The following is a 55,693-nucleotide window of genomic DNA, read 5'->3' on the forward strand; positions in this document are numbered from 1 at the left end:
TCGTCACCGTGAGCACGCTGTTCGTCATCTCCATCCCCGTCTTCGTCATCGGTGTGCTGCTCCAGTACCTCTTCGGCATCAAGTGGGGCCTGTTCCCTGCCACCGTGCCGAGCCTCGAGGCCTCGACGTGGTCACTCGTGCTGCCCGCCTTCGTCCTCGGCTCGCTCTCCATCGCCTACGTCGCGCGACTCACGAGGACCAACCTCGTCGAGAACCTCCGCGCCGACTACGTGCGCACGGCAGCAGCCAAGGGTCTGACGAAGTCCCGCGCCGTCGGCGTCCACACCCTGCGCAACTCGCTCATCCCGGTCGTCACCTTCATCGGCGCCGACTTCGGCGGGCTCCTCGGTGGGGCCATCGTGACCGAGCGCATCTTCAACATCCAGGGAGTGGGTGGCTACATCTGGAAGGGCATCAACTCCCGTGACGGTGTCGCCGTCGTCTCCGCGGTGACCGTGCTCGTCATCGTGTACCTGCTCGTCAACCTGCTCGTCGACCTTCTCTACGGCGTGCTCGACCCGAGGATCAGCCATGACTGACTCCCTTGCCGTCAGCGTCCAGCCCACCGCGGGCGAGGACGTGGGCGAGGCCCGCTCGCTCGCCCAGGACGCGTGGCGATCGCTGCGCAAGAACAAGATCTTCTGGATCTCCGTGACCCTCATCACGGCGTTCGTGCTCATGGCGGTCTGGCCCTCGCTGTTCACCCGGACCGACCCGACCTTCGGCGACATCAACAACGTGCGCGACACCCCGAGCGGTGCGCACATCTTCGGCACCGACGGCCAGGGTTACGACATCTTCGCCCGCACGATCTACGGCGCCCGGGCCTCGATCATCGTCGGCATCCTCACCTCGCTGACGACCCTCATCGTCGGCGGCGTCGTCGGCATCGTCGCCGGCTTCTACGGTGGCTGGATCGACGCGGTCGTCTCGCGCATCACGGACATCTTCTTCGCGATCCCGCTGCTCCTCGGCGGCATCCTGTTCATGGCGAGCTTCCCCAACAACCCGCAGTCGACCCCGTACCTCGTCATCGTCGGCAAGGTCGTGCTCACCCTGACGATCTTCGGCTGGCCCTCGATCGCGCGCCTCATGCGCTCGAGCGTCCTGCAGGTCAAGCCCAACGAGTACGTCCTCGCGGCGCGGGCCCTGGGCGCGAGCCCGCTGCGGATCATCCGCTCGCACATCCTCCCCAACGCCCTCGCGCCGGCGATCGTCGTCTCGACGATCAACCTCGGCGGCTTCATCGTGGCGGAGGCGACGCTGTCGTTCCTCGGTATCGGCCTGACCCCGCCGGCGATCTCGTGGGGTGTGGCGATCAGCGACGCCCTCGTGGCCGTCCGCACCTACCCGCACATCCTTCTCTTCCCCAGTCTGTTCCTCAGCCTCGCGGTCCTGGCGTTCATCCTGCTCGGCGATGCCGTGCGTGACGCCTTCGACCCGAAGTCTCGATGAGCAGGAGGAGCAACCAGTGACCACCACCACCAAGTCAGTGGCGCCCGCTTCGGACTACAAGCCCGACGACAGCGGCCGCCTCCTCGAGGTCGACAACCTCTTCGTCGAGTTCCACACCGCCGAAGGCGTGGCCAAGGCGATCAACGGTGTCTCGTTCGACCTGCACCAGGGAGAGACGCTCGCGATCCTCGGCGAGTCCGGTTCCGGCAAGTCCGTGACCGCTCAGGCGATCATGGGCATCCTCGACATGCCGCCGGCCGTCATCCCGTCGGGTGCCATCCGCTACTGCGGCCAGGACCTGCTGACCATGCCGGAGGACCAGCGCCGCAGGGCACGCGGCCCGGAGATCTCGATGATCTTCCAGGACGCGCTCAGCTCGCTCAACCCGACGTTCCCCGTCGGCTGGCAGATCGGCGAGATGTTCCGGCAGCACCGGGGCATGAACAAGTCCGACGCCTATGCCCAGGCCGTCCGCCTCATGGAGCGCGTCGCGATCCCCGGAGCCAAGGACCGGGTCAAGAACTACCCGCACCAGTTCTCCGGCGGCATGCGCCAGCGCATCATGATCGCGATGGCGATCGCGCTCGACCCGGCGGTCCTCATCGCCGACGAGCCGACCACCGCCCTCGACGTCACCGTCCAGGCGCAGATCATGGCCCTGCTCGCTGAGCTCCAGGAGGAGCGTCAGATGGGCCTCATCCTCATCACCCACGACCTCGGTGTCGTGGCCGACGTCGCGGACCGCGCCTCGGTCATGTATGCCGGTCGCATCGTCGCGCAGGCGGGGATCGAGGACCTCTACGCCCGCCCGGCGCACCCCTACACCCGCGGTCTGCTCGAGTCGATCCCCCGACTCGACCAGAAGGGCCAGACGCTCGCCGCCATCGGTGGCCTGCCGCCGAACCTCACCAGGATCCCGCCGGGCTGCGCGTTCAACCCGCGCTGCCGCATGGCCCAGGACATCTGCCGCACCGACGTCCCGGAGCTGCGTCACGTGGCCAACCAGGACTCCGCCTGCCACTTCGCCGAGGAGGTCCTCAATGGCTGACGTCATTCTCAAGGCTGACAACCTCTACAAGCACTACCCGATCAAGGGTGGTGTGCTGCGCACCACGACCGGTCAGGTCAAGGCCGTCGACGGCGTCTCGTTCGAGCTCCAGCGGGGCGAGACCCTCGGCATCGTCGGCGAGTCCGGCTGTGGCAAGTCCACCCTGGGCCGCGTCCTCATGCGTCTCGAGGAGCCGACGTCGGGCACCGTGAACTTCGACGGTGTCGACATGTACTCGCAGAGCGGGTCCGCGATGCGCAAGCTGCGTCGCGACATCCAGATCGTGTTCCAGGACCCCTACACGTCGCTCAACCCGCGCAAGACGGTCGGCGACATCATCGGGGAGCCGTTCGAGATCCACCCCGACGTCGTCCCCAAGGGTGGTCGCAAGAAGGGCGTCCAGGAGCTCCTGGAGATGGTGGGCCTCAACCCGGAGCACATCAACCGCTACCCGCACCAGTTCTCGGGCGGACAGCGCCAGCGCATCGGCATCGCCCGCGGCATCGCGCTGCGCCCCAAGGTGCTCATCTGCGACGAGCCGGTCTCCGCGCTCGACGTCTCGGTGCAGGCGCAGGTCATCAACCTCATGGAGAAGCTGCAGGACGAGCTCGGCCTGTCCTACATCTTCATCGCGCACGACCTGTCGGTCGTCCGGCACATCTCCGACCGTGTCGGCGTGATGTACCTCGGGCGCATGGTCGAGCTCGGCACCGAGGAGCAGATCTACCAGCGGCCGACCCACCCCTACACGCAGGCCCTGCTGTCCGCGGTCCCGGTCCCGGACCCGCTGATGCGTGGCAAGCGTGAGCAGATCGTGCTCACCGGTGACGTCCCGTCGCCGGCGAACCCGCCCTCGGGCTGCCGCTTCCACACGCGCTGCTTCAAGGCGCAGGACCGCTGCAAGGTCGACGACCCCGAGCTGATCGACCGTCCGGACGGCGTCGGCGAGCACCGCTCGGCCTGCCTGTTCGCAGAGCCGCGCGTCATCGTCGAGACCGTCGACGTCTCGGACGTCGAGGTGGACACCCGCTTCGCGAGCACCGACGTCGTCGACCTCGACGCCTTCGCCGAGGACGACGGCCTCCTGCCTGCCGACGCCGCGAGCGTGGCGCAGGGCTCGCAGGTCGTGGGCGAGACCGAGGGTCCGCTGGACCGCCCGGCCGACACGAACCGGCTCATCGACGACGAGCCGACGGAGCAGCGCGACCCGCGGGTCTGACGCGACACCAGGTCAGCAGCACACGACGAGGGCCCGGAAGGAAGCATTCGTCCGGGCCCTCGTCGTCGCCGTGGTGAGGAGTCAGTCGCCCCTCTGCGGCGTCCGCGTGCGCAGCAGCCGTCGGAGGGACTCCAGCCGTGAGGCTCCTGCGGGGCCGGCATGGCCACCGGCCACCCAGGCGTCGAGGGCGCACTCCTCCTCGTCGTGGGTGCAGCCGCGGGGGCACTCGTCGGTGCCGGCCTCGAGGTCGGGGAAGTGGACGATGATCCGCTCGGGGTCGACGTGCGCCAGCCCGAAGGACCGGATGCCGGGAGTGTCGATGACCCACCCGCCGCCGTCGGGGAGCCGCAGCGCGATCGCGGACGTGCTCGTATGCCGTCCACGCCCGGTCACGTCGTTGACCACACCCGTCGCGCGGTAGGCGCCGGGCACCAGGGCGTTGACGAGCGTCGACTTGCCGACGCCGGAGTGCCCGACGAGCACGCTGACCCGACCGCGCAGGGCATCACGCAGGGCCTCGAGGCCGTCGGTGCCGTCGTCGCCCGAGGTGGCGGTGACCACCGATGGCACCTCGAGCGGGGCGTAGTTCTCGAGGAACGGCTCGGGGTCGGCCAGGTCGGCCTTGGTGAGCGCGAGCAGCGGCGACATGCCGGCGTCGTAGGCCGCGACGAGGCAGCGGTCGATGAGGCGCGGGCGCGGCTCCGGGTTGGCCAGGGCCGAGACGACCACGAGCTGGTCGGCGTTGGAGACGATGACCCGCTCGACGGGGTCGGTGTCGTCGGCGGTGCGCCGGAGCAGGGTGCGGCGGGGCTCGACCCGGACGATCCGGGCGAGGGCGTCGGGGCTGCCGGACACGTCTCCCACGAGGGCCACGTCGTCGCCGACGACGATGCCCTTGCGGCCGAGCTCCCTGGCGCGCATGGCGATGACGACCCGCTCGTCCGCGAGACCGTCGCCCACGAGCACGGTGTAGCGGCCACGGTCGACGGTCGTGACCTTGGCGGGCACGGCGTCGAGGTGCGCGGGCCGGTCCTTGGAGCGGGGACGGCTGCCCCGCTTGTTGGGCCTGACCTTGGCGTCGGACTCGTCGTAGTCGCTCGTCGACCGGGCCATCAGGCGGTGCGTCCCTGCGCCGAGGCGTCGCCCAGCATCCCGGACCACAGGTCCGTGAACGTGGGCAGCGTCTTGGCGACGGTGCCGGGGTCCTCGAGGACGAGACCTGGGACGGCGAGGCCGAGGACGGCGCCCGCCATGACCATCCGGTGGTCGGCGTAGGTCGCGAAGCGGGTGGGGGAGAGGCGTCGCGGCACGATGTGCAGCCCGTCCTGCGTCTCGGTGACCTCGGCGCCCATGGCACCGAGCTCGCGGGCGAGGGCCGCCAGCCGGTCGGTCTCGTGTCCCCGGATGTGGGCGACCCCGCGGATGACCGTCGGGCCGTCGGCCAGCGCCGCGAGGGCGGCGACGACGGGCGTGAGCTCGCTCGCGTCGTGGAGGTCGAGGTCGACACCGGTGAACCCGTCGACGGCGCTCACGGTGAGCCCGTCGCGCGCGAGCCTGACGTCGGCGCCCATCTCGTCGAGGATGTCGCGGATGTCGTCACCGGCCTGCGTGGTGTGCTGCGGCCAGCCCGGGACGTGCACCCGGCCACGGGTGACGAGGGCTGCCGCGAGGAAGGGTGCGGCGTTGGACAGGTCCGGCTCGACCTGGACGTCCAGGGGGTTGAGCGGTCCCGGCTCGACCCGCCAGACGTCGGGCTCGGTGTCGTCGACGTCGGCCCCGACGTCGCGCAGCGCCTCGACGGTCATCTCGATGTGCGGCTGGCTGGGCACGGGCGCGCCCTCGTGGCGGATCGTCACACCCTGCTCGTAGTGCGCGCCCGAGAGGAGCAGCGCCGAGATGAACTGCGACGAGGCCGAGGCGTCGAGGGTGACGTCACCGCCTCGGACCGACCCCGTCCCGCGGACGACGAAGGGGAGGGTCCCCCTCCCGTCGTCGGCCACGTCGACGCCGAGCGCGCGCAGCGCCTCGAGGGCCGGACCCATCGGCCGGGTGCGGGCGTGCGGGTCGCCGTCGAAGCGCACCCCACCGTCGGCGAGGGCGGCGAGCGGTGGCACGAACCGCATCACCGTGCCGGCGAGGCCGCAGTCGATCTCCGAGTCACCGGTGGAGGCTCCGGGGGTGACGAGCCAGTCGTCACCGTCGACGTCCTCGACGCCGACCCCGAGCGAGCGCAGGGCCCCCGCCATGAGGAGGGTGTCGCGCGAGCGCAGGGGCGCTCGGAGGCGGGACGCCCCGCCCGCGCGGGCGGCGAGGACGAGGAACCGGTTGGTCAGCGACTTGCTGCCGGGGAGCGCGACGGTGGCGTCGACCGGTCCCGCGGCGGTCGGGCAGGTCCAGTCAGGGGAGGGCATTCTGTGCCTGGGCCGCCTTCAGTCGTGCCTCGCGGCGGGCTGCCCTGGCGGCGTGCCGTGCCTCTCGCTTGGTCATGTGGACGGTGCGCTGGGCGCTCTCGCCGGCCCGGCGGGCGCGGTAGGCCAGGCTCGGCCGCCCGTCGGTGTCGACGGCGGCGAGCAGGAGCCCGCCGAGCAGCCCGAGGTTCTTGAGGAACTGCACCTTCTGCTGGGCCCGCTTCTGCGGGTCGGACTCGTTCCAGAAGGCGTGTGCCGCGAGCGTCGTCGGGACGAGCGTGCCCGCGAGGACGGTCGAGGCGATGCGCGGGACGTGCCCGCTCGCGAGGAGCGCACCGCCACCGACCATCGCCACACCGTTGGCGCGGACGAGCAGCTCGGGGTCGTCGGGCAGGCCCACCTTGGAGGCCTGGTCGAGGACCGGGCGGGCAGCCTTGGCCTTGGCGCCGGGGTGCTTGAGCTGGTCGAGCCCACCCACGACGAACATGGCAGCGAGCATGGGACGGGCAATGCGACGCACGAGGGACATGCGTCCTCCTCACGGGTCGGGACGGATCGTGGACCTGCACCTACCGTAGTTGCTGCCCACGGCTCCGTGTCGCTGCGTGTCAGCGCCGCTGCGTAGATTGGGTGCATGTGCGGGCGCTACGCGGCCACGGCCAACCCTGACGAGCTGACCCTCGAGTTCGAGGTCGACGACGACCGCACGACCGAGCCGACGCGCAGCGTCCTCGTCAACCCCCAGTCGCCACCTGCCGGCACCCCGGACCACAACATGGCCCCGACCAAGCAGGCCCCGGTCGTGCTCACCCGGACCCCGCGCGGCGAGGACGACGCGCCACCCTCGCGCCAGCTGCGGCTGCTCACCTGGGGCCTGGTGCCGAGCTGGTCCAAGGACCCGAAGGCGGGCGTGCGGATGATCAACGCGCGCGCCGAGTCGGTCCTCGAGAAGCCGGCATACGCCAAGGCGGCAGCGCGTCGTCGCTGCCTCGTCCCGGCCCGCGGCTGGTACGAGTGGCAGGCCTCGCCGACGGCGACCGACGCCAAGGGCAAGCCCCTCAAGCAGCCCTTCTTCACCGAGAGGGGCGACGGGGCCAGCTGTGCGTTCGCCGGCCTCTACGAGTTCTGGCGCGACCCCGCGGTGTCCGACAACGACGACCCTGCCGCCTGGCTCACGACGTTCACCATCATCACGACCGAGGCCGAGCCCGGGCTGGACCGCATCCACGACCGCCAGCCCCTCGTCCTCGACCCGGAGCAGTGGGCGGACTGGCTCGACCCCGAGCTCACCGACCTCGGCCACGTCGGCGAGCTGTTGGTGCCGCGTCCGGGCGGGCGGTTCACGGCATACCCCGTCTCCCGGGCCGTGAGCAGCAACCGGTCCAACGGCCCGCAGCTGCTTGACCCGCTCCCGGAGTCCGAGCTGCGCGGTGTGGTCGACCCGATGACCGGCGAGATCCTCGGCGGCACCGCGTGAGCACCCGTCGCCTCGTCGAGGTCGAGACGCCGCTCGGGCCGGCGCACGCCCATGTGGACCGGCCCGTGCGCGCCCGCGGCACGGTCGTGCTCACCCACGGGGCCAGCGGCCGGCTCACCGGGGGAGACCTCCTCGCCGTGCGCGACGGTCTGGTCGACGCGGGCTGGGCGGTCGCGTTCGTCCAACAGGCGTGGGGCGTCGCAGGCCGGCGTATGCCGCCGCGTCCCATCCCGCAGGACGAGGCCTGGCTGCCGGTGGTCCGGTCGCTGCGCACCGGGCGTGGCCGCCTCCCGGGTCCGCTCGTCCTGTCGGGCAAGAGCAACGGTGCCCGGGCCGCCTGCCGCACCGCGTCCGTCCTCGGTGCCGACGGCGTCCTCTGCCTGTCGTTCCCGCTGCACCCGCCGGGGCGTCCCGAGGTCTCCCGGGCCGACGAGCTGCGGCTGCCGGTCGAGGCCGGCATCCCGCTGCACGTGGTGCAGGGCGACAAGGACCCGTTCGGCACCCCCGAGGAGGTGCGCGCGGAGCTGGACGACGCGGCATACGTCACGGGTGTGCGAGGTGAGCACACGATCAGGGTGACGGGTCCACTCGTCGAGGCGGCACGCGCCTTCGTCGACTCGTTGGCCGACCGGGGCTAGAGGACGCCGCCCGCGGCCTCGGGGGCCGAGGCGTCGTCGGGGTCGGCCTGGGGCTCGCGGGCGAGGTGCTCCTCGACCTGGAACCAGTCGTCGCCGGCGCGCTCGGTGATGGTGAGGAGGGTCTTCATCGACGAGACCTCCTCGACCTGCTCCTTGAGGAACCACAGCATGAACTGCTCGCTGAGGACGTCGCCCTCGGCCCGGGCGGCCTGGAAGAGCGCCTGGCACTGCTCGGTGACCTTCTGCTCCTGCGCGTAGGCCAGGGCGATGGGCTCGGCGGGCTTGGAGAAGGCGTTGCGGACGGCGTCGACCCCGGGGATCTCGACGCTCCAGTCACGGTCGAGCATGTAGCGGACCATCATCATCGCGTGGTTGCGCTCCTCGACGCTCTGGGCATAGAAGCGCTCGGCCAGGCGGGGCAGGTCGAGGTCGTCGAACCACACCGCGATGGCGATGTACTGCTGGCTCGCGGTGAACTCGTGGCGGACCTGCTCCCCGAGCAGGGTGACGAAGGACGACTGGGGCGACGTGGGCATGGCCGAACGTTACAGGCGGGGAATGGCGCCGCCCCCACGCCTGTTGACTCCAGCGTCCAGGCGCCACGCAACGGTGGCGCGACGCTGCATTGCGAGAGGTGTGCCCGTGCTGGTGCTGCACACGACGTCCCCCGCCGAGACGGGTCTAGGCTGGAGTGCGATGACGACACCACAGACGACCTCCGACGAGACGACCGTCGACGTGGCCTCCGAGACCCCGGCCGAGCGCCAGGCGCGGTTCGAGGCCGAGGCCCTGCCGCTCCTCGACCAGCTGTACGCCGCGGCGCTGCGCACGACACGCAACCCCGCTGACGCCGAGGACCTGCTCCAGGAGACCTACGCCAAGGCGTTCGCGGCCTTCCACCAGTACCGCCCGGGCACCAACCTGCGCGCGTGGATGTACCGCATCCTCACCAACACCTACATCAACACCTACCGCAAGAAGCAGCGCGAGCCGCAGCAGTCCGACGCTGCCGACGTCGAGGACTACCAGCTCGTGCGTGCCGAGTCGCACACGAGCTCGGGCCTGAAGTCGGCCGAGGCGGAGGCGCTCGACCACCTGCCCGACTCCGAGATCAAGCGGGCCCTGCAGGACCTGCCCGAGGACTTCCGGATGGCGGTCTACCTCGCCGACGTCGAGGGGTTCGCCTACAAGGAGATCGCCGAGATCATGGGGACGCCCATCGGGACCGTGATGTCCCGGCTCCACCGCGGACGCCGCCAGCTCCGCGAGATGTTGACCGAGTATGCCGCCGAGCGCGGCTTCGGCAAGGAGGTCTCGTGATGAACGAGATGAACGAGGAAGGCACCACTGCCGCCGCCTCGGGCTCGCACGTCGAGTCCCACGCGGAGTGCTCCGAGGTCCTGCACCGGATCTACGAGTACCTCGACGGTGAGATGCAGCCGGCCGACGTGGCCCGGGTGGCCCAGCACCTCGAGGCCTGCGGGCCGTGCCTGAGCGAGCACGACCTCGACCGCGCGGTCAAGGCCGCGGTGCGCCGGTCGAGCTCGCACGAGCAGCCCTGCCCGGACTCGCTGCGCGTCCAGATCGTCCAGCGCATCTCGATGGTGCGGCTCGAGCTCGACGGCTGAGTCCCTGAACGGGCGCGACACGCCCGGCATGACGAAGGGACGACCACCAGATGGTGGTCGTCCCTTCGTCGTCTGCTGCGCAGTGCTCAGGCGTTGGGCTTGCGGCCGTGGTTGGCCTTGTTGCCCTTGCGCGAGCGGCGCTTGCGGGCGCGCTTGCTCATGGGAACTCCTCGAGATCGGGGGCGAAACGGTGACCGGGTGCCCTGGCTGGTGCCGAAGGCGCCGCAGATCACTTGTCCAATACATTGTCGCACACGTTGAAAGCATGGGAGACTGAGCCTGATTTCACTTCCGGCTTCCCTGGCCGGATCTTAGAAAGGTCACCTCATGCGCACTCTTCGCATCCTTGCCTCCGCCATCGCGCTCGCCGCCCTCGCATCAGTCGGCGCCAGCGCCGCCCAGGCCGAGGCAGCCCCCTCGCGTCCCATCATCCAGCTCGATGGCTGGCAGTGGTAGGCATCTGCCCCATCGGGTGATGCCGGAGTCATCGACTCCGTTTCTTGTGCGTTACGGCACGCCGATCTACATCGGCGTCACCGTTGTTCTTGCGGGGGGCCTCGCCGTGGTCTGCCACCATCTCTACGGGTGGCCCACGGCGTGGGGTGCGCTGGGTCTTCTGGCGTTCATCGGGGCTCTGACCTGGTGGCTGCCGTCGACCTCGAGTGACGGCCTGAGCCACTTCACCGCCGACAACGTCGTCGTCCTGGCCGCGATCCCCATCGTCGGTCCGGTCGGCGCCGGTGTCGTCGGGCTGGTCATGGCCGCCCTGACCCGTCGCCGGATCCCGGCGTACCGCAGGGCGTTCAACATGGCGATGGCGTCGTCGTCGGCCATGGTCGGGGGCCTCGCCTACGACATGGCCGGCGGCTCGTTCGCCGTGCAGGAGCTCCACGGTGCCGTGGCGCTGACCCTCCACGTCGGCCTGCCCATCGTCGTCGCCGACGCCGCGAACCTGCTCGCCAACGCCGTCCTCGTGGCCGGCGTCATCCGCCTGTCGGCGGGGGTGCCCCTGCGCCTCCAGCTCGCCGACATGCTCACGAGCTCGGGCATGACCCAGTTCGCCTACGGCATCGTGGCGTTCGTCGTCGTCATCATGTGGCTGCCCGGGGGGCTCGGCTGGGTGGCCGTCCTCATCGGGCTCGCACCGCTGGCCGGTGCTCGGTGGGCCCTGCTCCAGTACGGCGAGGAGCGCGAGGCCCGCGAGCGTGCCCTCGGTGCCCTCGTCGCCGCCATCGAGACCCGCGCCCCCGAGCTCGAGGGCCACAGTGCCCGCGTCTCGTCGATGGCCGGCGTCATGGCCCAGGAGCTCGGCCTGCGGCCCAAGGAGGTCGCCGACGTGCGCACCGCCGGGCTGCTCCACGACCTCGGCACGGTCGTGGTCGCGCCGGGTCAGGAGGGCCAGGACCACCGGCGCAGCGCGGTGCTGCGTGGTGCGGCCATGCTCCAGGACCTGCCCTTCCTCGCCGGCGCCTCCGCGGTCATGGAGCAGGTCGCGTATGCCGGGCCGGACGAGCACGCGCCCACCCTGGCCGCCGAGGTGGTGCGGGTCGCCGACGACTTCGACCTGCTGCTGCTCGGTGAGGGCGTGGGGGCGTCCGAGGCGATGGAGCGGCTGCGCGAGCGACCGACCTCTGCCGACGGTGAGCGGGTGCTCGCGGCGCTGGCGAGGGCCCTGCGCGCCCGTGACGAGGCCGCCGCCCCCGGAACCATGGTGACCACGTGACCCGTCGCCACCGCATCGAGTCGCTCGTCCTCCTGCTCGGCGCGGTGACGCTGTTGTGGTCGCTGTTCGACGCCGGTGACGACCTCGTCGCGACGGTCGGCCGGCAGCCCGGCATCCTCGGCGCCTTCCTCGTCGTCATCACCGTGGGCGAGCTCTTCCGGGTGGTCATGCCCTCCGGTCGCATCGCGGCCCCGGTCGCGACCGGCGCCGGCATCGCCCTGGCACTCCTCGGCCCGGTCTACGGCCTGGCCGAGTTCGACGTCGCCGCCGGTGTGGTGACCCTCGTCGTGGCGACCGCCCTCGGCCTCGCGCTGGTCCTGCGGACCCTCCTCGGCCGGCCGGCCCAGTGGTACCTCGTCGCGGCGCGCACGGTGGGGATCGCGATCACGGCGACCCTCATGCGGCTCGGCGACGGCGACGGCCGGGGCGTGTGGGTGTGGGAGCTCGCCGATCGCAGCCCCTGGGTCGTGGCGCTCGTCATGATGGCGGCGGCCGCCGCGGGGCTCTTCGCCGACCTCGTCCTCACCGGTCTCGTCCAGTCCGAGCGCTGGGAGCTCCCGGCCACGACCACGCTGCGCGACGAGCTCGGGGAGGCCCAGGCGCTGACCTTCGGTGTCCTCGCCGCCGGACCGCTCGTGGCCTTCCTCGCGCCCGTCATCGGTCTGCTGGCCCTCCCGCTCGGGCTGCTCCCGATGGTGCTCACCTATGTCGCGGTCCGGCGCTACGCCACCAACCGCGCGACCTACCGCCAGACGATCGCGGCGCTCTCGAGGCTCACCGAGGCCGCCGGGTACACCCCGGCCGGCCACGCGTCGAGGGTCGCCGAGCGGTCCGTGGCCATCGCCCGCTCGATGGGCCTGCACGCCGACCAGATCCAGGAGCTCGAGTACGCCGCGCTGCTCCACGACCTCGGGCAGGTCGGCCTGCGTTCGCCGATCCCTGACGGCGCCACCGTCCTGGCGGCGCCCGACGACCAGCGGCGCATCGCCTCCGAGGGGGCGCGCATCGTGCGACGCACCGAGGTCCTCGACGACGTGGCCGACCTCATGGAGCGCCAGACCACGCCCTTCCGCCACGTGCGGGAGTGGGGCGAGGAGGTCCCGCTGGCGAGCCGGATCATCAAGGTCGCCAACGCCTACGACGACTTCTCGCACGGCCGCACCGACGTCGTCTCGGTCGACGCGGCGCTGGAGCGCATCCACCTGGGGCTGGGCTACGAGTACGACCCCGAGGTCGTCGAGGCGCTCATCCGGACCAACCCGGTCCCCGGCCCTCGCTGACCCGGACTGCCGTGTCACGACCGAGGGCCCCGACGCCGTCGCGTCGGGGCCCTCGGTCGTGACGGTCGGGCGTCAGGCCTTCTTGGTCTCCTTGAAGATCGCGTCGATCTCGTCGATCTTCGCGAGGAGCTCGTCGGCCTTGGCCGCGTCCAGCTCACCCTTGGTGCCCGAGGCGCCGGCCAGCTTGGTGGCCTCGTTGATCAGGGTGTGCAGGTTCGGGAACTTCTCGAAGTGCGGCGGCTTGAAGTAGTCCGTCCACAGCACCCAGAGGTGCTCCTTGACGAGCTGCGAGCGCTGCTCCTTGATGAGGATCGCACGGGTGCGGAAGTCCGGGTCGTCGTTGTCGGCCACCTTGGCGATGATCGCCTTGATCGACTCCGCCTCGATGCGGGCCTGGGCGGGGTCGTAGACGCCGCAGGGCAGGTCGCAGTGGGCGCTGACATCGGTGACGCTGAACAGGGAGGGGAGGCGCATGAACGTCCCTTTCGTTGGGCGGATGGTCGGCCACGTTCCAACCTACAACCCGCGTGTCACGAACGAGCGGGCGTATGCCGTCCGTGCAGCCACCGGGGCCTCGGATGCAGCCGGGCGAGGACCACGGCGAGGACGTCGGCATCGCCCACGGAGCCGACGTCGAAGGACGTCACCCCTTCGCGCGGGTTGTCCGAGTCGAGCCACCAGCGGCTGGCGTCGTCGGGGTCGGGGCCGGTGACCCGTTTGACCGACAGGGGCCGCGGGTTGCCCTCGCGGTCGTCGGGGAGCCGGACCACGGCCACCTGTCCGGCCCGGACCCTGGCGCCCCACAGGGAGATCAGGAGGTCACCCTCGTGCAGGGTGGGCTGCATCGAGCGTCCGTCGACACGGAGCAATCGGGGCCGGGGGACAGGGGAGCCTCGCACGGCCCGATTGTGGCATTGCGCACGTGGCGAGGCACTGACGCGGGCTCCGGCCGCGTGCAAGGATGAGCGGGCGCGGCACACCTCCCGCCCCCCGCCGTCCCGCACCTGGGACGAGGCTCGACCCGCCGGCCTCAGGTCGGTCGTGGCACCTGTCTTCCTTTGGGAGTTCCTCATGTCTGCGTCCCCGTCGTACTCGAGCTTCGACTTCGAGGGTCCGGTGTTCCGCGCCCACGAGGGCGGCAAGCTCGGCGTACACGCCACGCAGCCGCTGCGGGACCGTGACGACCTCTCGCTGCTCTACACCCCCGGCGTCGCCGACGTCTGCCGGGCGATCGCCGAGGACCCCAGCCTGTCGGCGCGGTTCACCGCCCGTCGCAACACGGTGGCCGTCATCACCGACGGCACCGCGGTGCTCGGTCTCGGCGACATCGGCCCGCTCGCCGCCATGCCGGTCATGGAGGGCAAGGCGATCCTCTTCAAGCACTTCGGTGGGATCGACGCGGTGCCCGTGTGCATGGAGACGGGCAGCGTCGACGAGATCGTCGACGCGGTCGCCCGGATCGCGCCGTCCTACGGCGGCATCAACCTCGAGGACATCTCGGCGCCGCGCTGCTTCGAGATCGAGGCCCAGCTCAAGGAGCGCCTCGACATCCCGGTCTTCCACGACGACCAGCACGGCACCGCGATCGTCGTGCTCGCCGGCCTGCTCAACGCGGCCAGGGTCGTCGACCGCTCGCTCGCCGACCTGCGCGTGGTGGTTGCCGGTGCCGGCGCCGCCGGTGTCGCCGTGACCGGTCTGCTCCAGCGGGCCGGCGTGCGCGACGTCGTCGTCTGCGACTCCCGGGGCATCATCTCCCCGTCGAGGGCCGACCTCACCGGGCACAAGCACCGGATCGCGGCGTCGACCAACCCCCGCGGTCTCAGCGGCCAGCTGGCGACGGCCCTCGTCGACGCCGACGTCTACATCGGCGTCTCCGGCGGGACCGTGCCCGAGGCGGACGTCGCCCGGATGGCGCCGCGATCGATCATCTTCGCGCTCGCGAACCCCGACCCTGAGGTGCACCCCGACGTCGCCCACCGTCACGCGGCGGTCGTGGCCACGGGTCGCTCGGACTTCCCCAACCAGATCAACAACGTGCTCGCCTTCCCCGGGATCTTCCGGGGGGCCCTCGACTCCGGCGCGGCCCAGATCACCGAGGCGATGAAGATCGCGGCGGCCGAGGCCATCGCAGCGATGGTGCCCGAGCCGACGGCCGACGAGATCGTCCCCAGCGTCTTCGCGCCCGGGGTGGCCGAGACCGTGGCGGCCGCGGTCGCCCGCCTGGCCTGAGCCCGCTGGCCCGAGCTGCGCTGGCCCGAGGCCCGCTGGCCCGAGCTCAGCCGTCGACGGCGTCCGCGATGCTGCGGATGCCGTCGGCGGCGATGCCACAGCACCCACCGACGAGGGCGGCGCCCTGCTGCTGCCACGTCCGGACGGTGGAGGCCTCGAACCGCGACGAGCCCTCGTCGGTCCACGTCTTGGTGCGGGCGTCGTAGACGGCGCCCGCGTTCGGGTAGACGACGAAGGGCACGCGTGCCTGCGCCGAGACCAGCAGCTCCTCGACGTACTGCGGTGCGGTGCAGTTGACCCCGACGGCGACGGCCGCGCCACCGACGACGTCGGCGGCCTCGGAGAACGGCGCCCCACCGGTCACGCGGGCACCGCTGGTCGCCGAGAAGGTCACCCAGTAGGGCAGGTCGGGGGCGAGCTCACCGAGGAGCTCGACGACCACCTCGGCCTCGAGCAGCTCGGGGATCGTCTCGACGGCGATGAGGTCCGGGCCGGCCGACACGAGCGTCTCGAGGCGCCGGGCGTGGAAGTCGCGCAGCCGGGCCCTGTCGACGTCGGGGTAGCCGGTGTACTCGGAGCCGTCCGCGAGGTGCGCGCCCCAGGGCCCGACCGAGGCCGCCACGAGGGCGCGCTCGCCGGCGGCCTCGCGTGCCAGCCGGACCGAGGCGACGAGGTCCTCGTCGCACTGCTCGTCGTCCAGACCCGCGGCGCGGTAGCCCGCGTGGCTCGCCTGGTACGACGCCGTGATGACGACCTCGGCCCCGGCGTCGACGAAGCTGCGGTGGGCGGCGACGATCTCGGACGGCGCCTCGCGCAGGAGTCGGGCCGACCACAGCAGACCGGAGAGGTCGTGGCCACGCTCCTCGAGGGCGGTGGACAGGCCGCCGTCGAGGACGACGGTGCCGGCGGCGAGCTTCTCGGAGATGGTCATGGCCACATCGTCGCACCGCCGTCGAAGGCTGGTGGATAGGGTCGAACCCATGCTCGCCGCCTACGCCGTGTCACAGTCCGCAGACGACCCGCTGTCCGGTCTCGAGGTGGGGGAGCGCCCGGATCCCGAGCCGCGTGACGGCTGGACGGTCGTCGACCTCAAGACGTGCGCTCTCAACCACCACGACGTCTGGTCGCTGCGTGGCGTGGGACTGGCGGCCGACCGGCTGCCGATGGTCCTGGGGTGCGACGGCGCCGGTGTCGACGCGGACGGCAACGAGGTGCTCGTCCACGCCGTGATCCCGTCCGACGGCTGGCAGGGTGACGAGACCCTCGACCCGCGCCGCACCCTGCTCTCGGAGCTGCACGACGGGACGCTCGCCACCAAGGTCGCCGTCCCGCGGGCCAACCTCGTCCCCAAGCCGGCCGAGCTCAGCTGGGAGCAGGCCGCCTGCCTCCCCACGGCGTGGCTCACGGCATACCGGATGCTCTTCACCAACGCGGGAGTCCAGCCCGGAGGCACGGTCCTCGTCCAGGGCGCGGCCGGCGGCGTCGCGACGGCACTCGTCCAGCTCGGCTCCGCGGCAGGCCTGCGGGTCTGGGTGACGAGCCGCGACGAGGCCAAGGGCGAGCAGGCCGTCGCCCTCGGTGCCGACCGCGCGTTCGCGTCGGGGGAGCGCCTGCCCGACCGCGTCGATGCCGTCATGGAGACCGTCGGCGCCGCGACGTGGTCGCACTCGGTCAACTCGCTGCGCCCGGGCGGCACCATCGTCATCTCGGGCGCGACGTCGGGCGACGCCCCCGCCAAGGCCGAGCTCACCAAGATCTTCTTCAAGCAGCTGCGGGTCGTCGGCTCGACGATGGGGACGCGCGACGAGCTCCAGCGGCTCGCGTCGTTCGTCGCGGCGAGCGGCATCGAGCCGCTCATCGACTCGGTCGTGCCGCTGGCGGACGCCCGGGAGGGCTTCGCGAGGATGGTGCAGGGTCAGGTGACCGGCAAGGTCGTCTTCACGACCTGACCCGCGAGCGGGTCGCGCTCAGATCTGGAGCCACTCGTTCCAGCCGTTGTGCAGCACGAGCCACGCGATGAGGCCGTAGCCCGCCTGCCCGGGGTGGTGCCCATCGCGGCTCGCGGCGAGCTCGGAGCGCCACTGGTCGTGGCCGAGCAGCGGGCGGAAGCAGTCGACGAAGGGCACCGAGCGGCGCGAGCACACGTCGGCCTGCGCCTCGACGAGCACCGCGAGCTTGTCGTTGAAGGCGGCGTCGCTGCTCGGCGGCGGGCTCACGACGAACGCCGAGACGCCGTTGCTCGCCGCCTCGTCGAGGATGTTGGCGAGGTTGAGGCGGTGGCGGGCCAGGGTCACGCCGGCGGCGATGTCGTTGGCGCCGACCGACACGACGAGCCGGCGCTCACCGCGGTCCTTCCAGCGCGGCGGGCACTCGGTGTGCCAGCGCGCGAGGACGTCACCGCTCGTCTGTCCGCGGACCCCGAGGTTGTATGCCGTGAGCTCGAGGTCGGGGTGCGACGTGCGTCCGACGACCCGCGTGACCCAGCCCTGGCCCTTGGGGTCGCCGACGCCGGCGACCATCGAGGCGCCCATGAAGACGATGGCGACGTCGCGGGGGCCCTCCGCGGGGACGGCGAAAGCGGCGCTCGGGCGGAACTCGAGGTCCGAGCCGTCGTGCTCGTCCTGGCCCGCGGGGCCGCCGGGAAGGGTGTGGTCGTTGCTCATCGGTCAGTCGTCCTCGTCGTCGAGCCGGGCCAGCCAGGTGGCGAGCCGCTCGACGGGGGTCTCGAAGTCGGGGTTGAGGTCCACGAAGGTGCGCAGCTGTTCGGCGAGCCAGGCGAGGGTGACCTCTTCGTCCCCCCGACGCGACTCGAGCTCCTCGATCCCTCGGTCGGTGAAGTACACGTCGAAACCCTAACGCGCAGGAGCGGCCCCGTCGGTGAGGACGGGGCCGCTGCGGGCGTGCTGTGTCAGTCGGTCAGCGGTTGAAGGCTGCCGCGACGAGCTCGGCCTGCTCTGCCTGGTGCTTCTTGGTCGATCCCGTGGCGGGCGAGGCCGAGGCCTTGCGCGAGATGACGCGCAGCGGACGCTGCACCCCGATCTCGGCGAGTGCGCCGGGGAGGTTGAGCGCGAGGAAGGGCCACGCGCCCTGGTTCTGCGGCTCGTCCTGGACGACGACGAGCTCGGCGTCCGGGTACTTGGCCAGCTCGGTGGCGAGCTCCTGGGTCGGGAGCGGGTAGTACTGCTCCAGCCGCAGGATGGCGGTGTTGGTGTCACCGCGCTTGGTGCGCTCGGCCTCGAGCTCGTGGACCGCCTTGCCGGCGGCGAGGAGCACGCGGTCGACGGTGCCGCTCGTCGCGCCCTCACGGTCGGGCAGGACCGGACGGAACGAGCCGGTCGTGAAGTCCTCGGGCATGCTCGACGCGGCCTTGAGCCGGAGCATCGACTTCGGGGTGAAGACGATGAGCGGGCGACGCGGACGGGCGTAGGCCTGGCGGCGCAGGAGGTGGAAGTACGACGCCGGCGTCGACGGGTAGGCGACGGTCATGTTGTCCTCGGCGCACATCTGGAGGAAGCGCTCGATGCGGGCGGACGAGTGGTCCGGCCCCTGTCCCTCGTAGCCGTGGGGGAGCAGCAGGACGACCGACGAGCGCTGGCCCCACTTCTGCTCCGAGCTGCTGATGAACTCGTCGATGATCGTCTGGGCGCCGTTGAAGAAGTCGCCGAACTGCGCCTCCCACAGCACGAGCGCGTCGGGCCGCTCGACCGAGTAGCCGTACTCGAAGCCCATCGCCGCGAACTCCGAGAGCAGCGAGTCGTAGACCCAGAACCGGCCCTGGCCCTCACCGAGGTAGAGCAGCGGTGTCCACTCGAGGGCGGTGGTCTTGTCGATGAGCACGGCGTGGCGCTGCACGAAGGTGCCGCGGCGGCTGTCCTGACCGGCGAGACGGACCGGGGTCCCGTCCTTGAGCAGCGAGCCGAAGGCGAGGAGCTCGCCGGTGGCCCAGTCGATGCCGCCCTGGCTGATGCTCGCGACCCGCTTCTCGAGCATCTGCTGGAGCTTGGGGTGCACGGTGAAGCCCTGCGGCGGGTTGGCGAAGACCTCGCCGATCGCCTTGAGCTCCTCGGGCGAGATCGCCGTCTCCGTGGCGGAGCCAGTCGTCGCGTCGGTGGTCTGGGCCGTGGGCGGCTCGAGACCGGTGTGACCCTCGACGTCGGTACCGGTGTAGTTGTCGTCGGCGGCGCGCGCGGCCTCGGCGTCGTTGGCCTTGAGGGCCTCCTTGGTCTCGACGAAGACCCGCTCGAGCTGCTGCTGGTAGTCGCGCAGCGCGGCCTCGGCGTCCTCGACCGTGATGTCACCACGGCCGATGAGCGACTCGGTGTAGAGCTTGCGGACGCTGCGCTTGGCCTCGATGAGGTTGTACATGAGCGGCTGCGTCATCGAGGGGTCGTCGCCCTCGTTGTGCCCGCGGCGGCGGTAGCAGACCATGTCGATGACGACGTCCTTGGCGAACTCCTTGCGGAACTCGTAGGCGAGCTCGGCGACGCGCACGCACGCCTCGGGGTCGTCACCGTTGACGTGGAAGATCGGCGCCTGGATCATCCGGGCGACGTCGGTGGAGTACGTCGAGGAGCGCGACGAGCTCGGCGAGGTCGTGAAGCCGACCTGGTTGTTGATGACGACGTGCACGGTGCCGCCGGTGCGGTAGCCGCGCAGCTGCGAGAGGTTGAGCGTCTCGGCGACGACACCCTGACCGGCGAACGCCGCGTCTCCGTGGAGGAGGACCGGCAGGACGGTGAAGTCCTCGCCGGCGAGGTCGAGCCGGTCCTGCTTGGCGCGCACGATGCCCTCGAGCACCGGGTTGACCGCCTCGAGGTGCGAGGGGTTGGCCGCGAGGTAGACCTTGGTCGTCGCGCCGCCCTCGGCGGTGAAGGTGCCCTCGGTGCCGAGGTGGTACTTGACGTCACCGGAGCCCTGGACGGACTTGGGGTCCTGCTTGCCCTCGAACTCACGGAAGATCTGGCCGTAGGACTTGCCCGCGATGTTGGCGAGCACGTTGAGGCGGCCGCGGTGCGGCATACCGATGCAGACCTCGTCGAGGTCGTCCTCGGCGGCCCGCGAGAGGACGCGGTCGAGCAGGGCGATGACCGACTCGCCGCCCTCGAGCGAGAAGCGCTTCTGGCCGACGAACTTGGTCTGCAGGAACGTCTCGAACGCCTCGGCGGCGTTGAGCTTGCGCAGGATGCGGAGCTGCTCCTCGCGGGTCGTCTTGGCGTAGCCGACCTCGATCTTGGACTGGATCCACTCGCGCTGCTCGGGGTCCTGGATGTGCATGTACTCGACACCGATGCTGCGGCAGTAGCTGTCACGCAGGATGCCGAGGATCTTGCGGAGCTTGAGGAACGGCTCGCCGCCGAAGCCACCCGTGGCGAAGAACCGGTCGAGGTCCCACAGCGTCAGGCCGTGGCTCGTGACGTCGAGGTCCTGGTGGCGACGCTGCTTGTACTCGAGCGGGTCGGTGTCGGCCATGAGGTGGCCGCGCACGCGGTAGGCGTGGATGAGCTCCTGCACGCGCGACACCTTGTTGATGTCGTCGTCGTGCGAGGCCGAGATGTCCTGGACCCAGCGCACCGGCTCGTAGGGGATCCGCAGGCTCTCGAAGATCTCGTCGTAGAAGCCGTTGGCGCCGAGGAGGAGCTGGTGGATGACGCGGAGGAACTCACCGGACTGCGCACCCTGGATGATGCGGTGGTCGTAGGTGCTCGTCAGCGTGAGGATCTTGGAGACGGCGTTGCGGTTGAGCGTCTCGTCGCTCGCACCCTGCCACTCGGCCGGGTAGTCCATCGCGCCGACACCGACGATCGCGCCCTGGCCGGCCATGAGGCGGGGGACCGAGTGCACGGTGCCGATGCCGCCGGGGTTGGTCAGCGAGATCGAGGTGCCCTGGAAGTCCTCAACCGTGAGCTTGCCGCCGCGGGCCTTCTTGACCATCTCCTCGTATGCCGTCCAGAAGTGCGCGAAGTCCATCGTCTCCGCGGCCTTGATCGAGGGGACGAGGAGCTGGCGGCTGCCGTCGGGCTTCTCGAGGTCGATGGCGAGCCCGAAGTTCACGTGGGCCGGGGTGATGAGGACGGGCTTGCCCTTGTCGTCGGTGCTGTAGCCGGCGTTCATGGCGGGCATCGCGCCGAGCGCCTTGACGACGGCGAAGCCGATGAGGTGGGTGAAGCTCACCTTGCCGCCGCGCGAGCGGGCGAGGTGGTTGTTGATGACGATCCGGTTGTCGACGAGGAGCTTGGCCGGGACGGCGCGCACCGAGGTGGCGGTCGGAACCGAGAGCGAGGCCTCCATGTTGGTGACCACGCGGGCGCTGGCGCCACGGATGGGGGAGGTCTCGGGGGCGTTGACGGCGCCCTCGCTCTTGGTCGGGGCGGCGTCACGCGGCTTGGGCGCCTCGGCCGGCTTGTCGGAGGTGGGGGCCTCGCTCTTGGGGGCGGCAGCCTTGGGGGCCTCGCTCGCGGGGGCGGCAGCCTTGGGGGCCTCCGCCTTGGGGGCCTCGCCCTTGGGAGTCGCCTTCGGCGCCTGCGTCGCGGGTGCCTCGTTCGTGACGGGCTCGGCCTTCGGGGCCGGCGCCGTGGCGGCGGTCGGTGCCGGCGCGCTCGCGCCGTTGCCCTTGCCCGACTGGCCGGTGGCCGGGTCGTAGTCCGCGAAGAACTCCCACCACGCCTTGTCGACCGAGTTCTTGTCCTTCTTGTACTGCTCGAAGAGCTCGTCCACCAGCCACTCGTTGGGTCCGAATGCGGTCAGGGGGTCGCTCGAAGCGGGCTGGTCAGGCACGGCGTATACGCCTCTTTCTGCGTGTCGACATCGACGTTCACGTGTCTGGTCAGCCTATCTCTCCGGCGCCACGGCGCGAGCGTGGGTCCAGCGTCGCGCCGGGCTCGCCGTCGTCGGTCCCGCCACGACGCGGACGAGCCGGTATGCCGTGGGGCTCGCCCACGGCATACCGGCCCCTGTCGTTCCTGACCCCACCGCGGGGGAGGCCGGCCCCTGAACCCGGCCCCCGCTCCCGCGGTGGGGAGGTCCTAGGAGATGTCCTGACGGACGGTGCGCCACGTCCCGACGGCGCTGAGGACGGCGGCGTAGGCGGCGAGGACGAGGGCTGCGGCCCACCAGCTGAGCGGCTGGGCGGCGTTGCTGCCGCCCTGGGTCACGCCCTCGACGATGGCGTTGGTCGCCTGGCTGGGCAGGAAGTGGACGATGTGGTCACGACCGAACTCCCAGAAGCCGAGGGCGAACCCGGCCAGCGGCTCGATGATCCACGCGACACCCACCGCGATGAGGAGTGCGGCGACCTGGTTCGGGATGAGGATGCCGACGCCGAGACCGATGAGCGCCCACAGCCCGAGGACGAGGAGGCTGAGCGCCAGGGCGCGCAGCACCTCAGGGCCGGGGAACGGGTCGGCACCGCGGGCCTGGAGCACGATCGCGCCGGCGACGACCGAGCCGACGAGCGAGATGAGGCCGTAGATCGCACCGATCCCGAGGAGGGCGACGACCTTGGCGAGCATGACGCGGACCCGGCGAGGCGTGCTGAGGAAGGTGCTCGACACCGTCTTGTGGCGGTACTCGGAGCCGATCTGCATGATCCCGATGACGAGCGTCAGGGTGTAGCCGATCGTCAGCCCGGCGGTGTAGACGCTGTTGGCGACCTGGAGCGGCGTGCCGACGACCTGCTGGCCGCGCGCGACGGCCTCGGGGTCCGGCTCGAGCGTGAGGACGATGCCGAGGATGACGGCGAAGAGCGCGCCACCGAAGAACATCGCGATGGCCAGCCCCCACCACAGGCGGGTGGTGAAGAACTTGAGGAACTCGGACCTGATGGAGTTGACCATCATGCGTTCGCTCCTTCCTGGCCGGTGACGGCATCGCGTTCGGTCGGGGCCGGTGGCGCGGACGAGCCGTCGCCGAGGTTGCGGTTGGTGCCCTCGGTGAGCTCGAAGAAGAGCGCCTCGAGGTCGTGCTTGCGGGCGCGCAGCTCCCAGACGGGCAGACCGGCGCGCAGCGCCACGTCGCCGACGAGGCGCAGGTCGGCCGTCTCGACGACGAGCTCACCGTCGCTGCCGGGCGAGCTCATGACGTCGGCGACCCGGAGCGCACCGGCAAGCTGGGCGGGGTCCGAGGTGCGCACGAACGTCGTCGGGGCACCACGCAGGTCGGACACGGCGCCCTCGCGGACGAGGCGCCCGTTGGAGATGATGACGACGTCGTCGACGGTCTGCTCGACCTCCTGCAGCTGGTGGCTCGAGACGAGGATCGTCTTGCCCTGGCTGCTGAGGTGGCGCAGGAAGCCGCGCAGCCAGCGGATGCCCTCGGGGTCGAGGCCGTTGGAGGGCTCGTCGAGGATGAGCACGCGGGGGTCGCCGAGCAGGGCCGCGGCCAGGCCGAGGCGCTGGCGCATGCCCATGGAGTACTCACCTGCGCGCTTGCGCGCAGCAGCCGGTATGCCGGTGAGCTCGAGGAGCTCGTCGACCCGGCTCACGGGCAGGCCACCGGCGGCGGCGAGGACCCTGAGGTGGTCGCGGCCGCTGCGGCCGGGGTGGAAGTTCGTGGCCTCGAGGGCCGAGCCGACCATCGACTGGGGGTGGTCGATGTCGCCGTAGGCGCGCCCGTCGATCGTCGCCGTCCCGGAGGTCTGGTGGACGAGCCCGAGCAGCATGCGCAGGGTCGTCGTCTTGCCGGCGCCGTTGGGACCGAGGAAGCCGGTGATCCGGCCGGGCTCGACGGTGAAGGTCAGCTGGTCGACGGCGGTGAAGGAGCCGAAGGTCTTGGTGAGGTCGCGCACCTCGATGGTCGCGCCCTGGGCGGCCGGGGCCGTGGTCATCGAGATCCACCCCCCGTGGTCTGGTGTGATGCCATGCCCCGAGTCTGTCAGCCTCCCCCGACGTGGGGGTCAACCGCGTGGTGGAGGAGGCGTCCGCCCAGAGGATGATTCGTGGACGGGGAGTCGGCGGCGTGCCCGTCGCGCGGGGCCTTCCCTAGGATGGCTCCACTATGACCGAGTGGTTACTCGTCCTCGCCGGCATCGCGCTGACGCTGGGGACCGCCCTGTTCGTCGCTGCCGAGTTCGCTCTCGTGGCCCTGGACCGTCCCTCGGTCGAGAAGGCCGTCGAGCGCGGTGACACCCGGGCGCGCTCCGTGCTCTCGTCGCTGCGTGCCCTCTCGACCCAGCTGTCCGCCTCGCAGGTGGGGATCACGCTCACCACCCTCGTGCTGGGCTTCCTCGCGAACCCGTCGATCGGGGCGCTGCTGCGCGGCCCCCTCGAGTCGGCCGGCCTGGGGGAGCCGCTCGCGGCCCGGGTCGCCTCGGTCCTCGCCATGGTCATCGCGACCGTCTTCTCGATGATCGTCGGCGAGATGGTCCCCAAGACGCTGGCGATCTCGACGCCCCTCGCGACGGCCAAGGTCGTCGCCGCCCCGGTGCGGTGGTTCGCCCTGGCGTTCCGGCCGATGATCGTCGTGCTCAACGGGGCCGCCAACTCCGCGCTGCGGGCGATGGGGGTCGAGCCCCAGGAGGAGCTGTCCGCCGCGCGCAGCCCGGCCGAGCTCGCCTCGCTCGTGCGCACCTCGGCCGAGGCCGGCACCCTCGCCCACGGCACGGCCCGCCTCGTCACCGCCTCGCTGGGCTTCGGCACCCAGACGGCCGCCGACGTCATGACCCCGCGCTCGCGGGCCACCGCGATCGACCGGTCCGCGTCGGCGCGCGAGTGCGTCGAGCTCGCGCGGCAGACCGGCCACTCGCGCTTCCCGGTCATCGACGACGACTGGGACGACGTCGACGGCGTCGTCCACGTCAAGAAGGCCATCGCGGTGCCGCACGAGCGACGCGACGACGTCCCCGTGTCGGCGCTCATGACCCCGCCGCTCGTCGTCCCCGAGACGATCCGTCTCGACCCGCTCCTCATCCACCTGCGCGACAGCGGCCAGCAGTTCGCCATCGTCGTCGACGAGTACGGCGGCACCTCCGGTGTCGTCACCCTCGAGGACCTCGTCGAGGAGATCGTCGGCGAGGTGTCCGACGAGCACGACCGCAGCCAGACGACCGGACGTCAGCAGGCCGACGGAGCCTGGACCGTCCCCGGTCTCTGGAGGCCCGACGAGGTCAAGAGGCGCACCGGCATCGACATCCCCGAGGGGCCGGCATACGAGACCGTCGCGGGCTTCGTCATGTCCGAGCTCGGACGGGTCCCGGCGGTCGGTGAGGTCGTCGAGCTCCCCGGCTGGCGGATCACCGTCGTCGACATGGAGGGCCGGCGGGTGGACCGCCTGCGGTTCTCGCCCGTGCCCGTCGAGGGTGAGGTCCCCGCGGACCACCGCGACGAGGACGAGGGGGCACCCGCATGAGCGCCGGAACCATCCTCGTCACCATCGCCCTGCTCCTCGCCAACGCGTTCTTCGTCGGCGCGGAGTTCGCCGCGATGTCGGCCCGCCGCAGCCAGCTCGAGCCGCTGGCGGAGGAGGGCAGCAAGGGAGCCCGGGCCGCTCTGGACGCCATGTCGCGCACCGGCATCCTGCTCGCGACCGCCCAGCTCGGCATCACGGTCTGCTCGGTGCTGCTCGGTGCCGTGTCGGAGTCGGCGCTCCACCACGCCCTCCTCGGGCCGGTCGAGGCCCTGGGCGCGCCCGAGGCCCTCGCCGACGTGCTCGCCCTCGTGCTCGCGCTGCTCGTGGTCGTCTTCCTCCACGTCGTCATCGGCGAGATGATCCCCAAGAACATCTCGATCGCGACCCCGGAGCGGGCGGCGATCGCCCTCGTGCCGGCGCTCGTCATGGTGTCGCGGGTCGTCAAGCCGGTCATCGCCGCCATGGACTGGGTGTCCAAGCTCGTCGTGCGCGCGCTCGGCGTGGACCCCAAGGACGAGCTCGCCTCGGCGTTCACCGCGGAGGAGGTCGCCCAGATCGTCTCCGAGTCCCACAAGGAGGGGCTCGTCGAGTCCGAGCAGTACGGCCTCCTCGGCGCCGCCCTCGAGTTCAGCGACAAGGACGCCCGCGACGTCGGCGTGCCGCTCGACGAGCTCGTCACGGTCGGCCTCGAGACCACGCCCGACGAGATCGAGCGCCTCGTCGCCCGGCACGGCTTCTCCCGCTACCCGGTCGCCGGTCGTGACGGGACGCTCACGGGCTACCTGCACCTCAAGGACGTGCTCTTCGCCGGCGAGGACGAGCGGCTTGAGCCGGTGCCGGCCAAGCGGATCCGCCGGATGGCCAACGTGCGCCGCGACGACGAGGTCGAGTCCGTCCTGGCGACGATGCAGCGCACGGGGTCGCACCTGGCGCGGGTCGTCGCCGACGACGGCGAGGTGATCGGTGTCGTCTTCCTCGAGGACGTCATCGAGGAGCTCGTCGGAGAGGTCACGGACTCGAGCCAGCGCGGCTGAGCGGGTGCCCCCGTCGGCGCTCTCACTCCGTTCGAGCGCCTGTTGCTTCTGCCCGCGGCACGCGAAAGGCCGGTGAATGGACGCTCTCGCGTCATTCACCGGCCTTTTCGGGTGCCCCCGGCAGGATTCGAACCTGCGCTCCCGCCTCCGGAGGGCGGTGCTCTATCCCCTGAGCTACGGGGGCTCAACGTGTCCGAATCATGGAGAACCGGAGCGTTTCGGGACCGTGAGGGAGGGTAGCAGCCTAGAGTTCCATCCATGGAATCAGGGCAGATTGCGGTGGCGGTGACGCCGCGACCCCTGGTCCTCGTGTGCGACGACATCGAGTCGATCCGAGACATCATCCGGATCAACCTCGAGCTCGAGGGTTTCGACGTCCTCGAGGCCGTCGACGGCCACGAGGCGATGAGCCACCTCATCGACCCGTCGGCCCGGGTTCCCGACGTCATCCTGCTCGACGCCCAGACGCCGAGGCGCGACGGCTGGTGGGCCATCGCCGCCATCCGCTCGCACCCGCGCCTCGTCCACGTCCCCACGGTGCTCGTCACCGCCTCGACGACCGCCCACGACAGGAGCGAGGCGGCGCTGGCCGGCTTCGACGCCTTCGTCGCCAAACCCTTCGACCCCCTCGACCTCGTCGACGTCGTCTCACGCCTCGCGGCCGACGGCCGGCCCCCTGCACCCGGCCAATAGACTTCGGGGGTGACTCCCGAAGAACTCTCGTCCGCGATCCGAGCTGCCCTGCTCGAGGCCACTGCCGCCGGTGACTTCACCGCCGACATCCCCGCAGAGGTGCGGGTGGAGCGACCCAGGAACCGTGACCACGGTGACTGGTCGACCAACATCGCCCTCCAGCTCGCGAAGCCGGCGGGTGTCGCGCCGCGCGACCTCGCGACCGGGCTCGCGGCCCGCCTCACGGCCATCGACGGCATCGCCGCGGTCGACGTCGCCGGACCCGGGTTCCTCAACATCAGCCTCGACGCGGCCAGTGCAGGAGAGCTCGCGCGAAGCATCGTCGAGAGCGGGACGGCATACGGGCACAACGACTCCGAGGCCGGGCACACCATCAACCTCGAGTTCATCTCGGCCAACCCCACGGGGCCGCTGCACATCGGTCACACGCGGTGGGCGGCGCTCGGTGACTCGATGCGCCGGCTCCTCACGGCCTCCGGCGCCGACGTCACGGCCGAGTACTACATCAACGACGCCGGTGCGCAGATGGACAAGTTCGCGCTGAGCGTCCTGGCCGCCGCCAAGGGTGAGCCGACCCCCGAGGGCGGCTACCCCGGCGCCTACATCGGCGAGCTCGCGGCAGCCGTCGTCGAGCAGCGTCCCGACGTCCTCGAGCTGCCCGTGGACGAGGCCGTCGCCGTCGCCCGGCCGCTGGCCTACGAGGCGCAGCTCGCCGAGATCCGCCAGACGCTCGAGCGCTTCGGTGTCTTCTTCGACGTCTGGTTCTCCGAGAACGCGCTGCACGACGGTGGCGCCGTCGAGCAGGCCGTCGCGCGGCTGCGCGAGCAGGGCCACGTCTACGACAAGGACGGTGCCGTGTGGCTGCGCACCACCGACTTCACCGACGACAAGGACCGGGTGCTCATCCGGGCCGACGGCGTCCCCACCTACTTCGCCGCCGACGCCGCCTACTACCTGAGCAAGAAGGACCGCGGCTTCACCGAGAAGATCTACCTCCTCGGGGCCGACCACCACGGCTACATCGGCCGGCTCAAGGCGATCGCGTCGGCCGCCGGTGACGACGCCGACGTCAACATCGACGTGCGCATCGGGCAGCTGGTCAACCTCAACGGCGCCAAGCTGTCGAAGCGGGCCGGCAACATCATCGAGCTCAACGACCTGCTCAACTGGATCGGCAGCGACGCGGTCCGCTACTCGCTGGCGCGCTACCCGGCGGACAGCCCGCTGAGCCTGGACGGCGAGGAGCTGCGCAAGCAGACCAACGACAACCCGGTCTTCTACGTCCAGTACGCCCACGCCCGCACCGCCAACGTGGCGCGGCTCGCGGGCGAGGACGGCGTGCGTCGCGAGGACGGGTTCGATCCCTCGCTGCTCGCCGACCCGACCGAGGCGACGCTGCTCGCGACGCTCGGCGACTTCCCGCGGGTCGTCGCCCAGGCGGCACACCTGCGCGAGCCGCACCGCGTCGCCCGCTACCTCGAGGACCTCGCCGGGCGCTACCACAAGTGGTACGACACCTGCCGGGTCCGGCCGATGAACGCCGACGAGGAGGTCACCGACCTCCACCGCACCCGCCTCTGGCTCAACGACGCCACGCGGCAGGTGCTCGCCAACGGACTCGACCTGCTCGGCGTCAGCGCGCCCGAGCGCATGTGAGGGACTGACCGATGCGTTCGCACGAGGCCGGTGCACTCCACGCCGAGGGCTACGGCGGGCCGCCGATGTACCTGCCCTACCCGGACGACGTCATGGCGCTGCTGCCGCAGCTCTGGCCGGAGTCGGTGTCGCGGGACGACGAGGGACGCCTCAGGGTCGCCGGCGTCGACGTGGTGAGCATTGCCCGCGACTTCGGCACCGCGGCATACGTCGTCGACGAAGGTGACTTCCGCGCGCGGGCGCGGGCGTTCCGCGACGAGTTCGCGGCGCCGTTCGCGGGCGTCTGCGGTGGGGCCGACGTCTACTACGCCGGCAAGGCCTTCCTGTGCACGTCGGTGGCGAGATGGGTGGCGGAGGAGGGACTTTCGCTCGACGTCTGCAGCGGTGGCGAGCTCGCCGTGGCACAGCGAGCGGGCTTCCCCGCCGAGCGGATCGGCTTCCACGGCAACAACAAGTCGCTCGACGAGATCCGGGCCGCGCTCGACTACGGCGTCGGCCGGATCGTCGTGGACTCGTTCGTCGAGATCGAGCGGGTCGCGGAGCTGGCGGCCGAGCTCGGGGTCGTCGCCCCCGTGATGATCCGGGTGACGGTCGGCGTCGAGGCGCACACCCACGAGTTCATCGCCACCGGGCACGAGGACCAGAAGTTCGGCTTCAGCCTCGTCGGTGGCCAGGCCCTCGCTGCGGCCAGGGCGGTCCTCGCCCACGACAGCCTCGACCTGCGCGGTCTGCACTCGCACATCGGCAGCCAGATCTTCGACACCGGCGGCTTCGAGATGAGCGCCCGCCGCCTCATCGGTCTGCACGCCCTCATCGCCGACGAGCTGGGGCACCACTGCCCCGAGATGGACCTCGGCGGCGGCTTCGGCATGGCCTACACGTCGCAGCACACGCCGATGTCGCCGGCTGAGCTCGGCGAGCAGCTCGCGGACATCGTCCGTCGCGAGTTCAAGACGATCGGCGACGGCGACCTCGCACGCGTCCCCCGGGTGTCGATCGAGCCGGGCCGCGCCATCGTCGGCCCGTCGACGTTCACGCTCTACGAGGTCGGCACCGTCAAGCAGGTCGCGCTGGGCGACCAGCACTCGCGCGCCTACGTGTCGGTCGACGGCGGCATGAGCGACAACGTGCGCCCGGCGCTCTACGAGGCGGACTACTCGTGCACGCTGGCCAACCGCAGCTCCGAGGCCGCCCCGATGCTCGCGCGCGTCGTCGGCAAGCACTGCGAGAGCGGCGACATCGTGGTGCAGGACGAGTGGCTTCCGGCCGACACCGGGCCCGGGGACCTCATCGCCGTTCCGGGGACCGGCGCCTACTGCCGGGCCCTGTCGAGCCAGTACAACCACACCCCCCGACCTCCGGTGCTCGCGGTCCGAGACGGCAAGGCACGGGTCATCGTGCGCCGTGAGACCATCGACGACCTGCTCGCACTCGACGTCGGGGACCTGTGATGTCGAACCCCACGCCTGTTGAGGAGAACCCCACCGAGATGGCCGACTCCACCGGCTCCGACGCGCCCACCCTCAAGGTCGCGCTCCTGGGCTGCGGCGTCGTGGGCTCCTCCGTCGCCACGATGCTCGTCACCAACGGCGACGACCTCGCAGCCCGCGTCGGCGCCCGCCTCGAGCTCATCGGGATCGCGGTCCGACGGCCTGACCGACCGCGCCCGGACGTGCCGGTCGACCCGGCCCTGTTCACCGCCGATGCCGACACCCTCGTGCGCAGCGCCGACATCGTCATCGAGGTCATCGGCGGCATCGACCCCGCCCGGGAGCTCATCCTCACGGCGATGCAGCACGGCGCCTCGGTCGTCACGGCCAACAAGGCGCTGCTCGCCGAGGACGGACCGACCCTGTATGCCGCGGCGGCCGAGCACGGTGTCGACCTCTACTACGAGGCGGCCGTGGCCGGTGCCATCCCGATCGTCCGTCCCATGCGCGAGTCGCTCGTCGGCGACGACGTCGTGCGTGTGCTCGGCATCGTCAACGGAACGACGAACTTCGTCCTCGACAAGATGGACTCCACCGGCGCCGGCTTCGCCGAGACGGTCGAGCAGGCCCAGGCGCTCGGCTACGCCGAGGCCGACCCCACCGCCGACGTCGAGGGCTTCGACGCGGCGGCCAAGGCGGCGATCCTCGCGTCGCTGGCCTTCCACACCCGCGTCGCCAGTGCCGACGTGCACCGCGAGGGCATCACCGAGGTCACCGCCGCCGACGTCCAGGCGGCGCGCGACATGGACGCGGTGGTCAAGCTGCTGGCGATCTGCGAGCTCCAGCGCGACGAGTCCGGTGTCCCGAACGGCGTCACCGTGCGGGTGCACCCGGCGATGATCCCTCGCAGCCACCCGCTCGCCTCGGTGCGCGACGCCTACAACGCCGTCTTCGTCGAGGCGTCCGCCGCCGGCGAGCTCATGTTCTACGGCAGGGGCGCCGGTGGCGACCCCACCTCGTCGGCCGTCCTCGGTGACGTCGTCGCGGTGGCGCGCCACCGCCTCGCCGGTGGCCACGGCCCGGTCGAGTCGGCCTATGCCGACCTGCCCGTCGTGCCGATGGGTCATGCGTCGACGAGGTACCACATCAGCCTCGCCGTGGCCGATCGTCCCGGTGTCCTGGCACAGGTCGCGTCCGCGTTCGCCGACCACGACGTGTCGATCGAGACCGTGCGCCAGCGGGTGCTCGGCGAGGGCGACGACTCACGGGCCTCGCTCGTCATCGTGACCCACCGCGCGCCCGACTCCGCCCTGGCCGCAACCGTCGAGGCGCTCGCGGGCCTCGAGACCGTCGACGAGGTCGTCTCGTGGATGCGCGTGGAAGGAGCCTGAGATGGCACACCAGTGGCGCGGAGTGATCCGTGAGTATGCCGACCGCCTGCCGATGCTGGCCGGCGCACCTGTCGTGACCCTGCACGAGGGCGGGACGCCGCTCATCACGGCCGAGCACCTGTCGGAGCTCGTCGGTGCCCACGTGCTCGTGAAGTACGAAGGCCTCAACCCGACCGGGTCCTTCAAGGACCGGGGGATGACCGCCGCGATCTCGCACGCCAAGGGTCGCGGCGCCAAGGCCGTCATCTGTGCGAGCACCGGCAACACGAGCGCGAGCGCCGCGGCATACGCGACCAAGGCCGGCATGACGTGCGCGGTGCTCGTGCCCGAGGGCAAGATCGCGATGGGCAAGCTCAGCCAGGCGATCGCCCACGGCGCGACGCTCATCCAGGTCGACGGCAACTTCGACAACTGCCTCACCGTCGCCCGCAAGCTCGCCGAGGTCCACCCGGTCGAGCTCGTGAACTCGGTGAACCCCGCCCGCATCGAGGGACAGAAGACGGCGGCCTTCGAGGTCGTCGACGCGCTGGGCGACGCCCCGGACATCCACGTCCTCCCCGTCGGCAACGCCGGCAACATCACCGCCTACTGGCGCGGCTACACCGAGTACGCCACCGACGCCGAGGGTCTGCCCGCCGTCGCGACCCGGACCCCGCAGATGTGGGGCTTCCAGGCCGCGGGCGCCGCGCCGATCGTGCTCGGCCACCCCGTGGACGACCCCGAGACGATCGCCACGGCGATCCGCATCGGCAACCCGGCCTCGTGGCGCCAGGCCGAGCAGGCCCGCGACGAGTCCGGCGGGCGGATCGAGTCGGTCACCGACGAGCAGATCCTCGCCGCCCACCGCCTGCTCTCCTCGACCGAGGGCATCTTCGTCGAGCCGGGTTCGGCCGCGAGCATCGCCGGTCTCATGCAGGCGAGCGAGCGCGGGGAGGTGCCCCCGGACTCCACCATCGTCTGCACGGTCACCGGTCACGGTCTCAAGGACCCGCAGTGGGCCCTGCGCACCGCCGACGGGTCGGACATCGAGCCGGTCCGCGTCAGCGCCGAGGCCCGGGCCGTCGCCGAGGTCCTCGGCTTCGAGGGCTGAGGGTTGGGGGAGTGGCAGCCCGGCGCGTCGGTCACCGTCCGGGTCCCGGCCAGCAGCGCCAACCTCGGGCCGGGGTTCGACTCCATCGGCCTGGCTCTCGGCGTCTGGGACCGTTGTCGCGCAACGCTTCTCGACTCGACCGATCTCGAGATCACGGTCTCGGGTGAGGGGGCGGGCGGTGTGCCCACCGACGCCACCCACCTCGTCCACCGCAGCCTGGTCCACGCCTTCGAGGACGTGGGTGAGCAGGCGCCCGCCGGCCTCCGGCTGGAGTGCGACAACGCGGTCCCGCACGGTCGCGGCATGGGGTCCTCGGCCACCGCGATCGTCACCGGCATCGCCCTCGCCCATGCCCTGCGCGCGGTGCGCGACGGCCGGAGCGTCGGCGACATCGACCTCGACGCCGTCAACGACCTTGCCGCCCGGCTGGAGGGGCACCCCGACAACTCGTCGGCGAGCGTCTTCGGCGGCGTGACGCTGTCCTGGTCTGACGACCCGGCACGCGGCACGACCACGCTCCGCCTGACCCCTCACCCCGACCTGGTCCCCGTCGTCTTCACCCCGGGCACCCAGCTGTCCACCGCGACCGCCCGCGCCGTCCTGCCGGCGCAGGTGCGACTGGCCGACGCCGCAGCCAACTCGGCCCGCGCCGCCCTGCTGGTCCAGGCGCTCACGACCGCTCCCCAGCACCTCCTCGACGCGACCCGCGAGTGGCTCCACCAGGAGCCCCGCCGCCCGTCGTACCCCGCCTCGATGAGGCTCGTCGACGCCCTGCGCGCCGACGGCCACGCCGCCGTGATCTCGGGTGCCGGGCCCAGCGTCCTCGTCCTCGCGACCACGTCGACGGCCGACGCGGTGGGCACCGCGGGAGGCGACGCCTGGCGGGTGCTGCGACCCGGCATACCCGAGCGTGGCGTCGAGGTCCAGGCGACCTGAGCGGTCCCCGTTTCGTCCTGCGACCTCGTCGTATGCCGTGGTGTTACTGTGGTTGCGCGGTCACAGTTGATGCCGGCGGGGTTCTGACCTCTCCGATGCCTACCTCGATCCGCATCCTCCACCTTGGGCCGGTCGTGCCGTGCCACACGCCGATGTCGGCAGGCCCCGTGGATCAGTCCGCCAGACCTCTGGCACCCACTTCCGGCCCCCGCCACGCGTGGCGCGGGCCACTGACGAGGGGAAGGATCCTTCGTGACAGACACCACCACTCTTGAGGCGTCTTCGGCATCCGGGCAGGGCCCGCGCCGATCGGGTTCGCTGACGGCCATGCGCCTCGCGGAGCTGCAGGGGCTCGCCTCGAGCATGGGCATCTCCGGCACCGCCAAGATGCGCAAGGGCGACCTCGTCGCCGCGATCAAGTCGCGCCAGAACGGCGACAGCGGCCCGGTGGCCGCCGCCGCTGCCGAGGAGACGGCCCCGCGCCGCTCCGCTGCGGAGGAGACGGCCCCGCGCCGCTCCGGTGCGGAGGAGACGGCCCCGCGCCGCTCTCGTCGCGCCTCGTCCTCGGGACAGGTGACGCCGAAGGCCTCGGCCCCTCAGGCCGTCGAGGCCCCCGAGGCCGTCGAGGCCCCCGCCGCGGACGAGCGTCGCGAGCGACCGCGTCGCCACCGTGACGCCGACGCGCCGTCCCGTAGCCAGGACGGCCGCGACCAGCGTCCGGCCAGCGACTCCGACTCCGGCGCCGACCAGCGCGACGCCGGTCGTGGCAGCCGCACCGAGCGCGCCGCGGACCGTGGCGAGCGCACCGAGCGCACGCAGGGCCAGGACGAGCGCAACGACCGCAACGAGCGTTCGGACCGTGCCGACCGCAACGACCGCGCAGACCGCAACGAGCGGACCGAGCGCAACGACCGCCCGGACCGCAACGAGCAGTCGGACCGCGGTGACCGGAGCGACCGCACCGAGGGCCAGCAGAACGACCAGCAGGGTCAGGACGACGACGACGAGGGCGGCCGCAGCGGTCGCCGTCGCCGCAACCGCAACCGCAACCGCGACAAGCGTCGCGGGCCGGTCCAGGGCGGCACCGAGACGTCGACCGAGAACGAGCCGCAGATCCACGAGGACGACGTGCTCGTCCCCGTGGCCGGCATCCTCGACATCCTCGACAACTACGCCTTCGTGCGGACCTCGGGCTACCTCCCCGGCGACAACGACGTCTACGTCCCGCTGGGCATGGTCAAGCGCAACGGTCTGCGCAAGGGCGACGCCGTCGTCGGTGCCACCAAGGCCCCCCGTGACGGTGAGGAGCCGCAGCAGCAGAGCGTCGGCTCCCGCAACAGCCGCCAGAAGTACACGCCGCTGGCCCGCCTCGACACCATCAACGGGATGAGTGCCGAGGATGCCCGCACGCGGGCCGAGTTCGGCAAGCTCACGCCGTTGTACCCGCAGGACCGCCTGCGCCTCGAGACCGAGGCCGGGATGCTCACGACGCGGATCATCGACCTCATCGCACCGATCGGCAAGGGCCAGCGCGGCCTCATCGTCGCCCCGGCCAAGGCCGGCAAGACGATGGTCATGCAGGCGATCGCCAACGCGATCACGACCAACAACCCCGAGGTCCACCTCATGGTCGTGCTCGTCGACGAGCGCCCCGAGGAGGTCACCGACATGCAGCGCGCGGTCAAGGGCGAGGTCATCGCCTCGACCTTCGACCGTCCCGCCGAGGACCACACCACGGTGGCCGAGCTGTCGATCGAGCGCGCCAAGCGCCTCGTCGAGATGGGCCACGACGTCGTCGTGCTCCTCGACTCGATCACCAAGCTGGGACGCGCCTACAACCTCGCAGCCCCGGCGAGCGGCCGCATCCTCTCCGGTGGCGTCGACTCCGCCGCGCTCTACCCGCCGAAGAAGTTCTTCGGCGCCGCGCGCAACATCGAGAACGGTGGCTCGCTCACCATCCTCGCGACCGCGCTCGTCGAGACCGGGTCGCGCATGGACGAGGTGATCTTCGAGGAGTTCAAGGGCACCGGCAACATGGAGCTCAAGCTCGACCGCGGGCTGTCCAACCGCCGCATCTTCCCGGCCGTGGACATCAACAACTCGGGCACCCGTCGCGAGGAGATCCTCCTCGCGCCGGAGGAGCTCAAGATCATGTGGAAGCTCCGCCGCGTCCTCGCAGCGCTCGACAGCCAGCAGGGCATCGAGCTGCTGCTCGACCGGCTCCGCAAGAGCAAGACGAACTACGAGTTCCTCAAGCAGGTCCAGCAGACCAGCTCGAACAAGCTCGAGGACGACAGCGACGACTGAGCGTCCACGTCACCACCACGAGGCGGTCTCCCGGTCCGGGAGGCCGCCTCGCGGCATACGGGAGGGTTCCTCCAGCCGGTATGCCGTCCCGCGCAGGGCACGGGACCCGCTCACCTGGGCTCGGGCTCGACGGGGTTGTCGGTCCGCCTGCCGTAGCCGGTGGCGACGAGGTTGCCGGGCGCGAGGTTGGAGTGGCGCCGTCCGTAGGCGAAGTAGATGACGAGACCGATCGCGAGCCAGGCGAGGAACCGCAGCCAGGTGCCGACGGCCAGGCTCGCCATGAGCCCGACGCAGCTCAGCGCCGAGATGATGGGCAGGGCCGGGACCGCCGGGGTCCGGAAGGGGCGGTGCATCCTGGGCTTGGTGCGACGCAGCACGGCGACGGCGATGGAGACGACGAGGAACGCGAAGAGCGTCCCGATGCTCACCATCTCGGCGAGGGTGTGCAGGGGCACGAACGCCGCCAGGACGCAGACGACCGCGGTCGTGACGGCGGTGATCCGCAGTGGCGTGTGGAAGCGCGGCGACACGGTGCCGAAGGACGCGGGCAGCAGGCCGTCGCGGCACAGCGCGAAGCCGATGCGCCCCATGGCGACGATGTCGACGAGGATCACCGAGCTCAGCCCGGCGACGGCGGCGATCCCGATGAGGATCGAGGCCCAGCCCATGCCGACCTGGTCGAACGCGTCCGAGATGGGGGCGCCCTCGCTCAGCCCGGTGTACTTGACCATGCCGGTGATGACGAGGCAGACGGCGAGGTAGAGGAAGGTGCAGATGAGCAGCGTGCCGATGAGGCCGCGCGGCATGTCCTTGGCCGGGTCCTTGGTCTCCTCGCCGAGGTTGGCGACGGCCTCGAAGCCGCTGTAGGCGAAGAAGACGATGGCGGCGGCGACGAAGACCCCGGTCACGCCGAACGCGGTGGGTGCGGCGCCGGTGACCCACTGCCAGAACGGCTGCTCGAGCCCGGTGGTCTGCAGCTCCTTGGACATGGGCTGGGCCGGGGGGATGAACGGCGAGAGGTTGGCGAGCTTGACGAAGAAGATGCCGACGACGATGACGAAGATGCAGACCGAGACCTTGATCGCCACGAGGGTGTTGGTGACCCACTTCGACTCGCGGATGCCGACGGCGGCCACGATCCCGAGGACGAGGGCGATCCCGAGCGCACCGAGGTTGACGCTGGACTCCTCGCCGAAGAACGTCGTCGGCAGGTCGAACGCCTCCTGCAGATAGCCCGACCAGCCGCGGGAGACGACCGCTGCGCCGAGGGCGAACTCGAGGATGAGGTCCCACGCGATGATCCAGGCGAAGATCTCGCCGATCGTCGTATAGGCGTAGGTGTAGGAGCTGCCAGCCGTCGGGACCGCAGCCGCCAGCTCGGCGTAGCAGAGCGCCGCCAGCAGGCTGACCACGCCGGCGATGACGAACGACAGGACGATGCCGGGGCCGGCGTAGTTCTTGGCTCCCGTCCCGGTGAGGGTGAAGATCCCCGTCCCGATGACGATGCCGATGCCGAAGCCCATGAGGTCCTTGGCGGTGAGGGTCTTGCTCAGGCCGGCGTGCCCCTCGGCCTGGTCGTCACCCTGACGAAGGACCGTCTCGACGTCCTTGGTCCTCACGATGCTCGTGTCGTCCATCTCGTCACAGTAGGACTGGGGCGGGCATCCCGCGCGGCGAGCACCGCGCCGGGTCACATGGTGGTCAGGGCAGGGTCGGGCGGGCGTGGCTGCGGAAGATCAGCGAGGTCTGGACGTGCGAGACGCCGGGCCGGCTCGAGATGTTGTCGAGGACGAAGTCGCGCAGCTGGTCGGGGGACTCGGCGCTCAGGTGGACGAGGAAGTCGTCCGACCCGCTGATGTTGAGCGCCGACAGCACGCCCGGCAGCTCGGCCATCTCCTCACCGAACGCGTCGACCTGCTCGCGGTCGTGACCCCCGAGCCGGATCGCGACGACGGCCTGGAGCGGACGACCCAGCCGGGCGAGGTCGACGCTCGCATGGATCCCGGTGATGACACCGCGCTCGCGCAGCGAACGGACGCGCCCGACGCACGTCGACTCGGCGATGCCGACCTGACGGGCCAGGGCGGCGTTGGAGATGCGCCCGTCCGCCACGAGCGCCGAGACGAGGGCGCGGTCGACCTCGTCCAGGACGGGCGGCGTGTGGGGCGCGGGCCCGGGGGTGAGCGGGTGTGGATCCTTCGGCACCGGCCCACCGTAGCGCGGGCCGATCCGCGGATCACCCCTTCGAAGGCACGTTGGGAGCGGGAATCAGCGGAACTCTTGGCACCCACCGTGGATCCTGCGGAGCATGGGTCCCATGACGACACCGCTGTCGACCACGGACCCCTCGACCACCGCCGTCCACGCCGGGCGCGAGGACCTCACGGCCCTCGGGCTGCTCGTCCCGCTCATCGACCTGGCCACGACGTACCCGATGCCGACGATCGAGGCGGGCGGGACGGCATACGACACGATCGGTGCGGGGGAGCGGCCCGACGGGCAGGCGACGCTCGTCTACCAGCGGCTGTGGAACCCCGGGGTCGACCGGTTCGAGCGCGCGGTGGCGGCGCTCGAGGCCACGGAGTCCGCGGTGGCGTTCGCCTCCGGCATGGCGGCACTCACCGCGACACTGCTCGCGGCCGTGTCGGCCGGCACGCCCCACGTCGTGGCCGTGCGGCCTCTCTACGGCGGCTCGGACCACCTCCTCGCCACCGGTCTGCTGGGCACCGAGGTCACCTGGGCGACGCCGTCGACGGTCGCCGAGTCGCTGCGCCCCGACACCGGGCTCGTCCTCCTCGAGACCCCGGCCAACCCCTCGCTCGACCTCGTCGACATCGCCGCCGTCGTGGCCCAGGCGGGCGAGGTCCCGGTGGCCGTCGACAACACCTTCGCCACGCCGGTCCTGCAGCAGCCGGCGCTGCACGGTGCGACCCTCGTCCTGCACTCGGCGACGAAGTTCATGGGCGGGCACGGCGACGTCATGGGTGGCGTCGTCGCGACCGACCACGCGTGGACGGCCCGTCTCCGCCAGGTGCGCGCCATCACCGGTGCCGTGCTCCACCCGCTCGCGGCCTACGAGCTGCACCGCGGACTCCAGACGCTGCCCGTGCGCGTGCGCGCGCAGCAGGAGTCGGCGGGTGTCGTGGCGCGCTGGCTGGCGGATCGGTGCGAGGTGTCGCGCGTGCACTACCCCGGGCTGGAGGGCTGCGACCCGGCCGGACTGGTCGGCTCCCAGATGACCGGACCCGGCGCGGTGCTCGCCTTCCGCCTCGCAGGCGGGTATGCCGTCGCCTCGGCCCTGCTCGAACGCCTCGAGCTCGTCACCCACGCGGTGTCCCTGGGTGGGGTCGACAGCCTCATCCAGCACCCGGCGAGCCTGACCCACCGCTTCGTCGTGGCCGACGCGCGGCCCGACGCGGACCTGCTCCGCCTGTCCGTCGGTCTCGAGTCGGTGGACGACGTGCTCGCCGACCTCGACAAGGCGTTCGCCAACCTCCCCTGACCTCGGTCGGGGTGGGCGTGAGTGCCAGGGGCGTCGGATGTGACGCCCTCGGCACTCGTCGACGGCGCGGGCGGTCCGTCCACAGGGTTTGGGCGTCGTGCCCGCTGTCCACAACGGGCTGTGTGCGCGCTGGTCCCGGTCCCGACAACGCCTCAGGCTCTGGAGATGACTTCCACGAGGCCGGACCGTCGTGTGCGGTGGACTCTCGCGCGAGAGCTGGCGTCGCTCCACGACGGTGTGGTCGACCGAGCCACCCTCCGTCGCGCCGGGATCGATCGTGCGGCGGTGCGCACCGAGGTGCGAGCCGGTCGGTGGCTCACCCACGGCCGGCACACCGTGTCCGTGACCACGTCGCCCCTCACAGGCCGGGCGCCACTGTGGCAGGCAGTGTGGGAGTCGGGTTCGGGCGCAGCGCTCGACGGCGCTGCCGCGCTCCTGGCCGCGGGCATGAGAGGTTTCGCCCCGCGCGCGATCGACGTCTCCCAGCCCCGCAACAACCGTCATCACGCCGTGGCGGGAGTCCGGTTGCACCGCCGAGCCGTGATGCCACCGCTGGCGGGCGCTGGTCTGCCTCGCGTCGTGCCCGAGGTGGCAGCCGTCCACGCAGCACTGTGGGCCCGCTCCGATCGCGAGGCGGCACTCATCCTCTGCCTCGTCGTGCAGCAGCGGCTCACCACCACCGAACGCCTGCTCGTTGCGTGGCGCAGCGCGAGGAGTGCAGGGCCGCGAAGGCCCTTCCTCGCCGATGCGGTGACCGACATCTGCGACGGCGCCCAGGCGCTGGGCGAGCTCGACTTCGCCCGGCTGTGTCGTCGTGAGGGACTTCCACCACCGACCCGACAGGTCGTGCGCCATGGTCGGAACGGCCGGATATACCTCGATGCGGCCTGGGGGGCGATCGGCCTCGTCGTCGAAATCGACGGCGGTCACCACCAGTGGGCGCTCAACCCCGTCGAGGACGCGCTGCGGCAGAACGACGTCGTGGTGGCAGGTGAGGTCATGCTGCGGGTTCCGCTGCTCGGGCTCCGGCTGGAGGCCAAGCGTTTCCTGCGCCAGGTCGCCGTGGCGTACGCGCTGCTCTCGGGGCGCCGCACGGCGTGAGTGCCGAGCGAGTCACCCATGCCGCCTCTGGCACTCGCCGAAGGCGTGGCCGGGGAATGCGGGGGAGGGGTCTCGCCGTTTAGGGGAACGTGTGCCTGCTCTGGCACACTTGATCGCTGGACCGGTTCACGGCACGAACGCGTTTCCTGAGCATCGCCCTCACGAGCGGATGCAGGCGGGGCGCCACAGGGTTTGCATCAACGTGATGGGCCCGCCGACCCGGAGACATCCAAGGAGAAGAATCGTGAAGAAGGACATCCACCCGAACTACGCCGAGACGACCGTCACCTGCACCTGTGGCGCGACGTTCCAGACCCGCAGCACGGCCCCGAGCGGCCAGATCCACGCTGAGGTCTGCAGCCAGTGCCACCCGTTCTACACGGGCAAGCAGAAGATCCTCGACACCGGTGGCCGCGTCGCGCGCTTCCAGGCCCGCTACGGCAAGAAGGCCGACGCGTAGCACCCCCGATGCGCCGACCCGTCGATCCAGCACTGGATCCGGGTCGGCGCATTCGTGTCTGCACCCCCAGTACCTGCCGACCGTGACGAGAGGTCCCCGATGTTCGAGTCCGCCGCAGCCCTCGCGCAGGAGCACGCCCAGCTCGAGCGCGAGATGGGCGACCCCGCCGTCGCGACCGACCCGGACCGCCTGCGCGAGGTGAACAAGCGGTACGCCGCGCTGGGACCGACGGTCACGGCATACACCGAGTGGCTGGCCGCGACCGACGACCTCGAGGCGGCGCGCGAGCTGGCCACCGAGGACGCCGGCTTCGCGGCCGAGGTGCCCGGTCTCGAGGCGGCCGCCGACGACGCGGCGGACCGGCTGCGTCGGCTGCTCATCCCGCGTGACCCCGAGGACGACCGCGACGTGATCCTCGAGGTCAAGGCGGGGGAGGGCGGCGACGAGTCGGCCCTGTTCGCCGGGGACCTGCTCCGCATGTACCTCCGCTACGCCGAGCAGCGCGGCTGGCGCACCGAGGTCCTCGACTCGACCGCGACCGACCTCGGCGGCTACAAGGACGTCCAGGTGAGCGTCAAGGCCAAGGGCACGCCGCTGCCGGGCGAGGGCCCGTGGGCCCGCCTCAAGTACGAAGGCGGCGTGCACCGCGTCCAGCGCGTCCCCGTCACCGAGACCCAGGGCCGCATCCACACGAGCGCCGCCGGCGTCTGGGTCATGCCCGAGGCCGAGGAGGTCGAGGTCGAGATCCACGCGAACGACCTGCGCGTCGACGTCTTCCGCTCCTCGGGCCCCGGCGGCCAGAGCGTCAACACGACCGACTCGGCGGTGCGTCTCACGCACCTGCCCACCGGCACCGTCGTCATCTGCCAGAACGAGAAGTCGCAGCTGCAGAACCGCGAGGCCGCGATGCGCGTGCTGCGCGCCCGGCTCCACCAGATGGCCGTCGACGAGGCCAACGCCGCGAGCGCCGACATCCGCGCGAGCCAGGTGCGCACGGTCGACCGCAGCGAGCGGATCCGCACCTACAACTTCCCCGAGAACCGCGTGAGCGACCACCGCACCGGCTTCAAGGCCCACAACCTCGACACCGTCCTCGGCGGCGAGCTCGACGCCGTCGTCGAGTCGGCCATGGCTGCCGACGAGGCCGCCCGGCTCGCGGCCCTCGGCGAGGTCGCGCGGTGAGCGAGCTGCGCGACGCCGTCCGCGCGGCGACGCGCACGCTGGCCGAGGCCGGCGTGGGCTCGCCCGAGCACGACGCGGTCGCCCTCGCGGCGCACGCCCTCGGCGTCGACGCCTCCGAGGCGCGGCGGCTCATGATCCTCGGCAGTCCCGTCCCGCCGAGGTATGCCGGTCTCGTCGCCGAGCGCGCGAGTCGCGTCCCGCTCCAGCACCTCACCGGCCGGGCGTGGTTCCGCGGGCTCGAGCTCGAGGTGGGCCCGGGGGTGTTCGTGCCGCGGCCCGAGACCGAGGTCGTCGCCGGCTGGGCCATCGACGCGGCCCGGGACTGCGTCGAGTCGGGCACCGACTCACCGATCGTCGTCGACCTGTGCTCGGGGTCGGGCGCCATCGCCTTCTCGGTCAAGGCCGAGCTGCCCGAGTCCCAGGTCGTCGCGGTCGAGGTGAGCGACCTGGCGGTGGCGTGGGCGGCGCGCAACCGTGACCGCCTCGACCTCGACGTCGAGATCGTGCAGGAGGACGCCGTGACCGCCCTCGACGACCTGTTCGAGGTCGACGTCGTCGTGTCCAACCCGCCCTACATCCCCACCGTCGCCGTCCCGGTCGACCCCGAGGTGCGCGACCACGACCCGCACGTCGCGCTCTACGGCGGCAGCGAGGACGGTCTGGCGATCCCGCGCCTCGTCGCCGCCCGTGCCGCCGGACTGCTGCGCAGCGGTGGTGTCCTCGTCATGGAGCACGCCGACACCCAGGGCGAGACCCTGCCGGCGGCGCTGCGAGCCACGGGCTCGTGGAGCGCGGTCGAGGACCGCCTCGACCTCACCGGGCGCCCCCGCGCCACGGTCGCCGTCCGCGCCTGACCTTTCATCGCGCCGGCACCGACGGCGCGACCGGGCCGGACAGGACTGTGGCCCCCACCCGAGGACGGGTGAGGGCCACAGAGATCGACCTCGTCAGAGGATGTACATCAGCAGAACGATGATCAGAAGAACACCGACGATCGTCCAGATCAGACCGGAACCACGCATGCGTTGCACCTCACTTCAGTAGACAGGGACGAAACGGTCCGACCCTACGCAGCCGCGCAGCGGATGTGAGCATTGGCGTCGAGGAACTTCGGGCCGTCGCCGCAGGTCAGCGGGTTTCGCGGTGCCCGCGGTCGGCCCGGCCCGGCACCGGTCCTAGGCTGCTCCCATGAGTCCGGTCTTCGACTGCACGACGCCCGAGGGTCGCCAGGACGGCATCGCCAAGGCGACCGCCGGAGTGCGCCAGGGCGACCTCGTCGTCCTCCCCACCGACACGCTCTATGGCATCGGCGCCGACGCGTTCTCCCCGGACGCGGTCCAGCGCCTGCTCGACGCGAAGGGGCGCGGCCGTGAGATGCCGCCGCCGGTGCTCGTGGCCGACGTGCGGACGATCGACGGGCTGGCCACCGACGTGCCGGCCTACGCCCGCGTGCTCATCGAGCGCTACTGGCCGGGGCCGCTCACGCTCGTGCTCAAGGCCCAGCCCTCGCTCATGTGGGACCTCGGCGACACCGGTGGCACGGTCGCCGTGCGCATGCCCGACCACGAGGTGGCGCTCGCGCTCCTCACCGAGGTCGGGCCGATGGCGGTCAGCAGCGCCAACCGCACCGGTCACCCGGCCTCGCGCACGGTCATCGATGCGGCTACGCAGCTCGGCGCCTCCGTCGAGTTCTACCTCGACGGCGGTCCGGTCACCGGCGGACTGCCCTCGACGATCGTCGACTGCACACGTCCCGAGCCGACCATCCTGCGGCGGGGTGCCATCGACGCGGACGAGATCCTGGCCCTCGCGGGCGAGCACCTAGAGTTGCCGACACCCACGTCGGACGAGCCCGCTGCCGTGTCGCACGGGTCGACGCCCGCATCGGACGAGTCGCCGCCCGCGACGGACGAGCCCACGCCCACGTCCGCGTCGGACGCACCAGCAGCAGCACCAGCAACCGAGGAGAGCAGCAACCATGAGTGAGACGTTCTACGGTTCCGACTTCGGCGCCCTCGAGGCCTTCGACCCCGAGATCGCAGGGGTGCTCGTCTCCGAGCTCGACCGGCTGCGGGGCGGGCTCCAGCTCATCGCGAGCGAGAACATGTCGTCGCCGGCGGTGCTCACCTCGCTGGGCTCGACCCTGTCCAACAAGTACGCCGAGGGCTACCCCGGCCGGCGCTACTACGGCGGTTGCTCCGAGGTCGACAAGGCCGAGTCGCTGGCCATCGAGCGCGCCAAGGCCCTCTTCGAGGCCGACCACGCCAACGTCCAGCCGCACTCGGGCGCCAGCGCCAACGCCGCCGTCTACGGCGCCTTCATGTCGCCCGGCGACACCATCCTCGCGATGAGCCTGCCGCACGGTGGCCACCTCACCCACGGCACGAAGATGTCGTTCTCGGGCAAGTGGTTCAACGCGGTCCACTACGGCGTCGACAAGGACACCGAGGACATCGACTACGCCGAGGTCGAGCGCCTCGCCAAGGAGCGCCGGCCCAAGGTGATCCTCGCCGGTGGCTCCGCCATCCCGCGCCTCATCGACTTCGAGTTCTTCCGTCGTCTCGCCGACGAGATCGGTGCGATCTTCTGGGTCGACGCCGCGCACTTCATCGGCCTCGTCGCCGGCAAGGCGATCCCGAGCCCGGTGCCCCACGCCGACGTCGTGAGCTTCACGACGCACAAGGTGCTGCGTGGCCCGCGCTCCGGTGCGATCGTCTGCAAGGAGGAGCACAGGGCGGCGATCGACAAGGCCGTCTTCCCGATGATGCAGGGCGGTCCGCAGATGCACACGATCGCGGCCAAGGCCACGAACTTCAAGGAGTGCGCGACGCCCGAGTACCAGGCCTACGCGAAGCAGGTCATCGCCAACGCCAAGGTGCTCGCCGAGACGCTCGGCGAGAAGGGCATCCGCCCGACGACCGGCGGCACCGACACCCACCTGTCGCTGCACGACCTCCAGCCGGTGCTCGTCACCGGAGTCGACGCCGAGGCGCGGTGCGACGCGGCCGGCATCACCCTCAACAAGAACGCCATCCCGTTCGACCCGCAGAAGCCCAACATCGCCAGTGGCATCCGGGTGGGCACCCCCTGCGTCACGACGCAGGGGATGGGCGAGGACGAGATGCGCACCATCGCCGGCCTCATCGCCCGCGCCGTCGTCGACGGCGACGCGGACCCCGAGCACCAGGTGTCCAAGGAGGTGCGCGCCGAGGTGACCGACCTCGTGACGCGCTTCCCGGCATACCCCCGCTGACCGCATTCGACTGATTGCCCTTCTGGGACACCTCGCTGGCGCTCACCGTCCCAGAAGGGCAATCAGTCCATGCGCTTGGCCCGGCGGTTGCGGCGCTCGTCCTGGGCCTGCTCGGCGGCCTCGAGCTCGAGAGCAGCGGCCTCCTCGGCGGACGGGCGCGCCCTGGGCTTGGTGCCCGAGGCCGACAGCACCGTCCACACGCTGCGCCCGAGCACCTCGAGGTCGAGCAGCGGCGACATGTGCTTGAGGTAGTAGAAGTCGTAGGAGAGCTTCTCGATCGTCTCCTCCTCCGACGCGGCGTACCCGTGGCGGACTTGGGCCCAGCCGGTGATGCCGGGGCGGACGAGGTGGCGCTGGTCGTAGAACGGGATCGCGTCGCGGTACTTCTCGACGAAGCCGACCTGCTCGGGGCGGGGACCGATGAGCGAGAGCTCGCCGCGCAGCACGTTGAAGAACTGCGGCAGCTCGTCGAGGCGCACGCTGCGCAGGAAGCGCCCCAGGGGAGTGATGCGCGGGTCGTCGCCGGTGGCCTGCCGTGCGCCATGGGCCTCCGCGTCGGCACGCATGGTCCGGAACTTGAACAGCTCGACCAGCTCGCCGCGCCGTCCCACGCGCACCTGCCGGAAGATCACCGGGGTGCCGTCGACGACGCGGACGAGCAGGGCCACGAGCGCGACGACCGGCATCCAGACGGGGAGGGTGAGCACGACGAGCACGAGGTCCACGGCGTGCTTGAGCGGCAGGAAGGGCAGCTTGCGCAGGAGCGAGGTCTCGATCTCCCAGCCCTCGGAGAGGTGCCCGAGCGGGACCCGGCCGGTGTGCTCCTCGTAGACCTCGTTGAGCGGGCGGACCTCGCGCCCGGCGACCGAGGTCGCCGACACGTAGGCGGTGACCTCACGCGACCACCGGGCGCTGAGGTCGACGGTGAGCACGGTGTCCGGGGGAGGGGCCGACAGCGGGCCGCTCGCCTCGGGGTCGATGACGCCGACGACGCTGATGTGGGGGGTCGCGTCGAGCTCGCGCACGATCGACTCGGCGGAGGTGACGATGACGAGGCGCTCGGTCCACGGCCGCAGCCGCAGGACGAGCCTCATGGTGAGGACGAGGACGATCCAGATCGCGAGCGTCGTGAAGAGGTGGGGACGCGAGTAGTACGGACGCAGGAGCACGATCATCGCCGTGATCGCGAGGAAGGTGAACAGCGCACCGAGGGCGCCACGCGCGTAGGTCGGGCGCGGCGGGCCCTGTGGGAGGATGGCGGCGACGAGGGCGTCGCCCAGGACGGCGGCGACGACGGCGATGAGGAAGATCCGGGTCAGCCCGCGGCCCTGCGTCTGGGCGAGCACGGACGCGCTGAACGGGTGGTCGCCGAAGCGCACGAAGGCCGCGATGACGAAGGCCACGACGAGGAGTGCGGCGTCGGCGCAGACCATGCCGACCAGGAGCCGCTGTCTCATGGCGGGAAGTGTATTCGGCCCGCCCCACGCACGCCGGGACGCCCCTCGGCGTCGGCCAGTTGGCCTTGCCGGACCGCTTGTGATAGTTTTCACAAGCCCCGGAACGACCTCGATGGAGAGCTCCCAGTGACTTCGAACCCCGCGCCACGGACCCCGGTCCGGATGATGCTGCGAGGTGCTCTCGTCCCCGGGATGATCGCCCTTCCCGTCCTGGCAGGAGCCTTCTGGGCGTATGCCGGCGAGCAGGCCGCGCTCTCGGCCCTCGCGGGTGCCGGGCTGGTGCTCGTCGTCCTCACCGTCGGCCTCGTGGGCATCACCGCCGTCGTCATGGGTCCGGCCGCGACGTCCATGGCCGGCGCCGGCGTCGTCTACCTCGGCCAGCTCGTCCTCATCGTCGCCGCGGTGCTCGCGCTGCGCGGCGCCGACTGGCTCGACGGGCGCCCGTTCGCCCTGTCCGCCATCGCGCAGACCGTCGTCATGCAGGTCGGCCAGATCGTCGGCTACGCCCGCGCCCGCCACGAGATCGCGCCCGGTTCGCTCGAGCGAGGAGGGGCCTCATGAGCGAGGACCGCAAGCTCCCCAAGGGCGTCGAGGGCCACGAGCCGTTCGCGACGTGGCACGACGATCCCGAGCTCCCCAGCGCCACCGCCCGAGCCGACGCGCTCGGCGCCACCGTCATCGCCTACCTCCTCACCGGACCCGCCGTCTTCGGCGCGATCGGCTGGGGACTGGACCAGCTCCTGGGCACCGGATTCATCGTCGTCCTGGGGATCCTGGGCGGGATGGCCCTGTCGCTCTACACCATCTGGCTCCGGTACGGTACGACGTGACGCCCCTGACCATCGGCTGCAAGCGACTCGGGTCCGAGCCGCGATTGCAGGGTGCCGCCACCACCATGAACGAGGAGAACCACCTGTGATCCTGACTGCGCTTGCTGCAGGGACCACGACCGCCGTCGTCGCCGAAGAGGGCGGGGGTGGGTTCGAGACCCCGACGCCCGACATCTTCTGGCTCCCCACGTTCGGCACGAGCGGCGACTGGGCCATCACCGAGCAGATGGTCTGGGGTGGCGTCTCCGTCGTCCTCCTCAGCGTCGTCATGGTGGCGCTGTCCAAGAACGCCGCGATCGTCCCGTCCAAGGGCCAGTGGCTCATGGAGGGCTTCTACAACTTCGCGCGCAACGGCGTCGCCCGCGACATGATCGGGACCAAGCACTTCCTCAAGTTCGTCCCGCTCCTGTTCAGCCTCTTCTCGCTCATCCTCATCAACAACTGGTTCGGCATCCTGCCGCCGGTGATGAACCCGACGATGGGCCGGATCGGCTTCCCGATCGCGCTCGTCCTCGTCGTCTACGTGGTCTACCACTGGATCGGCATCAAGAAGATGGGCCTCGGCGGCTACTTCGCCCACATGGTCCCGGACGGCCTCCCGGGCTGGATCCGCCCCTTCATCATGCTGCTCGAGATCATCACGTACTTCGTGACGCGGCCGCTCACGCTGGCCCTGCGACTCTTCGGCAACATGTTCGCCGGCCACATGCTCATCGTGCTGTTCGTGAGCGCCGGCGCCTACTTCCTCACCCAGGACGTGCTGTTCAAGCTGCTCTCCGTGCCGACCTTCATCATGGCCGCCGTGATGTTCGTCTTCGAGGCGCTGGTGCAGTTCCTGCAGGCCTACGTCTTCGTCCTGCTCTCGGCGAGCTACATCGCCGGAGCGCTCGCCGACGACCACTGAGTCGTCCGCGCCCCACAGACTGTTCCACCCACAACTTCATAGCTCGACCCAGTTCTTCCTCCGCGGCACACGGCCGTGAAGGAACCCCAAAAACACGAAAGAGGAATCATCGTGGAAGGCAACCTCTCGCTCGTCGGCTACGGCCTCGCGACCATCGGCCCGGCCATCGCCGTCGGCCTGATCTTCGCCGCCTACATCAACGGCGTGGCCCGTCAGCCCGAGGCTCGCAACCTCCTGCAGCCGATCGCCATCCTCGGCTTCGCGCTCGCTGAGGCGCTCGCGATCTTCGCGCTGGTGCTCTACTTCGTCAAGGGCGCCTGACCCGCCGTTCCCGGCAAACCACCGATCCGGCACGAAGCACTAGGAGCACCCCGTGCAGTTCACCGCCACCGCATCGTCGGTCGCGTCCCTGGCGACCGCCGAGGGCGCCAAGATGCCCCTCATCCCGCACATCCCCGAGCTGATCTTCGGCCTCGTGATGATCGGAGTCCTCTACTGGGTGGTGTCGACCAAGGTCGTCCCCAACCTGGAGAAGGCCTACGAGGAGCGTCGCGCTGCCATCGAAGGCGGCATGGAGCAGGCCGAGGAGGCCCAGGCCCAGGCCCAGGCCGCCAAGCAGCAGTACGAAGCCCAGCTGCACGAGGCCCGCACCGAGGCCAACGCCATCCGTGAGGAGGCGCGCGCCGAGGGGGCTTCCATCGTCACCGAGATGCGCGACAAGGCGACGGCGGAGGCGAGCCGGATCACCGAGTCGGCCAAGCGCCAGATCGAGGCCGAGCGCCAGCAGGCCGTGGTCTCGCTGCGCTCCGAGGTCGGCACGCTCTCGACGACCCTCGCCAGCCGCATCGTCGGCGAGTCCCTCGAGGACGAGGTCCGTCAGAAGGGCATGATCGACCGCTTCCTCGCGGAGCTCGAGAGCGGCGCCGTCCGCCCCGAGAAGGTCTCCGCGAGCGCGCCGGCTGCGGCCCCGGCGGGGGAGCAGCCGGCCCAGGGCGAGCTCGACCTCGGCACCGACAACCCCGCGGGGCGTGACTCCTGATGGCTGGCTCGTCCCGCGCAGCACGGGCGGCGGCCGACAAGGCCCTCGCCGGTGCACTCGAGGGTGTCGACCGCGCAGCGCTGTCCGAGGAGCTGTTCTCGATCGGAAGCACGATCGAGAGCAGCATCGGGCTGCGCCGCGCGTTCGCCGACCCGTCGCGTGAGGGCTCGGCCAAGCGTGACCTGGCCGAGCGTCTCTTCGGCGGCAAGGTCAGCGAGGCGGCCAACACCGTCATCGGTGAGGTCGTCGCCCAGCGATGGTCCTCCGAGGGCGACCTCAGCGACGCCTTCGAGGCACTCGCCGTCCGTGCGCTGCTCGCCAGCGCCGAGAAGGCCGGTCGCATCGACGAGGTCGAGAACCAGCTCTTCCGGTTCGAGCGGATCGTCGCGGCCGACACCGGCCTGCGTGACGCCCTGTCGACCCGCAACTCCGACCTCGAGGGCAAGGCCGGCGTGGTCCGGCAGCTGCTCGCGGGCAAGGCGGCACCCGAGACCCAGCGTCTCGCGGAGCAGGCCGTGCTCGTTCCCCGCGGTCGTCGTCTGGACCGCGTGCTCGAGACCTACCTCAAGCTCGCAGCCGACCGTCGCGAGGAGCTCACCGCCCTCGTGACCGTCGCCGTGGCGCTCGACGAGCGCCAGGAGTCGCGCCTGAGGTCGGCCCTGCGCTCGATCTACGGCAAGCCGGTCACGCTCCAGACGGTGCTCGACCCCAGCGTCGTCGGTGGCATCCGTGTCCTCATCGGCGACGAGGTCGTCGACGGCACGGTCGTGCGTCGTCTCGACGCGGTGCGTCGCGACCTCGCGGGCTGACCTGCACCAACGGCATACGCAGCACCGCTCGACCCCAACGAAATAGCACGACAGACCCACACACTTCGGCCCCACAGGGGGCTGGTAACCGAGGAGAAGAGATCACATGACGGAGCTCTCGATCCGTCCGGAGGAGATCCGGGACGCGCTGGACACCTACGTCCAGTCCTACGAGCCCGGCGCGGCCTCCCGCGAAGAGGTCGGCCGCGTCACCGACGCCGGTGACGGCATCGCCCACGTCGAGGGCCTGCCCTCGGCCATGACCAACGAGCTCCTCGAGTTCGAGGACGGCACGCTGGGCCTGGCGCTCAACCTCGACGTCCACACGATCGGTGTCGTCATCCTCGGTGACTTCTCCAACATCGAGGAGGGCCAGCAGGTCAAGCGCACCGGAGAGGTCCTCTCCGTGCCCGTCGGCGACGGCTACCTCGGTCGCGTCGTCAACCCGCTCGGCACCCCGATCGACGGTCTGGGCGACATCGCCAGCGACGAGCGCCGCGCGCTCGAGCTCCAGGCGCCGTCCGTCGTGCAGCGCAAGTCGGTCCACGAGCCGCTCCAGACCGGTCTCAAGGCCGTCGACGCCATGACGCCCATCGGTCGTGGCCAGCGCCAGCTCATCATCGGTGACCGCCAGACCGGCAAGACCACGGTCGCGGTCGACACGATCATCAACCAGAAGGAGTTCTGGGAGACGGGCGACCCGACCAAGCAGGTCCGCTGCATCTACGTCGCCATCGGCCAGAAGGGCTCGACCATCGCGTCGGTCCGCGCCACGCTCGAGGAGGCGGGCGCGATGGAGTACACCACCATCGTCGCCGCCCCCGCGTCCGACAGCGCCGGCTTCAAGTACCTCGCCCCCTACACCGGCTCGGCCATCGGCCAGCACTGGATGTACCAGGGCAAGCACGTCCTCATCGTCTTCGACGACCTGTCCAAGCAGGCCGAGGCCTACCGCGCCGTCTCGCTCCTCCTGCGTCGTCCGCCGGGCCGCGAGGCCTACCCGGGTGACGTCTTCTACCTGCACTCCCGTCTGCTCGAGCGTTGCGCGAAGCTCAACGACGAGCTCGGTGCGGGCTCGATGACCGGCCTGCCGATCATCGAGACCAAGGCCGGTGACGTGTCGGCCTACATCCCGACCAACGTCATCTCCATCACCGACGGCCAGATCTACCTCCAGGCCGACCTGTTCAACTCCAACGTCCGCCCCGCGGTCGACGTGGGTGTCTCGGTCTCCCGAGTCGGTGGTGCTGCGCAGACCAAGGCCATGAAGTCGGTCTCCGGCCGTCTCAAGCTCGACTTGGCCCAGTTCCGTGCCCTCGAGGCCTTCGCGATGTTCGCGTCCGACCTCGACCCGGCCTCCAAGGCCCAGCTCGCCAAGGGTGCTCGCCTCGTCGAGCTCCTCAAGCAGTCGCAGTCGGCGCCGTACCCGATGGAGGAGCAGGTCGTCTCCGTCTGGGCCGGCACCACGGGCCAGCTCGACGACGTCGCGGTCGAGGACATCCGCCGCTTCGAGTCCGAGTTCCTCGACCACCTGCGTCGCAGCAAGGGCGACCTCCTCGCCGCGATCCGCGAGACGGGCAAGTTCGAGACGTCCACCGAAGAGGCCCTCAAGACCGAGATCGACTCCTTCAAGAAGGGCTTCGAGCCCTCCAACAAGGAGAACCTCCCGATCGGCGACGAGTCCGAGAGCGGCGACGACGCCCTCGACTCCGCCCAGGAGCAGATCGTCAAGCAGAAGCGCTGACCCGTATGCCGGGTGGTCACCTCGCGGTGACCGCCCGGCACGGCAGCCGGTCGCCCCAGGGCGACGGCACGGCATACGCCACGACGATCCAGACCACAGACTTCAGGCAGACACCTACACCACGAAAGGCGGAAACCTATGGGAGCGCAGATCCGGGAGTACCGGCAGCGCATCCGGTCCGTCAGCGCGACGAAGAAGATCACGCGCGCCATGGAGCTCATGGCCGCTGCTCGCGTCGTCAAGGCCCAGCAGGCCGTGCGCGAGTCGACCCCCTACGCGCGGGCCATCACCCGTGCGGTGTCGGCGGTCGCGACCTTCTCCAACGAGGAGCACGTCCTCACGACCGAGAAGGAGAAGGTGACCCGCGCGGCGGTCGTCATCATCACCTCCGACCGTGGCCTCGCGGGCGCCTACAGCTCGGCCGTCCTCAAGGAGTCCGAGCGCCTCATCGCGCGACTGCGCGACGAGGGCAAGGAAGCCGTCCCGTACCTCCTCGGTCGCAAGGCCGTCGGCTACTACACCTTCCGCGGTCGTGAGTACGCCGCCGACTGGACCGGTGACTCCGAGAAGCCGGCGTTCGAGCGGGCCCGTGAGATCGGGATCCGGCTCGTCGACGACTTCCTCAAGGACACCGAGGCCGAGGGCGGTGTCGACGAGGTCCACATCGTCTACTCGCGGTTCGTGTCGATGGTGACCCAGGAGCCCGAGGTCATCCGTCTGCTCCCGCTCGAGATCGTCGAGGGCACCGAGCCCCCCGCCGAGGGCGAGCTGTTCCCGCTCTACGAGTTCGAGCCCACCGTCGAGGAGGTCCTCGACGCCCTGCTCCCCAAGTACGTCAACTCGCGCCTGTTCAACGCGATGCTGCAGGCCGCGGCCTCCGAGCTGGCCGCCCGCCAGCGCGCGATGAAGTCCGCCACGGACAACGCCGAGGAGCTCGTCAAGAAGTACACCCGGCTGGCCAACCAGGCACGTCAGGCGGAGATCACCCAAGAGATCAGCGAAATCGTCGGTGGCGCGAGCGCCCTGGCCGAGAGCAAGTGAGAGAGATACCCATGACTGCCACTGTCAGTGACACCCCGAACGCCGCCGACGACGCCACCCAGCCCGGCGGCATCGGCCGGGTCTCGCGCATCATCGGCCCGGTCGTCGACATCGAGTTCCCCGCGGACGCGATGCCCGAGCAGTACAACCTGCTCACGACCTCCGTCGAGCTCGGCGGCGAGGACAAGAACCTCAACCTCGAGGTCGCCCAGCACATCGGCGACAACATGGTCCGCGCCATCTCGCTCCAGCCGACCGACGGCCTCGTCCGCGGCGCCAAGGTCCAGGACACCGGCGGCCCCATCACCGTGCCCGTCGGCGACGCCACCCTCGGCAAGGTCTTCAACGCCACCGGTGAGGTGCTCAACCTCGAGGAGGGCGAGACCTTCGAGGTCACCGAGCGCTGGGGCATCCACCGCAAGGCGCCCGACTTCGACCAGCTCGAGCCGAAGACCCAGATGTTCGAGACCGGCATCAAGATCATCGACCTCATGACCCCCTACGTGCAGGGTGGCAAGATCGGCCTGTTCGGTGGTGCCGGTGTCGGCAAGACCGTGCTCATCCAGGAGATGATCGCCCGAGTCGCGCGCAACCACGGTGGTGTCTCGGTGTTCGCCGGTGTCGGCGAGCGCACCCGTGAGGGCAACGACCTCATGGTCGAGATGGAGGAGGCCGGCGTCCTCGGTCAGACCGCACTGGTCTTCGGCCAGATGGACGAGCCGCCGGGCACGCGTCTTCGCGTCGCCCTCTCGGCCCTGACCATGGCCGAGTACTTCCGCGACGTCCAGAACCAGGACGTGCTGCTCTTCATCGACAACATCTTCCGCTTCACGCAGGCCGGTTCCGAGGTCTCCACCCTCCTCGGTCGTATGCCGTCCGCGGTGGGCTACCAGCCCACCCTCGCCGATGAGATGGGCACCCTCCAGGAGCGCATCACCTCGACCCGAGGCAACTCGATCACCTCGATGCAGGCGATCTACGTGCCGGCCGACGACTACACCGACCCCGCGCCGGCGACGACGTTCGCGCACCTCGACGCGACGACCGAGCTCTCGCGTGAGATCGCCTCGCTCGGCATCTACCCGGCCGTGGACCCGCTGACCTCGACGTCACGCATCCTCGACCGTCGCTACATCGCCGAGGACCACTACAGCACCGCGGTGCGGATCAAGCAGATCCTCCAGCGCAACAAGGAGCTGCAGGACATCATCGCGATCCTCGGCATCGACGAGCTCTCCGAGGAGGACAAGATCCTCGTCAACCGGGCGCGCCGCATCCAGCGCTTCCTGGGCCAGAACACCTACGTCGCCAAGCAGTTCACCGGCATCGAGGGCTCGACCGTGCCGCTGGCCGACACGATCGAGGCGTTCACCAAGATCGCGGACGGCGACTTCGACCACTTCCCCGAGCAGGCGTTCTTCATGTGCGGTGGCCTCGACGACGTCGAGCGCCAGGCCGCGGAGATCCAGAAGAACCTCTGACCGACCGTGCACGATCGCAGGGCCGATGCCGCGCGCGGTGTCGGCCCTGCGGCATACGGCGACGAGGCACCCGGCCCGCGCCGCTAGACTTCATCTCCACACCACTTCCCGGAGGAACACGTGAGCCAGCTGCAGGTTGAACTCGTCGCCGCGGACCGCAAGGTCTGGGAGGGCGAGGCGAGCCAGGTGAGTGCCCGCTCCATCGACGGCGAGCTCGGCATCATGCCCGGCCACACGCCCATCCTCGGAGTCCTCGTCCAGGGCGAGGTCCGGATCCACGGTGAGGGCGGCGTCCGCACCGCGACGATCGACGGTGGCTTCCTCTCCGTGGACCACGACCGCGTCACCATCCTCGCCGAGGCCGTCGACGCCTCGGGCCTGAAGAGCTGACGAGAGCCGGGGTCGCGCCATGACGCCGATCGTCGCCGTCGAGCTGGTGCTCGCGGTGGCGCTCGCCCTCGTCGTGGCGTTCATCGTCTACGTCTGGCTGCGACGGCGCTGGATCGCCGGCGGCAAGCCGCTCATGCTGTGCGCGATCAGCGCCGGCGAGCACAGCCGGTGGCGGCTGGGCCTGGCCCGGATCTCGGGGGAGCGGCTCGACTGGTTCTCGGTCGTCGGCCCGTCCCCGCGGCCAGCGCACTCGTGGGTGCGTCACGACCTCGACCTCGGCGCACCGCAGCGGCTCGCTGACGCGGTCCCGGGGCTCCCCCCGGACGCGGTCTGCGTCCTCGGCCACTCCGGGTCCAGGCCCTACGAGCTGGCCATGAGCCCCGCGGCATACACCGCTGTGCGTGCCTGGCTCGAGAGCTCGCCGCCCGGCTACAACGTCAACGTGGCCTGAGCGCGACCCCGGGCCTCAGTTGTCGTCGGTGCCCGGGTCGTCCCCACCGGACGCCCCGGAGCCCTT

At 70.9% G+C, this 55,693-nt stretch carries 57 protein-coding genes and 1 tRNA gene (2 of these 58 running past the window's edge); 40 read left to right on the forward strand and 18 right to left on the reverse strand.

Annotation, left to right across the window (positions count from 1 at the left end; all coding sequences use genetic code 11):
- The 4 genes in view from KLO01_RS11215 to KLO01_RS11230 are tightly spaced (each overlapping or abutting the next) and all read left to right on the forward strand, a layout consistent with a single transcriptional unit that may run on beyond the window.
- On the forward strand, window positions 1-539 hold the 3' portion of the coding sequence (locus KLO01_RS11215) for an ABC transporter permease (protein ID WP_147065050.1). 391 nt of this gene lie to the left of the window's left edge; only the last 539 of its 930 coding nucleotides appear in the window; the start codon falls outside the window, past its left edge; it ends in the stop codon at window positions 537-539.
- Entirely contained in the window at window positions 532-1,455 is a 924-nt protein-coding gene (locus KLO01_RS11220) for an ABC transporter permease (protein ID WP_147065052.1), read from the forward strand. Before KLO01_RS11215 ends, KLO01_RS11220 begins: the two co-directional genes overlap by 8 nt.
- Entirely contained in the window at window positions 1,418-2,503 is a 1,086-nt protein-coding gene (locus KLO01_RS11225; RefSeq protein WP_425558361.1) for an ABC transporter ATP-binding protein, read from the forward strand. The genes KLO01_RS11220 and KLO01_RS11225 overlap by 38 nt, the downstream gene beginning before the upstream one ends.
- Window positions 2,496-3,722, forward strand: coding sequence for an ABC transporter ATP-binding protein (locus KLO01_RS11230; protein WP_147065053.1), 1,227 nt, complete (start codon window positions 2,496-2,498; stop codon window positions 3,720-3,722). Before KLO01_RS11225 ends, KLO01_RS11230 begins: the two co-directional genes overlap by 8 nt.
- Before the next feature lie 81 nt (window positions 3,723-3,803).
- Here KLO01_RS11230 and rsgA read toward each other — a convergent pair whose 3' ends face one another.
- Genes rsgA through KLO01_RS11245 form a run of 3 tightly spaced genes read right to left on the reverse strand, consistent with a single transcriptional unit; the run spans window position 3,804 to window position 6,659 of the window.
- Complete coding sequence (gene rsgA, locus KLO01_RS11235; protein WP_147065055.1) at window positions 3,804-4,835, reverse strand: ribosome small subunit-dependent GTPase A; 1,032 nt, start codon at window positions 4,833-4,835, stop codon at window positions 3,804-3,806.
- Window positions 4,835-6,133 carry a 3-phosphoshikimate 1-carboxyvinyltransferase gene (gene aroA / locus KLO01_RS11240; RefSeq protein WP_147065057.1) on the reverse strand — a complete coding sequence of 433 codons (1,299 nt, stop codon included), beginning with the start codon at window positions 6,131-6,133 and terminating at the stop codon, window positions 4,835-4,837. Before aroA ends, rsgA begins: the two co-directional genes overlap by 1 nt.
- Window positions 6,120-6,659 carry a DoxX family protein gene (locus KLO01_RS11245; protein ID WP_246136157.1) on the reverse strand — a complete coding sequence of 180 codons (540 nt, stop codon included), beginning with the start codon at window positions 6,657-6,659 and terminating at the stop codon, window positions 6,120-6,122. Before KLO01_RS11245 ends, aroA begins: the two co-directional genes overlap by 14 nt.
- A 105-nt stretch (window positions 6,660-6,764) precedes the next feature.
- Here KLO01_RS11245 and KLO01_RS11250 point away from each other — a divergent pair, with 105 nt between their 5' ends.
- Both KLO01_RS11250 and KLO01_RS11255 read left to right on the forward strand, forming a co-directional pair.
- Window positions 6,765-7,607 carry an SOS response-associated peptidase gene (locus KLO01_RS11250; RefSeq protein WP_147065059.1) on the forward strand — a complete coding sequence of 281 codons (843 nt, stop codon included), beginning with the start codon at window positions 6,765-6,767 and terminating at the stop codon, window positions 7,605-7,607.
- Window positions 7,604-8,245 carry an alpha/beta hydrolase family protein gene (locus tag KLO01_RS11255; protein ID WP_147065061.1) on the forward strand — a complete coding sequence of 214 codons (642 nt, stop codon included), beginning with the start codon at window positions 7,604-7,606 and terminating at the stop codon, window positions 8,243-8,245. The genes KLO01_RS11250 and KLO01_RS11255 overlap by 4 nt, the downstream gene beginning before the upstream one ends.
- Here the strand turns inward: KLO01_RS11255 and KLO01_RS11260 are convergent.
- Window positions 8,242-8,781: a ferritin gene (locus tag KLO01_RS11260; protein ID WP_147065063.1), complete on the reverse strand. Its 540-nt coding sequence runs from the start codon at window positions 8,779-8,781 to the stop codon at window positions 8,242-8,244. The two genes, KLO01_RS11255 and KLO01_RS11260, sit on opposite strands and share 4 nt — an antisense overlap.
- A gap of 160 nt (window positions 8,782-8,941) precedes the next feature.
- On the opposite strand from KLO01_RS11260, the gene KLO01_RS11265 reads away from it, so the two are divergent.
- Both KLO01_RS11265 and rsrA read left to right on the forward strand, forming a co-directional pair.
- On the forward strand, window positions 8,942-9,565 hold the full coding sequence (locus KLO01_RS11265) for a sigma-70 family RNA polymerase sigma factor (protein WP_147065066.1): 624 nt from the start codon (window positions 8,942-8,944) through the stop codon (window positions 9,563-9,565).
- Complete coding sequence (gene rsrA, locus KLO01_RS11270; protein ID WP_147065067.1) at window positions 9,565-9,873, forward strand: mycothiol system anti-sigma-R factor; 309 nt, start codon at window positions 9,565-9,567, stop codon at window positions 9,871-9,873. Before KLO01_RS11265 ends, rsrA begins: the two co-directional genes overlap by 1 nt.
- Before the next feature lie 86 nt (window positions 9,874-9,959).
- Here the strand turns inward: rsrA and KLO01_RS17585 are convergent, their stop codons facing one another.
- Window positions 9,960-10,034 carry a 50S ribosomal protein bL37 gene (locus KLO01_RS17585; RefSeq protein WP_009775747.1) on the reverse strand — a complete coding sequence of 25 codons (75 nt, stop codon included), beginning with the start codon at window positions 10,032-10,034 and terminating at the stop codon, window positions 9,960-9,962.
- Window positions 10,035-10,200: 166 nt separating this feature from the next.
- On the opposite strand from KLO01_RS17585, the gene KLO01_RS17505 reads away from it, so the two are divergent.
- From KLO01_RS17505 to KLO01_RS11280, 3 genes are read left to right on the forward strand one after another with little or no spacing between them, the layout of a single operon-like run.
- The gene (locus tag KLO01_RS17505; protein WP_275938377.1) at window positions 10,201-10,329 is read left to right on the forward strand and encodes a hypothetical protein; all 129 of its coding nucleotides are present in this window, start codon (window positions 10,201-10,203) and stop codon (window positions 10,327-10,329) included.
- 46 nt (window positions 10,330-10,375) lie between these two features.
- Window positions 10,376-11,596, forward strand: coding sequence for an HD domain-containing protein (locus KLO01_RS11275; protein WP_186828011.1), 1,221 nt, complete (start codon window positions 10,376-10,378; stop codon window positions 11,594-11,596).
- On the forward strand, window positions 11,593-12,876 hold the full coding sequence (locus KLO01_RS11280) for an HD-GYP domain-containing protein (protein WP_147065071.1): 1,284 nt from the start codon (window positions 11,593-11,595) through the stop codon (window positions 12,874-12,876). The genes KLO01_RS11275 and KLO01_RS11280 overlap by 4 nt, the downstream gene beginning before the upstream one ends.
- Window positions 12,877-12,948: 72 nt before the next feature.
- Here the strand turns inward: KLO01_RS11280 and sodN are convergent, their stop codons facing one another.
- Both sodN and KLO01_RS17510 read right to left on the reverse strand, forming a co-directional pair.
- A complete protein-coding gene (gene sodN, locus KLO01_RS11285; RefSeq protein WP_147065073.1) occupies window positions 12,949-13,350 on the reverse strand; it encodes a superoxide dismutase, Ni in 402 nt (133 codons plus the stop codon).
- A gap of 56 nt (window positions 13,351-13,406) precedes the next feature.
- Window positions 13,407-13,949 (reverse strand): S24/S26 family peptidase, encoded by a 543-nt coding sequence (locus KLO01_RS17510; protein WP_147065075.1) that lies wholly within the window; start codon window positions 13,947-13,949, stop codon window positions 13,407-13,409.
- Between KLO01_RS17510 and KLO01_RS11295 the strand changes: the two genes are divergently transcribed.
- A complete protein-coding gene (locus tag KLO01_RS11295) occupies window positions 13,948-15,105 on the forward strand; it encodes an NAD(P)-dependent malic enzyme (RefSeq protein ID WP_147065078.1) in 1,158 nt (385 codons plus the stop codon). The genes KLO01_RS17510 and KLO01_RS11295 overlap by 2 nt on opposite strands.
- Window positions 15,106-15,151: 46 nt before the next feature.
- On the opposite strand, the gene mmuM is transcribed toward KLO01_RS11295, so the two are convergent.
- A complete protein-coding gene (gene mmuM, locus KLO01_RS11300) occupies window positions 15,152-16,036 on the reverse strand; it encodes a homocysteine S-methyltransferase (protein ID WP_147065080.1) in 885 nt (294 codons plus the stop codon).
- A gap of 49 nt (window positions 16,037-16,085) precedes the next feature.
- Between mmuM and KLO01_RS11305 the strand changes: the two genes are divergently transcribed.
- On the forward strand, window positions 16,086-17,054 hold the full coding sequence (locus tag KLO01_RS11305) for a zinc-binding dehydrogenase (RefSeq protein ID WP_147065082.1): 969 nt from the start codon (window positions 16,086-16,088) through the stop codon (window positions 17,052-17,054).
- A gap of 18 nt (window positions 17,055-17,072) precedes the next feature.
- On the opposite strand, the gene KLO01_RS11310 is transcribed toward KLO01_RS11305, so the two are convergent.
- The 5 genes from KLO01_RS11310 to KLO01_RS11325 form a co-directional block, all read right to left on the reverse strand.
- The gene (locus KLO01_RS11310; RefSeq protein WP_147065084.1) at window positions 17,073-17,768 is read right to left on the reverse strand and encodes a GDSL-type esterase/lipase family protein; all 696 of its coding nucleotides are present in this window, start codon (window positions 17,766-17,768) and stop codon (window positions 17,073-17,075) included.
- A gap of 3 nt (window positions 17,769-17,771) precedes the next feature.
- Complete coding sequence (locus tag KLO01_RS17190) at window positions 17,772-17,948, reverse strand: DUF6104 family protein (protein WP_186828012.1); 177 nt, start codon at window positions 17,946-17,948, stop codon at window positions 17,772-17,774.
- 73 nt (window positions 17,949-18,021) lie between these two features.
- Window positions 18,022-21,879, reverse strand: a complete 3,858-nt coding sequence (locus KLO01_RS11315; RefSeq protein ID WP_147065086.1) for a multifunctional oxoglutarate decarboxylase/oxoglutarate dehydrogenase thiamine pyrophosphate-binding subunit/dihydrolipoyllysine-residue succinyltransferase subunit — start codon at window positions 21,877-21,879, stop codon at window positions 18,022-18,024.
- Window positions 21,880-22,127: 248 nt separating this feature from the next.
- Window positions 22,128-22,940: an ABC-2 transporter permease family protein gene (locus KLO01_RS11320; RefSeq protein WP_246136158.1), complete on the reverse strand. Its 813-nt coding sequence runs from the start codon at window positions 22,938-22,940 to the stop codon at window positions 22,128-22,130.
- Entirely contained in the window at window positions 22,937-23,926 is a 990-nt protein-coding gene (locus KLO01_RS11325) for an ABC transporter ATP-binding protein (RefSeq protein WP_147065088.1), read from the reverse strand. The genes KLO01_RS11320 and KLO01_RS11325 overlap by 4 nt, the downstream gene beginning before the upstream one ends.
- A 170-nt stretch (window positions 23,927-24,096) precedes the next feature.
- On the opposite strand from KLO01_RS11325, the gene KLO01_RS11330 reads away from it, so the two are divergent.
- Together KLO01_RS11330 and KLO01_RS11335 are read left to right on the forward strand one after the other, a co-directional pair.
- Entirely contained in the window at window positions 24,097-25,446 is a 1,350-nt protein-coding gene (locus KLO01_RS11330; RefSeq protein ID WP_147065090.1) for a hemolysin family protein, read from the forward strand.
- Complete coding sequence (locus KLO01_RS11335) at window positions 25,443-26,480, forward strand: hemolysin family protein (protein WP_147065092.1); 1,038 nt, start codon at window positions 25,443-25,445, stop codon at window positions 26,478-26,480. Before KLO01_RS11330 ends, KLO01_RS11335 begins: the two co-directional genes overlap by 4 nt.
- 112 nt (window positions 26,481-26,592) lie before the next feature.
- Here KLO01_RS11335 and KLO01_RS11340 read toward each other — a convergent pair.
- Window positions 26,593-26,664: transfer RNA gene (locus KLO01_RS11340), tRNA-Arg, on the reverse strand.
- Window positions 26,665-26,738: 74 nt separating this feature from the next.
- Between KLO01_RS11340 and KLO01_RS11345 the strand changes: the two genes are divergently transcribed.
- From KLO01_RS11345 to rho, 7 genes are all read left to right on the forward strand, one after another.
- The gene (locus KLO01_RS11345) at window positions 26,739-27,173 is read left to right on the forward strand and encodes a response regulator (protein WP_246136159.1); all 435 of its coding nucleotides are present in this window, start codon (window positions 26,739-26,741) and stop codon (window positions 27,171-27,173) included.
- 9 nt (window positions 27,174-27,182) lie between these two features.
- Window positions 27,183-28,829 (forward strand): arginine--tRNA ligase, encoded by a 1,647-nt coding sequence (argS, locus tag KLO01_RS11350; RefSeq protein WP_147065094.1) that lies wholly within the window; start codon window positions 27,183-27,185, stop codon window positions 28,827-28,829.
- Between the two features lie 11 nt (window positions 28,830-28,840).
- Window positions 28,841-30,280 (forward strand): diaminopimelate decarboxylase, encoded by a 1,440-nt coding sequence (gene lysA / locus KLO01_RS11355; protein WP_147065096.1) that lies wholly within the window; start codon window positions 28,841-28,843, stop codon window positions 30,278-30,280.
- Between the two features lie 38 nt (window positions 30,281-30,318).
- Window positions 30,319-31,650, forward strand: coding sequence for a homoserine dehydrogenase (locus tag KLO01_RS11360; RefSeq protein WP_147065098.1), 1,332 nt, complete (start codon window positions 30,319-30,321; stop codon window positions 31,648-31,650).
- A gap of 1 nt (window position 31,651) precedes the next feature.
- Window positions 31,652-32,740 (forward strand): threonine synthase, encoded by a 1,089-nt coding sequence (gene thrC, locus KLO01_RS11365; RefSeq protein ID WP_147065100.1) that lies wholly within the window; start codon window positions 31,652-31,654, stop codon window positions 32,738-32,740.
- A gap of 3 nt (window positions 32,741-32,743) precedes the next feature.
- A complete protein-coding gene (thrB, locus tag KLO01_RS11370; protein WP_147065102.1) occupies window positions 32,744-33,676 on the forward strand; it encodes a homoserine kinase in 933 nt (310 codons plus the stop codon).
- A gap of 327 nt (window positions 33,677-34,003) precedes the next feature.
- Complete coding sequence (rho, locus tag KLO01_RS11375) at window positions 34,004-35,983, forward strand: transcription termination factor Rho (protein WP_222611970.1); 1,980 nt, start codon at window positions 34,004-34,006, stop codon at window positions 35,981-35,983.
- A gap of 110 nt (window positions 35,984-36,093) precedes the next feature.
- Here rho and KLO01_RS11380 read toward each other — a convergent pair whose 3' ends face one another.
- Together KLO01_RS11380 and KLO01_RS11385 are read right to left on the reverse strand one after the other, a co-directional pair.
- Complete coding sequence (locus tag KLO01_RS11380; RefSeq protein ID WP_147065106.1) at window positions 36,094-37,620, reverse strand: APC family permease; 1,527 nt, start codon at window positions 37,618-37,620, stop codon at window positions 36,094-36,096.
- A 64-nt stretch (window positions 37,621-37,684) separates the two neighbouring features.
- Entirely contained in the window at window positions 37,685-38,188 is a 504-nt protein-coding gene (locus tag KLO01_RS11385) for an Lrp/AsnC family transcriptional regulator (RefSeq protein ID WP_147065108.1), read from the reverse strand.
- 112 nt (window positions 38,189-38,300) lie between these two features.
- On the opposite strand from KLO01_RS11385, the gene KLO01_RS11390 reads away from it, so the two are divergent.
- The 7 genes from KLO01_RS11390 to glyA all read left to right on the forward strand — a co-directional run bounded on the left by KLO01_RS11390 (window position 38,301) and on the right by glyA (window position 45,481).
- A complete protein-coding gene (locus tag KLO01_RS11390) occupies window positions 38,301-39,485 on the forward strand; it encodes a trans-sulfuration enzyme family protein (protein ID WP_186828013.1) in 1,185 nt (394 codons plus the stop codon).
- A 165-nt stretch (window positions 39,486-39,650) separates the two neighbouring features.
- A complete protein-coding gene (locus KLO01_RS11395; RefSeq protein WP_147065112.1) occupies window positions 39,651-40,586 on the forward strand; it encodes a hypothetical protein in 936 nt (311 codons plus the stop codon).
- Between the two features lie 244 nt (window positions 40,587-40,830).
- A complete protein-coding gene (gene rpmE, locus KLO01_RS11400; RefSeq protein ID WP_147065114.1) occupies window positions 40,831-41,046 on the forward strand; it encodes a 50S ribosomal protein L31 in 216 nt (71 codons plus the stop codon).
- Window positions 41,047-41,145: 99 nt separating this feature from the next.
- Window positions 41,146-42,228 (forward strand): peptide chain release factor 1, encoded by a 1,083-nt coding sequence (prfA, locus tag KLO01_RS11405; RefSeq protein ID WP_147065116.1) that lies wholly within the window; start codon window positions 41,146-41,148, stop codon window positions 42,226-42,228.
- Window positions 42,225-43,082, forward strand: coding sequence for a peptide chain release factor N(5)-glutamine methyltransferase (gene prmC / locus KLO01_RS11410; protein WP_147065118.1), 858 nt, complete (start codon window positions 42,225-42,227; stop codon window positions 43,080-43,082). The genes prfA and prmC overlap by 4 nt, the downstream gene beginning before the upstream one ends.
- A 334-nt stretch (window positions 43,083-43,416) precedes the next feature.
- Window positions 43,417-44,214 (forward strand): L-threonylcarbamoyladenylate synthase, encoded by a 798-nt coding sequence (locus tag KLO01_RS11415; RefSeq protein WP_147065120.1) that lies wholly within the window; start codon window positions 43,417-43,419, stop codon window positions 44,212-44,214.
- A complete protein-coding gene (glyA, locus tag KLO01_RS11420) occupies window positions 44,207-45,481 on the forward strand; it encodes a serine hydroxymethyltransferase (protein ID WP_147065122.1) in 1,275 nt (424 codons plus the stop codon). Before KLO01_RS11415 ends, glyA begins: the two co-directional genes overlap by 8 nt.
- 62 nt (window positions 45,482-45,543) lie before the next feature.
- Here the strand turns inward: glyA and KLO01_RS11425 are convergent, their stop codons facing one another.
- On the reverse strand, window positions 45,544-46,938 hold the full coding sequence (locus KLO01_RS11425; protein WP_147065124.1) for a sugar transferase: 1,395 nt from the start codon (window positions 46,936-46,938) through the stop codon (window positions 45,544-45,546).
- A gap of 192 nt (window positions 46,939-47,130) precedes the next feature.
- On the opposite strand from KLO01_RS11425, the gene KLO01_RS11430 reads away from it, so the two are divergent.
- The 11 genes from KLO01_RS11430 to KLO01_RS11480 all read left to right on the forward strand — a co-directional run bounded on the left by KLO01_RS11430 (window position 47,131) and on the right by KLO01_RS11480 (window position 55,627).
- Window positions 47,131-47,499: a hypothetical protein gene (locus KLO01_RS11430; protein WP_186828014.1), complete on the forward strand. Its 369-nt coding sequence runs from the start codon at window positions 47,131-47,133 to the stop codon at window positions 47,497-47,499.
- A complete protein-coding gene (locus KLO01_RS11435) occupies window positions 47,496-47,768 on the forward strand; it encodes an AtpZ/AtpI family protein (protein ID WP_147065129.1) in 273 nt (90 codons plus the stop codon). The genes KLO01_RS11430 and KLO01_RS11435 overlap by 4 nt, the downstream gene beginning before the upstream one ends.
- Before the next feature lie 85 nt (window positions 47,769-47,853).
- Complete coding sequence (gene atpB / locus KLO01_RS11440) at window positions 47,854-48,672, forward strand: F0F1 ATP synthase subunit A (protein WP_246136160.1); 819 nt, start codon at window positions 47,854-47,856, stop codon at window positions 48,670-48,672.
- A gap of 105 nt (window positions 48,673-48,777) precedes the next feature.
- A complete protein-coding gene (locus tag KLO01_RS11445) occupies window positions 48,778-48,993 on the forward strand; it encodes an ATP synthase F0 subunit C (protein ID WP_186828029.1) in 216 nt (71 codons plus the stop codon).
- A 52-nt stretch (window positions 48,994-49,045) separates the two neighbouring features.
- On the forward strand, window positions 49,046-49,711 hold the full coding sequence (locus KLO01_RS11450) for a F0F1 ATP synthase subunit B (RefSeq protein ID WP_186828015.1): 666 nt from the start codon (window positions 49,046-49,048) through the stop codon (window positions 49,709-49,711).
- Entirely contained in the window at window positions 49,711-50,520 is an 810-nt protein-coding gene (locus KLO01_RS11455; RefSeq protein ID WP_147065133.1) for a F0F1 ATP synthase subunit delta, read from the forward strand. The genes KLO01_RS11450 and KLO01_RS11455 overlap by 1 nt, the downstream gene beginning before the upstream one ends.
- Before the next feature lie 106 nt (window positions 50,521-50,626).
- Window positions 50,627-52,264: a F0F1 ATP synthase subunit alpha gene (gene atpA / locus KLO01_RS11460; RefSeq protein ID WP_147065135.1), complete on the forward strand. Its 1,638-nt coding sequence runs from the start codon at window positions 50,627-50,629 to the stop codon at window positions 52,262-52,264.
- Between the two features lie 138 nt (window positions 52,265-52,402).
- The gene (locus KLO01_RS11465; RefSeq protein WP_147065137.1) at window positions 52,403-53,305 is read left to right on the forward strand and encodes a F0F1 ATP synthase subunit gamma; all 903 of its coding nucleotides are present in this window, start codon (window positions 52,403-52,405) and stop codon (window positions 53,303-53,305) included.
- 11 nt (window positions 53,306-53,316) lie between these two features.
- Window positions 53,317-54,786, forward strand: coding sequence for a F0F1 ATP synthase subunit beta (gene atpD, locus KLO01_RS11470; protein ID WP_147065139.1), 1,470 nt, complete (start codon window positions 53,317-53,319; stop codon window positions 54,784-54,786).
- A 120-nt stretch (window positions 54,787-54,906) separates the two neighbouring features.
- Window positions 54,907-55,176, forward strand: coding sequence for a F0F1 ATP synthase subunit epsilon (locus KLO01_RS11475; RefSeq protein ID WP_147065141.1), 270 nt, complete (start codon window positions 54,907-54,909; stop codon window positions 55,174-55,176).
- A gap of 19 nt (window positions 55,177-55,195) precedes the next feature.
- On the forward strand, window positions 55,196-55,627 hold the full coding sequence (locus tag KLO01_RS11480) for a DUF2550 family protein (protein WP_147065143.1): 432 nt from the start codon (window positions 55,196-55,198) through the stop codon (window positions 55,625-55,627).
- Window positions 55,628-55,642: 15 nt separating this feature from the next.
- On the opposite strand, the gene KLO01_RS11485 is transcribed toward KLO01_RS11480, so the two are convergent.
- Window positions 55,643-55,693 carry the final stretch of a cob(I)yrinic acid a,c-diamide adenosyltransferase gene (locus KLO01_RS11485; RefSeq protein WP_147065145.1) on the reverse strand. Its footprint extends 615 nt past the window's final position, so only the last 51 of its 666 coding nucleotides appear in the window; the start codon falls outside the window, past its right edge — the gene reads right to left on this strand; it ends in the stop codon at window positions 55,643-55,645.

This window comes from Knoellia locipacati (assembly GCF_007992835.1).
GTDB classification, from domain to species: Bacteria; Actinomycetota; Actinomycetes; order Actinomycetales; family Dermatophilaceae; genus Knoellia; species Knoellia locipacati.

Coding starts and splice junctions, on each gene's coding strand:
- glyA (WP_147065122.1), top strand. CDS start 44,207: ATGAGTGAGACGTTCTACGGTTCCGACTTCGGCGCCCTCGAGGCCTTC.
- KLO01_RS11435 (WP_147065129.1), top strand. CDS start 47,496: ATGAGCGAGGACCGCAAGCTCCCCAAGGGCGTCGAGGGCCACGAGCCG.
- rsgA (WP_147065055.1), bottom strand. CDS start 4,835: ATGGCCCGGTCGACGAGCGACTACGACGAGTCCGACGCCAAGGTCAGG.
- aroA (WP_147065057.1), bottom strand. CDS start 6,133: ATGCCCTCCCCTGACTGGACCTGCCCGACCGCCGCGGGACCGGTCGAC.
- KLO01_RS11335 (WP_147065092.1), top strand. CDS start 25,443: ATGAGCGCCGGAACCATCCTCGTCACCATCGCCCTGCTCCTCGCCAAC.
- KLO01_RS11430 (WP_186828014.1), top strand. CDS start 47,131: ATGATCGCCCTTCCCGTCCTGGCAGGAGCCTTCTGGGCGTATGCCGGC.
- KLO01_RS17505 (WP_275938377.1), top strand. CDS start 10,201: ATGCGCACTCTTCGCATCCTTGCCTCCGCCATCGCGCTCGCCGCCCTC.
- KLO01_RS11455 (WP_147065133.1), top strand. CDS start 49,711: ATGGCTGGCTCGTCCCGCGCAGCACGGGCGGCGGCCGACAAGGCCCTC.
- mmuM (WP_147065080.1), bottom strand. CDS start 16,036: ATGACCATCTCCGAGAAGCTCGCCGCCGGCACCGTCGTCCTCGACGGC.
- atpD (WP_147065139.1), top strand. CDS start 53,317: ATGACTGCCACTGTCAGTGACACCCCGAACGCCGCCGACGACGCCACC.
- KLO01_RS11220 (WP_147065052.1), top strand. CDS start 532: ATGACTGACTCCCTTGCCGTCAGCGTCCAGCCCACCGCGGGCGAGGAC.
- KLO01_RS11425 (WP_147065124.1), bottom strand. CDS start 46,938: ATGAGACAGCGGCTCCTGGTCGGCATGGTCTGCGCCGACGCCGCACTC.
- KLO01_RS11415 (WP_147065120.1), top strand. CDS start 43,417: ATGAGTCCGGTCTTCGACTGCACGACGCCCGAGGGTCGCCAGGACGGC.
- rsrA (WP_147065067.1), top strand. CDS start 9,565: ATGAACGAGATGAACGAGGAAGGCACCACTGCCGCCGCCTCGGGCTCG.
- thrC (WP_147065100.1), top strand. CDS start 31,652: ATGGCACACCAGTGGCGCGGAGTGATCCGTGAGTATGCCGACCGCCTG.
- KLO01_RS11320 (WP_246136158.1), bottom strand. CDS start 22,940: ATGATGGTCAACTCCATCAGGTCCGAGTTCCTCAAGTTCTTCACCACC.
- KLO01_RS11480 (WP_147065143.1), top strand. CDS start 55,196: ATGACGCCGATCGTCGCCGTCGAGCTGGTGCTCGCGGTGGCGCTCGCC.
- KLO01_RS11310 (WP_147065084.1), bottom strand. CDS start 17,768: ATGAGCAACGACCACACCCTTCCCGGCGGCCCCGCGGGCCAGGACGAG.
- KLO01_RS17510 (WP_147065075.1), bottom strand. CDS start 13,949: ATGAGGAACTCCCAAAGGAAGACAGGTGCCACGACCGACCTGAGGCCG.
- KLO01_RS11345 (WP_246136159.1), top strand. CDS start 26,739: ATGGAATCAGGGCAGATTGCGGTGGCGGTGACGCCGCGACCCCTGGTC.
- lysA (WP_147065096.1), top strand. CDS start 28,841: ATGCGTTCGCACGAGGCCGGTGCACTCCACGCCGAGGGCTACGGCGGG.
- KLO01_RS11325 (WP_147065088.1), bottom strand. CDS start 23,926: ATGACCACGGCCCCGGCCGCCCAGGGCGCGACCATCGAGGTGCGCGAC.
- rho (WP_222611970.1), top strand. CDS start 34,004: ATGCGCCTCGCGGAGCTGCAGGGGCTCGCCTCGAGCATGGGCATCTCC.
- prfA (WP_147065116.1), top strand. CDS start 41,146: ATGTTCGAGTCCGCCGCAGCCCTCGCGCAGGAGCACGCCCAGCTCGAG.
- sodN (WP_147065073.1), bottom strand. CDS start 13,350: ATGCGCCTCCCCTCCCTGTTCAGCGTCACCGATGTCAGCGCCCACTGC.
- KLO01_RS11225 (WP_425558361.1), top strand. CDS start 1,418: ATGCCGTGCGTGACGCCTTCGACCCGAAGTCTCGATGAGCAGGAGGAG.
- KLO01_RS11390 (WP_186828013.1), top strand. CDS start 38,301: ATGACGACACCGCTGTCGACCACGGACCCCTCGACCACCGCCGTCCAC.
- KLO01_RS11330 (WP_147065090.1), top strand. CDS start 24,097: ATGACCGAGTGGTTACTCGTCCTCGCCGGCATCGCGCTGACGCTGGGG.
- KLO01_RS11230 (WP_147065053.1), top strand. CDS start 2,496: ATGGCTGACGTCATTCTCAAGGCTGACAACCTCTACAAGCACTACCCG.
- KLO01_RS11465 (WP_147065137.1), top strand. CDS start 52,403: ATGGGAGCGCAGATCCGGGAGTACCGGCAGCGCATCCGGTCCGTCAGC.
- KLO01_RS11395 (WP_147065112.1), top strand. CDS start 39,651: ATGACTTCCACGAGGCCGGACCGTCGTGTGCGGTGGACTCTCGCGCGA.
- KLO01_RS11295 (WP_147065078.1), top strand. CDS start 13,948: ATGTCTGCGTCCCCGTCGTACTCGAGCTTCGACTTCGAGGGTCCGGTG.
- KLO01_RS11380 (WP_147065106.1), bottom strand. CDS start 37,620: ATGGACGACACGAGCATCGTGAGGACCAAGGACGTCGAGACGGTCCTT.
- KLO01_RS11360 (WP_147065098.1), top strand. CDS start 30,319: ATGGCCGACTCCACCGGCTCCGACGCGCCCACCCTCAAGGTCGCGCTC.
- KLO01_RS11245 (WP_246136157.1), bottom strand. CDS start 6,659: ATGTCCCTCGTGCGTCGCATTGCCCGTCCCATGCTCGCTGCCATGTTC.
- KLO01_RS11250 (WP_147065059.1), top strand. CDS start 6,765: ATGTGCGGGCGCTACGCGGCCACGGCCAACCCTGACGAGCTGACCCTC.
- KLO01_RS11265 (WP_147065066.1), top strand. CDS start 8,942: ATGACGACACCACAGACGACCTCCGACGAGACGACCGTCGACGTGGCC.
- atpA (WP_147065135.1), top strand. CDS start 50,627: ATGACGGAGCTCTCGATCCGTCCGGAGGAGATCCGGGACGCGCTGGAC.
- KLO01_RS11260 (WP_147065063.1), bottom strand. CDS start 8,781: ATGCCCACGTCGCCCCAGTCGTCCTTCGTCACCCTGCTCGGGGAGCAG.
- KLO01_RS11305 (WP_147065082.1), top strand. CDS start 16,086: ATGCTCGCCGCCTACGCCGTGTCACAGTCCGCAGACGACCCGCTGTCC.